The organism is Pseudodesulfovibrio cashew, from assembly GCF_009762795.1.
GTDB lineage: Bacteria > Desulfobacterota > Desulfovibrionia > Desulfovibrionales > Desulfovibrionaceae > Pseudodesulfovibrio > Pseudodesulfovibrio cashew.
On the sequence record NZ_CP046400.1, the window covers coordinates 1,511,492 to 1,566,690 of the forward strand.

Here is a 55,199-nt window from a genome sequence, read left to right on the forward strand (position 1 = left end):
TGCGGCTGACCGATGAACTCAAGGCCCTCAAGGACGACGAGATTCCCTACCGCTTCAGGGATCACGGATGGATGGCTGCCATCGCGGAAAAGGACGGCAGACGTTTCGCCATCGCCGTTCTCGTGGAGCACGGCTTGCACGGCGGGTCCGGCGCGGGTCCGGTAGTCAAGGCGGTCATCGACTACCTGTTCCAGAACGAGGTCCACAAGAACCCCGAGGCCCGCAAGGCAAAGGCGCGCGCCGCCAAGCTGATAAAGCTTCCCGCCAAACCCAAGCCGAAATCAAAGCCCAAATCCAAATCCGCGGGAGGCGCGCATGCCAATTGACCGGCGGTTGCTTTTCTACATCAACTGGCCCCTGCTCGGAGCGGCGATCATCCTCTTTCTGCTCGGGGTGCTCAATCTTTACTCCGCCTCCGGCTATCGGCTTGAGGAGGGCATGAGCGTGGCCCCCTTCTTTCAGAAACAGCTTATCTGGGGGCTGATGGGCATGGCGGGGATGCTCGTTTTCATGTTCTTCGACTACCGGCATCTGAAAACACTGGCCTGGCCTCTGTTCTGGGTTACGGTCCTGCTGCTCGTGGCTGTGTTTTTCATGGGCAAGACCATCTACGGCGCGCGTCGCTGGCTCGATCTCGGCTTCATGAACTTCCAGCCATCCGAGCTGGCCAAGATCGCGGTGCTCATCGTGGGCGCGCGCATCCTGTCGCGTGAGCGCGAACCCCTGGACTTCCTGCGGCTGGGCTATGTGCTGGGGGTAGGCATGATCCTGGCGGGGCTGATCATCAAGCAGCCCGACCTGGGCAGCGGTCTGTCCGTGATCATGATCCTGGGCGGCATGATTCTCTTCCGGGGAGTGACGCCGCGCGTGTTCAAGACCGCCCTGGTGGCCATTCCGGCCCTGCTGCCCCTGTCCTGGTTCTTCCTGCACGACTACCAGAAGCAACGCATTATGACCTTTCTGGACCCCACAACGGACCCGCTGGGCGCGGGCTACCACATTATCCAGTCTGAAATCGCCATCGGCTCGGGCGGATTCTGGGGCAAGGGCTTCATGGAAGGGACGCAGTCGCAGTTGCGGTTCCTCCCCGAGCGGCATACCGACTTCGCCGTGGCCGTCTTCGGCGAGGAGTGGGGCTTTGTCGGGACTATGTTACTTTTGTCACTATTCTGCTTCTTTCTCTACCAGATGGTCATCATCGCGCGGGACGCCAGAGGGCTCTTCGGCTCCTATCTGGCGGCGGGTGTGTTCTTCTATTTCTTCTGGCAAATCCTCATAAACACGGGTATGGTGCTCGGGCTTATGCCGGTGGTAGGCATCCCCCTGCCGTTCATCAGTTACGGGGGAAGCGCCACCCTGGTGAATTTCTCTCTTATCGGGCTTGTCCTGAACGTTTCCATGCGCCGATTCCTGTTCAAGCAGGGATAGCCGTTTCCTGATCGTACGGAGAACGGAGCGCAAGGGACATTGTTCACAAGCTCTGTTCAGCTAACGGATTTCAGGAGCGCATCGCATGGCCAGAGACGAAATCAACGCCTTTTTGGGTGCCGGGACCAACTATCAGGGAAAACTGCACTTTCAGGGAGCTGTTCGGATTGACGGCAACTTCCAGGGCGAGGTTGCCTCAGACGGCACACTCGTGGTTGGTCAGGAAGCCGTGGTCGAAGGTCAGGTGGTCGTCGGCCAGCTCGTCCTTTCCGGCAAGATCAAGGGAGAGGTGGACGCCAAGAGCAAGGTCGTACTGCACAAGACCGCCAATCTTCAGGGCAACATCAGGACGCCCGTCCTGGTGGTTGAAGAGGGCGCGGTGCTTGAAGGGCAGCTGACCATGGGCAGTTTGGACACGCCGCTCAACGGGGCTTCGGAGACGGATTCCAACTGATATCGGACAGGGAAAAGGCACTGTTTTTCGATCGGGTCAAATCTAAAAAGCCTTTGACAGAACCCTCGAAATTGCGTAATCGGCAGTGACTTTGCGCCAAAATTCACAACCTATCTGGGGGCACACGGTATGGTAATACCTGACAAAACAATTTTTATTCAAGCAGCGAACTTCATCGTCACGGTGTTCGTGCTGAACGTGCTGCTGATCAAGCCCATCCGCGAGATCATCAAGAAACGCAAGGGTTTGATGGCTGATCAGATGGAAAAGATCGAAGGCTTCAACAAGAACGCTACCGAGAAAATGGCCGACTATGAGGCCCAACTCGCCAGCGCTCGTGCCGAGGCCAACGAGGTCCGTTCCTCCGCCAAGGAAGAAGCGACTGCCGAAGAGCAGAAGCTGATGGCTGAAGCCGGCAAGGAAGCTTCCGGTACCATCCAGGCCGCTCGCGCCGAGATCGAAAAAGAGGTCCAGGCAGCCATGGGTCAGTTGACCAAGGATATCGACAAATTCGCCGAAGCCGCCACGGGCAAGATCCTGGGCCAGGCTTAGACGAGGGTAAGGAGGGTTTCGTTTTGAAACGGACAGTGTTTTTTGCGGTCCTGCTGACCGCCCTGGCGATTTCGGCTGTAGCTTACGCCAACGCCGCCGCCGAAGGGGGCCATGCCACCCATGCGCTCTTCACGGCCGAGAACGTGAAGAACTATGGCCTGCGCATCGTCAACTTCATCCTTTTTGCGGCCCTGCTGTACAAGCTGGGCGGCGCCAAGATCAAGGAGTTCTTCGTTGGTCGCCGTGACGGCATCAAGCAGGAGCTCGATGATCTGCAGGCCCGTCAGGCCGATGCCGAGAAGAAGCTCAAGGAAGTTGAGTCCGGCATCGCCAATATGGCCCAGGAGAAGCAGGAGATCCTCGCTCAGGCCAAGGCGCAGGGCGAGGCCATCAAGGACGCCATCATCGCCAAGGCTCACAAGGACGCCGAGGCTATGAAGGATCAGGCCAAGCGCACGGCCTCCAACGAGGCTCAGGCCGCCATCAATACCATTCGCGCCGAAATGGCCGATATGGTCGTTGCCGCCGCCGAGAAGATCGTTGCCGAGAAGCTGAGCGCAGAAGATCACGACAAGCTCGTGGATGACTATTTAACCAAGGTGGTGCTCAATTGACCGGTAACGTAGTTTCCCGCCGTTACGCTAAGGCCCTGTTCGCCATTGGTGCCGCCAAGGGTGAGGCAGACCAGAAAACGTACGGTGAGCAGCTGATTGCGCTGAGCGACTCCATGACGGCGTCCCCAGAGGCGATGGGTTTCTTCCGGAACCCCTCGTTCTCCGCCGAGGAGAAGAAAGCCGTGCTTATTCAGCTCGTCGATAAGATTTCGGTAGACCCGATGGTCAAGAACTTCTGCGAACTGCTGGCCGACAAGGGCCGCGTCGAGATGGTTCCCGCCGTCGCTTCTGACTATAAGGCAATGCTTGACGTCGTGTCCGGCGTCATCTCCGGTGAACTCATTACGGTGAGCGAACTCAACGAGGAAAGAAAATCTGCAATCCAGTCGAACCTTGAGAAGCAGGCCGGCAAAAAGCTGGAGCTGTCCTTCGCCACCGACAAGGATATCCTCGGTGGTATCGTTCTCAAGATCGGTGACAAGGTTATGGATGCCAGCCTCAAGGCTCAGCTGCAGATTTTGAAAGAAAATATTAAAAGGGGTGAGTAGGGCAATGCAGATCAAAGCAGAAGAAATCAGCAAAATCATTCAGGACCAGATTCAGAATTATGAGTCTCGTGTTGAAATGAGCGAGACCGGTACCGTCCTCTACGTTGGTGACGGTATTGCTCGCGTGCACGGTGTCGAAAACGTCATGGCCATGGAGCTTCTCGAGTTCCCCGGCGGCGTCAAGGGCATGGTGCTCAACCTGGAAGAAGACAACGTCGGTGTCGCCCTCCTGGGTTCGGACACCGGTGTTAAGGAAGGCGACCCGGTCAAGCGTACCGGCCAGATTTACTCCGTGCCCGTCGGCGACGCCGTCATGGGCCGCGTGGTCAACCCCCTGGGCGAGCCCCTGGATGGTCTGGGACCGATCGAAGCTTCCGAGGTCCGCCCGGTTGAGCTGAAGGCCCCCGGCATCATCGCTCGTAAGTCCGTTCACGAGCCCTGCTACACCGGCCTCAAGGCCGTTGACGCCATGACCCCGGTTGGCCGCGGTCAGCGCGAACTGGTCATTGGTGACCGCCAGACCGGTAAGACCGCTGTCTGTGTTGACGCCATCCTCGCCCAGAAGACCACCGACGTGCACTGCTTCTACGTGGCCATTGGCCAGAAGAAGGCTTCCGTCGCCCTGGTCGCCGACGTGCTCCGCCAGCACGGCGCCATGGAATACACCACCATCGTCTCCGCGACCGCTTCCGAGCCCGCTCCGCTGCAGTTCATCGCCGCCTACACCGGCGCGACCATGGCCGAGTTCTACCGCGACAACGGCAAGCACGCCCTGATCTGCTACGATGACCTTTCCAAGCAGGCTACTGCCTACCGCGAAATGTCCCTCCTGCTTCGCCGCCCCCCGGGACGTGAAGCATTCCCCGGTGACGTCTTCTACCTGCACTCCAGGCTCCTCGAGCGTTCCTGCAAGGTCAACGACTCCCTGGGCGCCGGTTCCCTGACCGCCCTGCCGGTCATTGAAACCCAGGCTGGTGACGTCTCCGCGTTCATTCCGACCAACGTTATCTCCATTACCGATGGTCAGATCTACCTGGAGCCCAACCTGTTCCTCTCCGGTGTCCGTCCGGCCATTAACGTCGGTCTCTCCGTCTCCCGAGTCGGTGGTTCCGCCCAGATCAAGGCCATGAAGCAGGTCGCCGGTACCCTCCGTCTCGACCTCGCCCAGTACCGCGAGCTCGCCGCGTTCGCTTCCTTCGGTTCCGACCTCGACAAGGCCACCCAGGCCAAGCTGAACCGAGGCGCCCGTATGGTCGAACTGCTCAAGCAGCCCCAGTACCGGCCGCTGACCGTTCAGGAGCAGGTTGCCGTGCTGTACGCCGGTACCCGCGGCTTCCTCGATGACATCGCTGTTGAGGCCGTCATCAAGTTCGAGGCCGAGTTCCTGGAGTTCATGAACAACGCCAAGTCCGCCGTCCTCGATTCCATCGCCGAGAAGCAGAAGATCGACGACGCTGTGGAAGCTGACCTGAAGGCCGCCATCGAAGAGTTCAAGAAAGGCTTCAGCGCCTAACCAAGGGGAAACTGAATGGCTTCGTTAAGAGACGTCCAAAATCAGATTGTTGGCGTCAAGAAAACCAAGCAGATCACCAAGGCCATGAACATGGTGGCCTCGGCAAAACTGCGCAACGCACAGGAGCGTATTGAACGCTTCCGTCCGTATGCGGACAAGTTTTACGAGATGCTTGGGGACTTGGCAGCCGGCGCTGACGAATCGGTACATCCGCTGCTGGAAGTCCGGGACGAAGTGAAAACCGTGGGCATCATGGTTACCACTTCCGATCGCGGCCTCTGTGGCGCATTCAATGTAAATATCATCAATACGGCCAAGAGACTGGCCGAGGCCAAGGCAGCCGAAGGCAAGGCCGTCAAGCTGTACTGCATTGGCAAGAAGGCACGCGACGCCTTCAAGAAGATGGACTTCGAAATGGTACGCGCCGAAGGCGACGCCATGAGCAAGTTCGACTTCTCCCTGGCTGCCAGCGTGGGCAACGAGCTCATCGCCGGTTATGTCGCGGGCGAACTGGATGAAGTACACGTCGTGTTCGGCGAGTTCCAGAGCATGGCCAAACAGCCTCCCGTCGACCTCACTGTTCTGCCCATGGCGCAACAGGAGGAAGGCGAAGCCGAAGAAGGCGGGGCTGGCGACTACTTGTACGAACCGTCCGTCGAGGGCCTGCTGGCCGAGCTGCTGCCTCGGTTCATCAAGGTTCAGGTTTATCGCGGTCTGCTGGACACCGCCTGCTCCGAGCATGCGGCCCGTATGGCTGCCATGGATAACGCCACCAAGGCGTGCGACGAACTGACGGATACGCTTACCTTGCTCTACAACAAGACGAGGCAGGCCGCCATTACTGGCGATCTTATGGACATTGTCGGCGGCGTTGAAGCGCTGAAAGGATAAAAGGGGGCTATGAAAAATGGCTAATACTGGTAAAATCGTTCAGGTAATCGGCGCCGTTGTCGACGTCGAATTTGCCGAAGGGAATCTTCCCAACATTCTGTCTGCGTTGGAGATTAAAAACCCCAACAACACTGACGCTCCGCTGCTCGTCTGCGAAGTCGCGCAGCACCTGGGCAACAACGTTGTCCGCACCATCGCCATGGACGCCACCGAAGGTCTCGTTCGCGGCATGGAAGCGTCGGACACCGAGTCTCCCATTACCGTTCCCGTCGGTTCCGGTTCGCTGGGCCGCATCATGAACGTCGTCGGCGAGCCCGCTGATGAAATGGGCCCGGTTCCCTGCGAAAAGCGTCTCCCCATTCACCGTGAAGCCCCCGACTTCACCGACCTTTCCACCAAGGTGGAACTGCTCGAAACCGGCATCAAGGTCGTTGACCTGCTCATCCCGTTCCCCAAGGGCGGCAAGATGGGCCTCTTCGGCGGCGCCGGTGTCGGCAAGACCGTTATTCTCATGGAAATGATCAACAACATCGCCAAGCAGCACGGTGGTATCTCCGTGTTCGCCGGTGTTGGTGAGCGTACCCGTGAGGGCAACGACCTCTATCACGAAATGAAGGACGCCGGCGTTCTGGAGAAAGCCGCGTTGGTTTACGGCCAGATGAACGAGCCTCCGGGAGCCCGCGCTCGTGTTGCTCTGACCGCCCTGACCTGCGCAGAGTACTTCCGTGACGAAGAAGGCCAGGATGTGTTGCTCTTCGTTGACAACATCTTCCGCTTCACCCAGGCCGGCGCCGAGGTCTCCGCACTTCTCGGCCGCATGCCTTCCGCGGTTGGTTACCAGCCGACTCTGGGCACCGACCTTGGTGGCCTGCAGGAGCGCATCACCTCCACCAACAAGGGTTCGATCACCTCGGTTCAGGCCGTTTACGTCCCTGCTGATGACTTGACCGACCCCGCACCGGCCACCACCTTTGCTCACCTCGACGGTACGCTCGTTCTGTCCCGTCAGATCGCTGAGCTTGGCATCTACCCTGCGGTTGACCCGCTGGACTCCACCTCCCGTATTCTCTCCCCCGACGTTCTCGGTGAAGAGCACTACGCCACTGCCCGTGAAGTTCAGTCCGTGCTCCAGAAGTACAAGGATCTGCAGGATATCATCGCCATTCTCGGTATGGACGAACTGTCCGACGATGACAAACTGACCGTTGCCCGCGCTCGCCGCGTCCAGCGCTTCCTGTCTCAGCCGTTCCACGTCGCTGAGGTCTTCACCGGTGTTGCCGGCGTGTACGTCAAGACCGAAGACACGGTTAAGGCCTTCCGTGACATCCTGGACGGCAAGTACGACGACCTGCCCGAGCAGGCCTTCTACATGTGCGGACCCATCGAGGAAGCCATCGAAAAAGCCAAGCAGTAAGCGAGGTAACCAATGGCCAATACGTTGAAACTTGAGATCGTCACTCCCGACCGCAAGGTTTTGTCGGAAGAGGTGGAGTACGTGGGAGCACCCGGCATCATGGGTGAATTCGGTGTCCTGCCGAACCACGTTCCCTTCCTGTCCGCCTTGGGAATCGGCAATCTCCATTACAAACAAGACGGCAAGGCGTACTATGTCTTCGTCGCCGGTGGATTCGCCGAAGTAAGCCACAACCAGGTCACCATTCTGGCCGAGGTTGCTGAAAAGGCCACCGAGATCGACGTCGAACGCGCCCAGAAAGCCAAGGCTCGCGCTGAAGAGCGTTCCGCCAAGGCCAAGGAAAAGATGGATGCCGCCCGCAATCAGGCTGCACTGAAGCGCGCTATAACGCGCATCAGCGCCAAGTCCTGCGGCAAAAACGCCGGCACCTGCTAATCCGCCCCCCATAACGATACAAGGGCTGCTCCGTCAGGAGCAGCCCTTTTTTATGCGCGAATATGGACTAGCCTTATCAGGCTAGGCAACGCCTCAAGACAAACGCGATTTACCCTAACGAGCCACAGTTACAACTCTTTTGAGGTAGAATTCAGCGCCCACACTTTTTTTAGAATACACTATTGTAAGGAAACAGGACGGATGTATCAGTTCTTTGGCTCTGACCGGACTCTGTGACCAAAGAAAGAGATCATTCTCCAAATCACATCACAACCACGTATGGTGCGTGTTTCGGGATAGTAAGAAAAGACCCGCCGCAGGGTGCGACGGGTCTTTGCAAAAGCGAATTCTGTAATGGGATTACTTGCCGGTGAGGACCTTGCCGACTTTGGTCAGCGCCTTCACCAGGGTGTCATCGTCCACCGCGTAGGAGAAGCGGATACACTTGTCGTCGCCGAAGGCGGAGCCTGGGACCAGGGCCACGCCGACCTCTTCGAGAATCTTGGTGCACATGGTCGCCGAATCCGGGGCGTCGTCGGTGTAGAATTGGTTCAGCACCGGGAAGAGATAGAAGGCCCCGCCGGGCAGCGGACAGGGCGCGCCCCAGCCGGAGATGATCTCGTAGGCGATGTCGCGGCGGCGTTGAAAAGAGACCTTCATTTCGTCGACGATATGCCAGGAGCCGGTCAGCCCTATCAAAGCTGCTTTCTGGGTGATGGAGTTAATGTTCGATGTGGACTGGCCCTGGATCTTGGACATGGCCTTGATGAGGTCCTCGTGGGCCAGGGCATAACCCACGCGCCAGCCCGTCATGCAGAATGACTTGGAGAGGGCACCGACGATGGCGATGGTCTCAGGGTAGGCTTCCCAGGTCTTGGACAGGGAAACCGGCGTAGCGGGAGGGTAGACCAGCCGGTCGTAGACCTCGTCGGAGATGATGAAAATACCGTGTTTCCGAGCCCAGGCCGCGATCTCTTCCAGCTGGGCCTGAGTATAGCAACAGCCGGTAGGATTAGACGGCGAGTTGAGGATCAGCACGCGGGTTTTATCGGTGCGCGCAGCATCGAGGGCATCGATTGTGACCAGATAATCCTGTTCTGCCGTGCTTGGAACAAAGACCGAGACGCCGTCCGCCAATTGGACCATGGCCGGGTAGGAAACCCAGTAAGGGGCGGGGATGAGCACTTCGTCACCGGGGTTCACCAGGGCCATGAGCAGGTTGTAGAGCACCTGTTTGCCGCCATTACAGATGATCGTGTTGTTTCCTATGGCATCAGCGCTGTAAAATTGCTTGTAGTAGTGAGCGACTGCGTCGCGAAGTTCGGGGATACCCGGAACCGGCGTGTAGCGAGTGAACCCTTCGTCCAGGGCTGCTTTGGCCGCGTCGCAAACATGTTTCGGGGTGCCGAAGTCGGGCTGGCCGACGGCAAGTGAAATGATCTCCCTTCCCTGAGCTCGCAGTTCCTGTGCCTTGGCGTTGACTGCGAGGGTGGCTGACGGCTTGATGCGCGCCAGTCGTTCGGAAATTCGCATAGGATGCTCTCTTGCTGAGTATTTGTTATGGATAAGGACCGCTTTCAAAGGCCAATAGACGAATTTATTTCCGAGGTAAATCGGCTTTTGCCCCTATGGGGAAAAATTTTTTACATAATGTTGACCTGACTACGGCTTCATGGGTCAGACATGGCGTGACAAAGAGGAATGCCAATCAACTATAAGGAGTTGAACATGTCTGAATCATTGGGAAAAACGATTGCCGTCTCCATGGATATGCACATACCTGGATATGAGGTTGATATTTGGCCGTTGCTGTGCCCTGTCCGTGAATACGACTGGATTGAAACGTGGGATTGTCGGCTGATACAGAGTCGTTCCGGTGTAAACGAACTCGGTTGTGTGTTTGTAACCGATTTCCCCACCGAATGCGGGGCTGAGGTATGGATTACCACACGGTATGAACCGTATTCGCGGCTGGAATTTGTCCGTACCAATTCGGCGCGCATCATTCGACTGGAAATTGCGCTATTTCGAGAGGAAAACGGAACCAGGTTGACCTGGGTTCAACACGTCACATCCCTGAATGCGGTCGGGGATGAATACATAGCCCAAAAGCCGCAGGCGTTTGCAAGGCAAATGAGTGCGGTCGAAAAGATGCTCGGCCATTACCTGAGAACCGGAAAAAAGCTCAAAGGCGAGGAGGCCGGCCTCGTCACGGAGAACAAAGACCATGTACACAGTGGGAAGGCTGGCTAGGAAGCACGGGCTGTCACGTTCAACATTGCTCTATTATCACCGCCTCGGGGTGCTCTCGCCCTCAGGACACTCCAAGGGCGAGTATCGCTCTTATTCCGATGCGGACTCGGCGCGTCTTGGGAAAATTTGTGAATACCGGCGAGCCGGGATTCCGCTCAAGACGATTGCTTCCATGCTGGACGGCGATGCTGAAACCGTTGTGGCTGAGGCGCTGGAACGACGCCTTATCGAGCTGAACGAGGAGATGGCAGACTTGCGTGAACAGCAGCGGGTCGTGACTCGTCTGCTCGGGAGGCGCGATCTGGTCGGCGCGTGTGCGGGTCTGGACAAGGAGGCCTGGGTTGCGTTGCTGGAAGCCGCTGGTTTCAGCGAAGAGGACATGCAGCAGTGGCACGTTCGTTTCGAGCGAGGCGACCCTGAGCGACATGAGGCTTTTCTTCGCCGTCTGGCCATTCCGGAAGAGGAGATCTTCGCTATAAGGGCTGCGTCGGCCAAGGCAGGATAAGGGTGTCTGCTGAAACCTCCCGGGAACACCTTTTCCGGTACGTGTGTCAGCCTGTTTCGGCGTGAGAAGAGATGCTTTATGGAGTATGAAAAAAAAGAGTAACAATTCTTAGATTGTAGCAGTTGAAAGGAGGATTTGGTGCAATTGAAGGCAATTTGGACTGGCAATTCCAAAGCTCTTTCTGTAGTCTAGACAAACTCTAACGCAGCTCTTGCGATTAGAGAATCCAAAATAAAAATAGTCAAGTATTATAGCCTGTTAGGAGAGTTTGTCTTTTATGTCCACGCTCAAGATGCCAGCCAGTTTGCCTGATCCGATCATCAACGAAAACGCCAAAATTGTCCTGAAGAGACGGTATCAGCGCAAGGATGCCGACGGGATCGTCTACGAGTCGGTGAAGGAGCTGTTCTGGCGCGTGGCTTCGGCCATTGCCGAGGAGGAGGCCAAGTACGACGGGTCCTCCTACAAGCCCGCCAAGCTGGCGCGCGAGTTCTATGACCTGATGACGACGTACCGCTTCCTCCCCAACTCCCCGACGCTGATGAACGCGGGAACGGACATCGGCCAGCTGGCAGCCTGCTTCGTCCTTCCCGTTGCCGACGACATCGAAGGCATCTTCGACGCGGTCAAGCACGCTGCCATGATCCACAAGTCCGGCGGCGGCACCGGCTTCTCCTTCTCCCGCCTGCGCGCCAAGGACTCCGTGGTCGGCTCCACCGGCGGCGTGGCCTCCGGTCCCCTCTCCTTCCTCAAGATTTTCAATTGCGCCACCGAGCAGATCAAGCAGGGCGGCACCCGGCGCGGGGCCAACATGGGCATCCTGCGCGTGGATCACCCCGATGTCATGGACTTCATCAAGGCCAAGGAGCGCGACGGCGAGTTGAACAACTTCAACCTGTCCATCGGCCTGACCGAGCAGTTCATGCGCGCCGTGGAAAAGAAGGAGGACTACGACCTGGTGGCCCCGAATTCCGGCGAGGTGGTCGGGCAGCTCAATGCCCGCGAGGTCTTCAACATTCTGGTCAACAAGGCGTGGGAGTCCGGCGATCCCGGCATCGTCTTCCTGGACCGCATCAACCGCGACAACCCCACGCCCAAGCTCGGCGAGATCGAGTCCACCAACCCCTGCGGCGAGCAGCCCCTGCTGCCCTACGAGGCCTGCAACCTCGGCTCCATCAACCTCGGCAAGTGCTACCTCAAGGGCAAGAACGGCCACGACTCCGAAATCGACTGGGAGGAATTGAAGCGCATCGTCCATCTTTCCGTCCGTTTCCTGGACAACGTCATCGACGCCTCCGTCTATCCGTTGGACCAGATCACCGAGATGGTCGGCAAAAACCGCAAGATCGGCCTGGGCGTCATGGGCTGGGCCGACCTTCTGTACCAGCTCAAGATTTCCTACAACTCCCAGACCGCAGTGGACCTGGCCGAGCGGGTCATGAAGTTCGTGCGCGACGAGTCGCGGTCCGCATCCAAGCTGCTGGCCAAGGAGCGGGGCGAGTTCCCCGCCTATCCGGAGTCCGTGTTCGGCGAGGCCAACCTCGGCCCCTACCGCAACGCCACCACCACGACCATCGCGCCCACCGGAACCCTGTCCATCATCGCGGGCTGCTCCTCTGGCGTGGAGCCGCTCTTCGCCCTGAGCTTCGTGCGCAACGTCATGGACAATGACAAGCTGGTGGAGACCAACCCGTTCTTCGAGGCCGCCGTCAAGGACGCCGACGCCTATTCCGCCAAGCTCATGGAGGAGATCGCCAAGGTCGGCACCATCAAGAAGATGGATCACCTGCCCGAGGAGCTGCGCCGGGTCTTCGTGACCGCCATGGACATCGAGCCCATCTGGCACCTGAAGATGCAGGCCGCCTTCCAGAAGTTCACTGACAACGCGGTGTCCAAGACCGTCAATCTGCCCAATTCGGCCACCAAGGAAGAGATCTGGGACATCTACTGGAAGGCCTATGAATTCGGCTGCAAGGGCGTCACGGTCTACCGCGACGGCTCCAAGATCTCCCAGGTGCTGTGCACGGGCGACGACAAGAAAAAGAAGGAGGAGGCCAAGGAGGGCGCTTCGGTGGTCAAGGACCGTCCGGACGTTATTTACGGCTTCACCCAGAAGATCGACACCGGCCTTGGCGTGCTGTTCCTCACGGTCAACGAGATGAACGGCAAGCCCTTTGAGGTCTTCGCCACCATCGGCAAGTCCGGCGGCTCCATCACGGCCAAGGCCGAGGCCATCGGTCGGCTGGTCTCCCTGGCGCTGCGCTCCGGAGTGGAAGTTCGTGAGATCGTCAAACAGCTCAAGGGCATCGGTGGCGAGAATCCCAAGTTCATGAAGAAGAAGCTGGTCAAGTCCATCCCGGACGCCATCGCCTTCGTCTTCGAGTCCCGTTATCTTCAGGGCGACCACGTGGACGTGGATGTCGCTTCCCTGAACAAGGAGCTCTGCCCCGAGTGCGGCGAGCCCCTGGTTTTCGAGGAAGGTTGCCACATCTGCAAGTCCTGCGCGTTCACCAAGTGTGGCTAGCGCCAGGACAACAAAGGAAAACAAAAGGGCCGCTCCATGTTGGGGCGGCCCTTCTTTCTTTTTATCAATCCTACGGCGCGATTACGCCGAGGTGATTTCGATTCGCTTGGGCTTGATCTTTTCCACCTTGGGCAGGAAGAGCTCCAGGACTCCACCGTCCAGGTTGGCCTTGATTCGCTCGCGGTCGATGATGTCGCTGATGGCGATGGAACGCAGGTACTCGCAATCCCCGAACTGGGCCTCCACGAAGTGTTCCTTTTCTCCCTGGGCCAGAGAGGTCTTGCCGGAGACAGTCAGTTCATCGTCCTGCAGGTCGATGACCATGTTCTCCCGTTTGACCCCTGGCAGGTCGATGTAGATATGAAAGCCGTCCTCCCGCTCCAGGATGTCGGTGGCGGGACGGTAGCGGGTCACCTCGGTCTCTTGCTTTTTCACGATCTCGCTCATGTCGTACCCCCTTTACGCGACTTCGATGCTGATGTTTCGCGGCTTGACTTCCGCAGCCTTGGGCAGGGTTACGGTCAGGATGCCGTCGGCCATGGTGGCGGTGACCTTGTCGCGGTCAACCGGCACGCCGATGTTGATCACCCTGTGGAAAACGCCGCTCGGGCGCTCCTGTCGGTAGAATTTGCCTTCTGGAGCGGAGCGTTCGCCCTTGAGCACCAGCGTCTTGTCCGTGAGGGTGAGTTCCACGTCTTCCAGCTTGACTCCGGGCACTTCCGCGCGAACGTAGATGGCTTCATCGTCATTGCTCAGATTGAGCGGAGGGTAGGCCAGGCGGCGGTCGTTGCCCATGGGCGCTTTGAAGAAATCCTCGAATACCCGGTCGAACCGGGACGGAAAATTGTAGAGCGTATTGAAATCGATAACCATGAATCCAACCTCCTTTTCGTGTGGTGGAAAAAAGGTAGGCACACTTTTTCGTCCGTCAAGACCGGTTGTGGAAAAAAATTACGCCGCCCCGGAAATCCGGCGCGGCGCGAAGAAAATGACCGAGATAGAAAATACTTATTTGGAACCGGTCCACTCCGAGGTCTTGACGGCCTGATCCACCAGCATGATGGGGATGTCGTCCTTGACCGGATAGACCACTTTGCACTTGGGGCATTCCAGGCCGTCCCCGGCGGGCTTGAGGGTGACTTTGCCCTTGCAGGCCGGGCAGGCGAGGATATCGAGCAGATCTTTTTTCAGGGGCATGGCGTTCTCCTTGTTCGCGGATGCCAAACTACACTTCCCGGGGAGCGCTGGCAACCGGTTCGAGACTCAGGGAACGCCCGAAAGCATGTCGCGCATGGCCTCGGTCAGTCCCGAAAAGCCCACGGACTTGGGCAGCATGCGCGTGGCCCCGGCGTCCATGGCGTTCACCCCGGTCTCCACGTCGCTTTCTGCGGAAAGGGCGAGGATGGGCGTCGCCCCCCGTCCTGACTTCGCCTCCAGCTTGCGAATGGCCCGGATGGCGTCCACCCCGTCCATGAGCGGCATGATGATATCCATGACGATCAGGTCAAACCGTCCGCTCTCAAACAGGTCCACGGCGTCTTCGCCGTCGCAGGCATAGGTCAGGCGGCAGCCCAGGCCCTCGGCGCAGCGGCAGAGGAGCCTTCTGAAGCTCTCGTCGTCGTCGACCACGAGTACGGAATGCGGGATGGGGGCCATGCTTGCTTTACCTTCCTCCGGGCTGCTGGTACACATCTGCTTGTCTCTATAGCCCACACCGGGCGCAATTTCAAAGACCCACAGGAATACCCATGAGCATAGATCTGCATACCCATTCCACCGCCTCGGACGGCACCTTCACCCCCACCCAACTGGTGCGGCACGCCAAGGAGCTCGGCCTGTCCGCCATCGCACTGACCGACCACGACACCTTTTCCGGCCTGGATGAGGCCCGGGAGGCGGGCGAGTACTATGGCGTGGAGGTCATTCGAGGGTGTGAACTCAGCCTGGAATCGCCCGCGGGCGCGGGCTGGCTGCACATGGTGGCTCTCTGGGTCCCCGAGAATCCCACGGAACTCCAGGAGGCCATCGATTGGGTCATCGAGGGACGATTGACCCGCAACCACGAGATCGTGGAGAAGCTGCGTGCCCAGGGCGTCAACATCACCTACGAGGCTGTGGCGGCCCGGGCCGACGGCACCATCGGTCGGCCCCATTTCGCCCAGGAGCTGGTCCATCTCGGCGTGGTCTCCTCCATCAACGAGGCCTTCCAGGTCTGGATAGGCGACAATGGCAGGGCCTATGTGCCCAAGCGCAAGCTCAAGCCCAAGCAGGCCCTGGACATCCTGAATAACATCGGTGCCACCTCCATCCTCGCCCACCCCTTCGCCCTGGGCCTGAACATGAAGCAGACCGAGAAGCTGGTGGCGGAGTTCAAGGAGATGGGGCTGGACGGCCTTGAGGTCATCTACTCCGAGCACTCCGAGGAGCAGACCAAGGGCTATTGGGACATGGCCGTGCGCCACAACCTGCTCATCAGCGGCGGGTCCGACTTCCACGGCGAGGTCAAGCCGCACATCGAGCTCGGCACGGGCAAGGGCGGGCTGCACGTCCCCGACGAGCTGCTCATGGCCATGAAGGAGCGCCGCAAGGATCGCGGGCTGCCGGTTTAAAGGACTTTCACCGTCACTTCAGGATGAGGACAGGATGAGCGACTTCGTACCCGAACTGCTGGTTCCCGCCGGGGACATGGAAAAGCTGGAAACCGCCATCGCCTACGGCGCGGACGCGGTCTACCTGGGCGGCGGCAGCCTCAATCTGCGGGCCGGGGCAGGGGGCTTCACCCCGGACGAGCTTCGCGTGGGCATGGCCCGGGCGCGGGCCGCCGGGGTAAAGGTCTACTTTACGCTCAATGTCTTTCCGCGCGAGCATATGCTGCCCGAGGTGCGGGACTACATCGCGCTGCTGGGCGAGCTCGGGCCGGACGCGGTCATCGCCGCGGACCCCGGCGTCATCCGCATGCTCGGGCGCGAGCTGCCCGAGGTGCCGATTCACGTCTCCACCCAGGCCAACACGGCCAACTCCGAGTCGGTCCGCTTCTGGCGGGAGCTTGGCGCCAAGCGCGTCAATGTGGCCCGTGAGCTGCGTTCCCAGGAGCTCCTGGAGATGCTCGCCATCGCCCGCACCGAGATGCCGGGCATGGAGCTGGAAATTTTCGTGCATGGCGCCCAGTGCATGGCCGTGTCCGGGCGCTGCTACATGTCCGCCTACCTCAACGACCGGCCCGGCAATCTGGGGGAATGCTCCCACCCGTGCCGCTACGAGTACAAGCCTGCCGCCGTGTCATTCGAGGAGCGCACCCGGCCCGGTGAGCAGCTCTGGGAGATCCGCGACTATCCCCTGGAAGACGGCGGCCAGTTCACCTTCGAAGAGGCTGACGACGAGTTTCGCTTCGAGCCCGAGGGCAGCGGGGAGACGCCGGAAACTCCGGTCGAGCCCGCCCTGACCCTGGCCCAGGAGACCGGCTCCTGGACCAAGTTCTTCGCGGCCCAGGATCTCTGCCTGCTGCACTATCTGGAATGGTTCGCGCGCATGAAGGTCGCCTCGGTCAAGGTGGAGGGACGGACCAAGAGTTCCGCCTACCTGGCCCAGGTTACGGACGCCTACAAGACCGCGCTCCGCGACATCCCCAAGGGAGAGTTCAAGCCGGAGAAATATCTCTCGGAGCTGGTCAACGCCGCTTCCAGGCCGCTGACCACGGGCTTCTTCGACCCGGACCGGCGCGGGGCCATCGCCCTGCCTCCCGATGAAGGAGAGAAGCGCCCGGTCCTGGCGCGCGTGCTCGAAAAGGCTGGCGACGGCAGGTGGCTGGTTCAGGCCAAGTCGCGCTGGGAAACGGACCGGGACATGGAACTGCTCCTGCCCGGCCTGGTGCGCCCGCGCATCTCGCCCGAGGACTACGGAGTGGAAAACGACCTCGGGCAGGGACTGGACATACTCCATCCCGGCCAGAAGGGCGTGCTCATCTGCGACCACCCGGAGATCGGGCCCGGCCTGTTCATTCGCAAGCCGTGGGATTTGGAGCACCTCGACTAGAGGGGCTCGATTCCGATTATTCTGAAACGCTAGAAACTTTCCGCCATCTCCCGCGCCCGGGCAAGGTCCTCGGGGCGATTGACGTTGAAGAAGGAGAGCAGGTCCGGGTCGCCGCCGCGCAGCCGGGATACCGGCACTTCCTTGACTCGTACGTGCTCGAAGAAGCGGATGATCTTGAAGTCTTCCCGCTCCAGTTGGGGAGTGATGAATTCCAGGCACCGCTTGGAGTAGATCGCGCACAGCGGCTCCCGGTAGCCGTCCTCCTTGAGGGGGATGACCACGTCGTCTTCGGGTGCGGCCTCGGCCAGCAGCAGCTCGACCAGCCCGGGCTGGAGAAAGGGCGCGTCGCAGGCCGCGAAGAAGCCGTGGCTCGCACGCATTGCGTCCAGCCCGGCATGGATGCCGGTCAGGGAGGAGCGCGCCGCGAAACGGTCTCTGGCCACGGGCAGGCCGTATGCGGCGAAGTTCGCCTCGTCGCGGGCGGCGATGAGAATTTCCGGGAAAATGGGGCGATAGACTTCCAGCAGCCGGTCCAGAATGGTCCTGCCACCGATGTCCAGCAGCGCCTTCTTGACGTTCCCCAGCCGCGTGCCGAGGCCTCCTGCCAGGATGACCCCCGCGATATCGAATCCCGTTTCCCTCATGGGGGCGACAGTAGACCAATCGGGCCGCCATGGAAAGGGTCCACAAACGGTCCGCCGCCGTGTATAACGCCTCCATGCGCATCCTTTTTTCGCTTCTCGGCCTTGCCGGTCTCGCCTACCTCGCCGCCGTCCTCTGGGTCTATGCTTCCCAGGGGCGGCTCCTGTTCTATCCTCGCACCGAGCTGGAAGGCACGCCGGACCTCATGGGCCTTGCCTACGAGGACGTCCGGCTGAGCAACGCCCTGGGCACGCACCTTCACGGCTGGTGGGTTCCCCATGAGACGGCCCGGTTCACGGTGCTTTTTTCCCATGGTAACGGCGGCAATGTCTCCCACCGGTTGGAGACGTTGCGTCTTTTCCATTCGTTGGGGCTGTCCACGCTGCTCTACGATTATTCCGGCTACGGGCAGAGCGGCGGCGAGCCGTCCGAGACGGCCATGCGCGCCGACGCGCGGGCGGTCTGGGACTGGCTGACGCAGGAGCGGGGCGTGGCCCCGGAGCGAATCATTCTCTTCGGGCGTTCCCTGGGCGGCGCGGTCACGGCGCGGCTGGCGTCCGAGCTTGCGGCGGAAGGCGTTTCCCCCGCCGGAATGGTTCTGGAGTCCACCTTTACCTCGGTGGCTGACATGGGCGCGCGCCTTTACCCCTGGCTGCCCGTGCGCCTGCTGGTCAAATACCGCTACGACAGCGCGAAGGCCCTGTCCGGGCTCCAGGTCCCGGCACTGTTCGCCCACGCCGAGGAGGACGAGATCGTGCCCTATGCGTTGGGTCGGGAACTGTATGAAGGGTATGATGGCCCCAAGGACTTTTTTCTGCTGCGGGGCGGGCACAACGACGGCTATTTGTTCATGGGCCCGGACTATCCTGAAGGATTGGACCGCTTCCTTGCGGGTCTGGAGAAGTAGGGGAGGCGTGCATGTCTTTGCCGTTCAGATCGCTGCTTCGGGCGGGAAAAAATGTCCTGAATGTCGAACGCTCGATGCGGTAATATGTTAAGATAACATCTTTTTTATTTTTCAGCACGGGTCTTGCTTTTTCTGTGCCGTACCGCACAAGGAGGAAGATTATGCCCGCAATGGAACCGACGTCGGGGTTTGATCCCCGCATAGACCAACTGACCAGGAAGATACAGGAGCTCCGCGAGCGCCGTGGCGGCGCGCAGGGCGGCAGCGTTGACGCGGCCATGGACTCCGCAATGGACATGGTCGAACGCAACACCGGACGGCGTGAGGCCCGCGAGGCCGGTTCCGCCCTCCAGGGAATTTCACTGGAACAATTCGCTCAGGGGACCGAGGCCCACAGCCTCGATCCCGGCAAGGTCGCCGATCTCATCGCCGACCCCTTCGAAGAGTAGCGGCAAGGTCTTTACGATACACCGGATTCGCCGAAAATGGCGGGTCCGGTGTTTTTGCTTGCCTTATGTGGTGAGCTGCAATATATTGTGATAATTCGTCCTTTCCTCTTTTCGCTGTCCCCGCGCGGTGATTCATACCTTTTTGAGAAGAATATCTATTTTTATCTCCAGCAGTGGCCACAGGTTGCGCTGATCAGCCCTTTTTTATCGCCGACACCCCTTGCGCGGTCCCTTCCGCAGGCGTATAAATGAATCAAAGGCTGAGTTCCCCGCAAGACGGGGAAAGTTACAAAACCCAGACGGAGGGTGGGAGGAAATAGACACCGATTTCTTCTCTTTGAAATATGGCGAACAGAGTCGCCCCGCTCACAGAAAGAGCACCGTGCGCCAATAATACCGCATCAGGCCGTCATAAAGTGTATATTTTGAAATGTCTGGCCCTGATGCAAAGCCGGATAACCCGGCCCGGCGCACTTTTTTTTGGCCTTTGTCCGTTCTTGAAATCCCTTTTTTTGCCGTCCCGCTTAATCTTCTTCTCGCCTCAACCCGCCGTCCCTTCCTCTGGAGGAAGGATTCATCTTTTTCGCACTGCGCGGGGGGTGGACAAATTCCGCATGATGCTTATGTATTGAGTAGAGGGAATCAGGGTCGGAAGGGATAGGCCCATGAGATATATCGAGGCAACCTTAACGGAGGGTGCGAAGCGATAAAACCTCACAAGACCATATATCAGCGAGACGAGTCGCGACCCCAAAAAAGAGAAGTGTGCGCATGAAGCCCAGGGCTGCGGGGAAACAGCCAGGGACTGCCGGGTAATCCGGCCAGCGCACTTTTTTTATGGGCTGTGGACTTGATTATCTGAAGCGCAACTGAACGTGCTGAGATGCAGAGTCCGCAGCGAAGGTGCGGAAAAGGGGATGCAAGGGACATGGCTCCTTGCCCGCCGGAGGCGAAGTCTCCAGATATTCGCCGCCACAGGCGGCTTCGATCTCTGATTTTTATCTGAATTTAACTCTTAATTCATTTGCTATGCCCGAGAACCGCAGGAGCGCGGTCCCCGGGCTTGTTTTTTTTGGGGGGGCAATATTTTTAGAGCCACTTTACCCGCGCCGGGTTCCTGGGCGGGATCAGCAGGTGCTTCTGTTTGGGCAGGCCGAGCATGAGCGCGCCGCACGCCTTGTACTCCTCGGGGATGCCCATGAGCTCCGCCAGTTCCGGGACCTGGCCGCAGGCCGAGGTCACCAGACCGCCCCAGCAGGCGCCGAGGCCCATGCCTGATGCCATGAGCTCCATGTAGGTCAGGGCGATGGCGCTGTCGGCAACGCCCCAGAGGTAGGCCTCGGGCGCGTACGCCATGGCCAGGGCCGTGCCGCCGCGCAGGACCATGTCCCGGCCCCGCTCAAGTCCCTCGGCGTATCGTTTGAGACGGTCCACGGTGGTCATCCACCCGGCGGTCAGCTCCTTGACGCGTTCAAGCTTTGCCGGGTCCTGAATCATCACCCAGGAAACATTTTGGGAGTTGGAGGCCGTGGGCGCGCGCCGGGCCACCTCGATGAGCCGCTCCAGTTGTTCCCTCGGTATTGGCTCCTTGCGGAATCCGCGCACCGAGCGCCGGGAGAGGAGCAGGGCCTCCACCTCGTCCGCGCCGGGCCGGTTCTCCGGTACGGGCAGGAAATCCTCAGTGGGCATCAGGCTGTTGGAGAGCGCGCCCGTGGGACATACTGCGACGCAGTGGCCACAACGGATGCACAGCTCCTTCGCCCGGTCGATGGCTTCGGGCAGCGCGCCCTTTTCCATTCGGATGAGGTAGACGGGACAGGCCTGTGCGCACAGGCCGTCGTGGTTGCATTTGTCGGGGTCGATGGTGATCAGCGGCACGGTTTTCTCCTGGATGGGGTTGGAGCCCGGGGTGCCGGGCACGGCAACAATACCATCTGCCCGAGCGGATGCAAGAGGGCACTGTCCGGTGCCCTGGTTCCTGGCCGGTAACTTTCCTGGGCGGCATGTGTCACGCAGACGTGGCGAACACCCCTTCACTTGTGCTATACGTCACCCATGATGAAAAGAACGCCCCTGCTCCTCGTGCTGGCCCTGTCCTTCTCCCTGCTGGCTGCCTGCGGCTCCGACCCGGCCCCCTCCGGCTCCGCCGCCAAGACCGCACCTGTCTATCAGCCCTCGGCCACGGCCACGGCCGAGCGCGCCAGTCTGCCGCGCGTGTACGAGGCGGTAGGCACGGTCAAGGCGCAGACCGACACGCGGGTCGAGGCTCAGGTAACGGGCCGCGTCGCCCAGGTGCTCGTCAGGCCCGGCGACAAGGTCAAGGCGGGCGACAAGCTGCTCGTCCTGGACAGCCGTGCGTCCCAGACCCGTCTGGAGCGTTCCCGGCAGGCAGCCCGGACAACTTCTTCCCTTACCGCCCAGGCCGAGGATTTCCTGAACGCGGCCAAGGCCGACTTCGACAAGAGCGAATCCACCTATCGGCGCATGAAGCAGCTCAACGAGCAGAAGGTGATCACCGAAGAGGAGCTGGAAAAGGCCGAGTCCGCCTATCTCCAGGCCAAGGCCCGACTCGGGCAGGCGCGTGAGGGACTGGCCGCGGCCAAGGCCCGCCAGGCAGAGGCGTCCAAGGTGGTCCAGGAGGCCGAGATAGGCCTGGGTTACACCACCATCATCGCTCAGGCGGATGGGGAGGTGGCCCGCAGGCTGGCCGAGCCCGGTGACCTCGCCTTTCCGGGCAAGGAACTGCTCTCCCTCCAGACCGGCGCAACTCTGAGGCTGGAGGCCATGGTCCGAGAATCCCTCATCGGGCGTGTGCGCATCGGCGAGACGTTGGGCGTGGATATCTCCGCACTGGGTAGCAGCGAGCCTATTACCGGCACCGTGGATGAGATCGAGCCCCTTGCCGACCCCGTGACCCGCTCCTTCCTGGTCAAGGTCCGGCTGCCCGAGCGGCCCGGCCTGTATCCCGGCATGTTCGGGCGACTGCTCATTCCGCTGGGCGAGCGCGAGGGCGTGCTCGTCCCTGTGGCGGCCCTCAACCGCGTGGGCCAACTGGTCACGGTCATGGTCAAGACGGAAGGCGGGTGGGAGCCTGTCTTCGTGCGCACCGGCGATGTCCACGGCGATCGGATCGAGATTCTGTCCGGGCTCTCCGGGGGCGAGACCCTGGGGCTGGGCGGGACGGAGGGCCGGTAGATGGCTGCCGGTTCGGGCCGCACAAGCGGCATCATCCCCTCCATCGTTCGTTATTTTCTCACCTCGCAGATGTCTGTGGTCCTGGCCCTGGCTTCCATCGCCCTGGGAGTGGCCGCCATCATGGTCACCCCGCGCGAGGAGGAGCCGCAGATCGTGGTGCCCATGGCCGATGTCCTGGTCCAGGTGCCGGGCGCGTCCGCCGAGGAGGTGGAGAAGCTGGTCACCACGCCGCTGGAGCGACTGCTCTGGCAGATCGACGGTGTGGAGTACGTCTATTCCATCTCCCGGAAGGACATGACCGCCGTGACCGTGCGATTCTTCGTGGGCGAGGACCGCGAGGACTCGCTGATCAAGCTGCACAACACCATCCTCAAGAACGCGGACCTGGCACCGGCCATCGTCTCGGGCTGGGTGGTCAAGCCCGTTGAGATCGACGACGTCCCCATCGTGGCCCTGACCCTGCACGCGGACCACGGGTACGAGGACCGCTACACCGACTTCGACCTGCGGCGCATGGCCGAGGAGCTCTTCCACCGCCTGGCCGAGGTGCAGGACGTCTCTCGCGTCTCCCTGCACTCCGGGCGCTCCCGCGAGGTGCGGGTGGAGATCAGGCCCGACCGGCTGGCAGGGTTCAACATTTCCCCGCTGGAGGTCTACCGGGCTCTCCAGGGTGCGGACCGCTCGCTCACGGCGGGCGACTTCGTGTCCGCCGACAAGGCCACCCGTGTCCTGAGCCAGTCCTTCCTGCTCTCGGCCGAAGAGGTCGCCTCCCTGGTGGTGGGCGTGTTCGACGGACGGCCCGTATACCTGCGTGACGTGGCCGAGGTCATCGACGGTCCGGAGGAGCCCGTTTCCTATTCGCGCATCGGCTTTTCCGACGTCTATCTTTCCAGGATCGGGAAGGAGGACGGCGCGGGAGCCCGGCCTGCGGTGACCCTGGCCCTGTCCAAGAAGAAGGGAACCAACGCCGTGACCGTGGCCGACGCCGTGGTCGAGCGGGTCAAGGAGCTGGAGCGGACCGTGCTGCCCAAGGGCGTGACCGTGACCGTGACTCGCAACTACGGCGAGACCGCCCAGGCCAAGGTCAACGAGCTGCTCTCCTCGCTGCTCTTCGCCATCGTCACCGTGGTGGCCCTGCTCGCTTTCGCTTTGGGCTGGCGCGAGGCTCTGGTGGTGGCCCTGGCCGTGCCCATGAGCTTTTCCCTGGCCCTGTTCGTCAACTACCTGCTCGGCTATACCATCAACCGCGTGACGCTGTTCGCGCTCATCCTTTCCCTCGGCCTGGTGGTGGACGACCCCATCACCAACGTGGACAACATCCAGCGGCATATCCTGCTGGGCGTGCGCAAACCGCTGGACGCCACCCTGGAGGCGGTGAAGGAAGTCCTGCCCCCGGTCATCATGTCCACCCTGGCCATCATCGTTTCGTTCACGCCGCTCTTTTTCATCTCGGGCATGATGGGGCCGTACATGGCGCCCATGGCCGCCAACGTGCCGCTGACCGTTTCCTTCTCCACCGTGGCCGCCCTGACCGTGGTCCCGTGGATGGCCTACCTGCTGCTCAGGAACCGGGCTCCGCTCTCCGTGGCTGACTCCGGCGGGAAAGGTGACGGCCAGGAAGAGGAAGGCAAGGGTGTCAACAAGCGGCTGCTCGCGGCCTACACGCGCGTCATCACGCCGTTCCTGGGCGCGGCCCGCAACCGCTGGCTGCTGCTTGTGGCCATCCTGGCCGGTCTCGGCCTGTGCGCCGGACTGGTGCTGATGCGCCTGGTGCCGCTCAAGATGTTGCCCTTCGACAACAAGAACGAGCTGCAACTGGTGCTGGACATGGACGAGGGCGCCACCCTGGAGCGCACGGACAGGACTCTGCGCGACTTCGAGAGTTTCCTGCGCACCGTGCCCGAGGTGACGGACTTCGTGACCTATTCGGGCCAGCCCTCGCCCATGGATTTCAACGGCATGGTCCGCCACTATTACTGGCGCGACCAGCCCAACTTCGCGGACATCCGCATCAACCTGGCGGACAAGGACGAGCGCGACATGCAGTCCCACGCCATAGGTCTGCGGCTGCGCAACGAACTGCACGCCATCGCCAGGCGCAACGGGGCGAAGATCAAGCTGGTGGAGACCCCGCCCGGGCCGCCGGTAATCGCCACCCTGACCACCGAACTCTACGGCAGGCCGGGGCTGCCCTACGGTTCGCTCATTGACGGGGCCAAACATGTGGCCGGACTCATGGAGAATGAACCCGGCGTGGTCGACGTGGACGACTCCGCCGAGACCGACCGGGTGATGATCGATTACCGTCTGGACAAGGAAAAGGCCGCTCTGCACGGGGTGACCGCCGCCGACGTGGTCCAGACCCTGCGCCTGGCCCTGTCCGGGGACGCGCCCGTGACCGTGCATCTGCCCCATGAGCGCCAGCCCCTGCCCGTGCGCCTGGTCCTGCCCGCATCCCTGCGGACCGGGCCGGAGACCTTGGGCCAGTTGCGCATGAAGACGCCCGGCGGGGCCATGGTGCCCCTGGCCGAGCTCGGCTCCTTCCGCGAAGTTCCGGCGGAGCAGCCCATCTATCACAAGAATCTCAGGCGCGTGGCCTATGTCTACGCGGATACTGCCGGCATCCCGCCGGGCGAGGCCGTGCTCGATCTCAAGGCGCGGCTGAAGAAGGACCCGCTGCCGCCCGGTGTGACCGACGACTGGGCGGGCGAGGGCGAGTGGAAGATCACCCTGGACGTGTTCCGCGACCTGGGCATCGCCAACGCCGCAGCCCTGCTCGGCATTTTCATCCTGCTGGTGGCCGAGACCGGCTCCTTCATCATGCCGCTGCTGATCATGTCCGCCATTCCCTTGACCCTGCTCGGCATCCTGCCCGGCTTCTGGCTGCTCAACCTCATAGCGGGGGAGACCGTGGGCGGCTACGGCGATCCGGTCTTCTTCACGGCTACTTCCATGATCGGCATGATCGCCCTGGGCGGCATCGTCATCCGCAATTCGCTGGTGCTCATCGAGTTCATCCAGTCCGAGGTGAAGCAGGGCAGGGACCTGAAGGCAGCCATCGTCCGCTCCGGGGCTGTGCGCATGCGGCCCATCGTGCTCACCGCCCTGACCACGGCCCTGGGCGCATGGCCCATCACCCTGGACCCGATCTTCTCGGGCCTGGCCTGGGCTCTCATCTTCGGATTGGTGGCCTCCACTCTCTTCACTCTGGTGGTGGTGCCCAGCGGCTACTATGCGCTCTATGGAAGCAAGAGCGCGTAGCTCCTGCCGGAGCGATGTGTGACGGGACGTTTGATGGCGCGGGGCTAAGAGCCCTGACGTTCGCGGATGGCGTCCAGCCGTTTCCTGGCGGTGCGGTTTTCGGGGTCCAGGGACAGGGCGTGCTGGAAGAACGGCTCGGCGTCGTGGTACTGGCGCAGGTCGTAGTAGAGCAGCCCGATGTTGAGGGTCGCACCCACGCTGCTCGAGAAAAAGAGCGGGTCCGACTTCAGGGCATGCTCGAAGCAGTGCAGCGCCTTGGACCGCTTGCCGCCCTCCCAGTATGCCAGCCCCATATTGTAGTGGACCGCCGGGTCCTCACGGTCGATGCCCAGGGCCTTCTCGTAGACCTCCAGGGCCTCCTCCCAGCGTCCTTCGCCGCGCAGGATCACCCCGAGCCGGTTGAAGTGGGTCAGGTCGTCGCGGCCCAGGCGGCGCTTGGAGTCGATGACCCGATAGAGATATTTGACGGCCAGTTCCGGGGCCACGCCGAAGACCGCGTCCACGATGCGCGTGGTCAGGTCGCCGACCATGGACCGGGTCTCGCGTTCGGCCACGGCCATGCCCTGCTCCAGGTACGCCTCGGCCTCCTCCTGCTCGTTGCGCAGCAGGTGCTGCTCGGCGATGTCGATCTTGCGCTCGGGGTTCAGGGGAGACATCTCGTCCAGGGTCTTCAGATAGGCCAGGGCGCGTTCGTCCTCCATGTCGCGGAAGGCCGAGGCCAGCTTGATCAGGGGGGCCATGTACATGGGCTTGGCCTCGTGGGCGGTCATGTAGGCCTGGACCGCCTGGTCCTCATCGCCGATGCGCATCAGCGCGTCGCCGCGCATGACCAACGCCTGCACGCTGCTCGGCTTGATGAGCAGGATGCGGTCGGCGGTGTCCAGGGCGCCGTCGAAGTCGCCGTTGTTGAAGCGTTCCTCGTAGCGGCCCATGAGCCGTTTGAGAAAGACCGGGGGGTTGAGGGTCTGGGCCATGGCCTGGATGACCGTGTTGGCGGACACGGGCTTGACCAGCACCCTGGCGACGCCCAGCTCGAAGAAATAGGCTACGGTCTCCTGGGTGGCTTCCCAGGTGAGCAGGATCATGGGCACGGCGGGCAGCTCGCGCCCCATTCGGATGAGAAAGTCGGTGGTGGGTTCGCCGCCCAGCATGCGTTCCACGAAGATCAGGCAGGGCACCCCGTCCCGGGCCAGCTCCCGGCACTTGCGCAGTGCGGGCTCCTGCGATGCGTAGGTGAAGAGCACCTCGCCCTTGAAGCCTATGTCGCGGTGGAAGATGGAGCGCAGGGTGCGCGCAAAGGCGGAGTCGTCGGAGAGATAGACGATGAATCCGTTCTCTTCTTCCAGGAAATGGCGAACGATGTTGTCGTAGGTTGCCTGCGCCATGGTCCCCCCCCGCTCAGCGCCCGATTTCGGATACCACCTTCATTGATAGGCGATGGCCGGGGATGCGGTCAAGAACCTGAGAAAAACCGGGACGGCTATTTGCCCATCGCTTCCCTGAGGGCTTTGTAGCGGGCCTTGATGCTCTTGTTGTCCGGGGCCAGTTCCGTGGCCGTCTCGAAAAAGAGCAGGGCCTCTTCCATGCGCCTGAGGTCGGCGTAGACCGTGCCGAGGTTGGCGGCGACCGCTGCGCTGTGCTTGAAGAATTCAGGGTTGGCCTCCAGGGCCTTGTCGAAGCACTTGGCCGCCTCGCGGTGCTTGCGCCCGTCGTAATAGGCCATGCCCATGTTGTAGAGCAGCCCTTCGTCTTTGGGTGAGATTTTCAGGGCGTGGGAGTAGTTCTCGATGGCCTCCTGCCATTTGCCCTGGCCGCGCAGGGCGATGCCGCGCTTGTTGAACAGGGTGATGTCGTCCTTGGAGAGGCTGCCCTTCTTGGTCTCGATGACCTTGGTCAGGTACTTCTCGGCAAGTTCGGGGGAGGCGGTTCCCACGGCCTCGGATATCTGCTCCGCCACGGAGCCGATCATGGTCATGGCCTCCTTGGTGGCAATGTCGATGGCCTGGTCGAAATACTTTTCCGCCTGATCGTGTCGTTCGTTTTTGAGGTGAACCCTGCCGATGTCGGTTTTCCTTTCGATGTTCAGCGGGCTCAGTTTGTCGAGCCTGTTCAGGTAGCTGAGGTGTTGCTCGTCGTCGACACCGCGATAGGCCTCGGCGAGTTTTTTGAGCGGCTCCAGGTAGAGATGGGAGCTCTTGTGGGCCTTGAGGTAGCTCTCCACGGCCTTGGGGTGGTCTCCCTGCTCCAGGAAGACGTCGCCGCGCAGCATGAGCCCGGCCGGGGAGTCCGCCTTGATGGAGAGAATCTTGTCGCTCACCTCGAGGGCTTCCTTGAGCTTGCCTGCCGCCAGGAACCGCTTGCCGATGGACATGTATTCGCTGAGCTTGCCCTGCGGCCTGATGGTGAAGGCCATCTTCTCGATGATGTTGTTCATGGAGGCGGGCTTGGAGATGACGTTGTTCACGCCTATCTCGTAGAAGTAGGCAATATTCTCCCGCTTGGTCTCACCGACCAGGACGATGATCCTCAGGTCGGGCAGGAGCTGCTTCAGGGTGATGATGGTGTCGGTGCTCGGGCGGTCGTTCACGATCCGCTCGATGAAGACCACGGTCTCCACCTTGTCTTTGTCGCATTGCTGGATGCGTTTGAGCGCGGGCTGCACGGCCTCGAAGGTCCAGAGGCAGTCGCGCTTGGTGCCGATGATCTTGAAAATGGTCGAGGAGAGCGTCTTCTTGAAGTACGGATCCTCGCTCAACAGCACGACGGCGCCGTTCTGTTTTTCGAAATAATCGTATAGGATGCCGTCGTATTTTTTTTCCGCCATGGTGTTCTCTTTCCGGGTTGGGGTCCGCTGGCAATGTTGGTCACAGGTTCGCCTGATGTCGATTATAATCTACCCGGCAGCGGGCAGGAGGGTCACGAACCGGTCAGGGTGACGTGGTCTCCGGGCTCGGGGAGGAGCACTTCCAGGCCTTTCGCGGCGGCAGCGCGGCGCAGGATTTCGTCCCGCAGCCGGTGGCGCACGCGTCGGCGTACGTGAACCAGGGCCAGGATTCGGGCTCCGGCCTCCCCTGCAAAGTCGATGGAGGAGTCCACGGTGCCGTGGCCGGGCTTGTCCGGATCCAGGGAAAAGGACTCATGCACGATCATCCTACACCCCTTGGCCAGGGCTCGGGTAGCCTCGGTTGGCCTTCCGTCCCCGGAGTAGAAGACCGATTGGCCAGCGCTGTCCACTCGCAGGGACAGGCTCGGCACGGGATGGTCGCCAAGGGCAAAGGACAAGCGCATTCCGGAGAGTTCCGCAGTCCCCCCGTCGCGGCATTCCAGAAAGCGCAGTTCGAATTTCGCCCGGTCCAGGAGCGAGGTGTAAGCCATGTTCACGAGTTCCCTGACGCGTTGCTCCACGCCAGATTGACCGAGGATGGTCAATGGCTCGGTCCTGCCGTCGTCCACGAAGCGGGCCAGGAGCTGCGGCAGGCCGAAGTAATGGTCGCCGTGAAAGTGGGAGAGGTAGACCGCGTCCAGCCCGGAAGGGTCCGCAGCCGCCCGCCAGAATGCCGCCGCGGCCGTGAAGCCGCAGTCCGCCAGCAGGGAGCAGGCTCCCGATTCGATGAGCAGGCTGGTGTTGGGCAGATCCTGGTCAAAGGCCTCGCCCACGCCGTTGAAGGTGATGCGCATGGCGTCTCCTCTGTTGTCGAAAGAAGAGTATAGACCAATGCCGTTCGCGTGGCAAAGACGCTACAGGAACCACTCGGGCACGTGGACGTAGCCGCGCGTGAGTTCCTTTTCCAACCGTTGCCAGTCGGGTTCGAAGCTCGCCACCAGCGCCCAGTAGGCGGGGGAGTGGTTCAGGTGCCTTGTGTGGCAGAGCTCATGCAGGAGCAGGTGGTCCGCCAGCTCCACGGGGAGGAAGAGCAGCTTGGCGTTGACCGAGATGGTGCCGCGCGCCGAGCAGCTTCCCCAGCGTGTCCGTTGCCGCCGGACCCTGAGTGCCGCATAGGACAGCCCGGTGCGGGCACTCTGGCTCTCAAGCCGGGGGAGGAGAAACTCGCGGGCCTTGCGCGCGGTGAATCGCCTGAGCACCTCCAGCCTGCCCTCCGCGTCCTCCGCCGGTCCCGCGACCATGAGCCGGGAAGCGTTTTCGCTCAGGGTTACCCTGCCGGGGCGGTCTGCGTAGGCCACGGCGTATTCCCTGTCGCAGGCGGTGAAGCGAATAGTCCCCGGCGGTTCCGGAGTCCGTCCGGAGAGGTCCGCGCCGCGCGCCTCCAGTTGGGCGCGGGTCCGCTCGATCCAGGGCCGCTTGTCTTCCAGAATGGCCGGGACCTGAGCCGTGTCGAAGCGCTTGGGCACCACGACTTCGAGCCCCCTGCCGGGCACGAGCTTGACCAGGACCCGCTTGGCGCGCGGGTGGGAACGGACGGTGAGGGGCAGCCCCAGGTAGCGGGTCATTCCGATTCCAGGTCTTCTTCGGTCCGCACCCGAAAGCCGTTTTCCAGCAGCAGGGCGGCGAAGAAACCGTTGCCCGGGACGCGGGTGGAGGTGAAGGTGCCGTCATAGACGGTTCCGGTGCCGCAGGACGGGGAGCGGGCCTTGAGGATGGCCTCGTTGCATCCGGCCAGACGGGCCAGGCGTAACCCTTCCTCGGCTCCTCGGCGAAACTCTTCGGTCCGGTCGTTGCCCTCGGAGTCCACAACCCGGCCGTCGCGGATCTCGCACGGCGGGCGCGGGGTAGGCAGCCCGCCGAACACCTCGGGGCAGAAGGGGATGGCCCGGCCCTCGCGGAGCAGCCGTTCCACGGCGTGCAGGGACTCGGTCTCCCCGTTGTAACGGCAGAACACGCCCGCAAGGCAGGCGCTGACGATGATCGGTTTTTCCATGGCGGAATTCTACCCTTGATCTTTTGCAACGCCAAGACCTATTGTGCTTGCCCGCGAGGTAAGCATGACCGAAGATCAATTAAAGAAACGCCGAATGTACCTGTTCCTGCTGGTGCTGGCCGTGGGCGCGGGAGCCGCGTTCCAGGGCTGGCGTACGCTGCTCAACAACTTCGGCGTGGAGGTGGCGCACCTTTCCGGCCTGGACATGGGTATCGTCCAGTCCGTGCGAGAGGTGCCGGGTTTTCTGGCCCTGCTCGCCCTTTACGTCATTCTGATAATCAGCGAGCACCGGCTGGCGGCCCTGTCCGTCATCGTGCTCGGGCTTGGTGTGGCCGTGGTCGGGCTCTTCCCCTCCACCGTCGGGCTGGTGGTCACCACCCTGATCATGAGCTTCGGGTTTCACTACTTCGAGACCATGAACCAGTCCCTGACCCTGCAATATTTCAATCGGACCGAGGCCCCCGTGGTCATGGGGCGTATCCGCTCGGCCGGGGCCCTGACCAACATCGTGGTGGGCGGCGTCATCTATGTTACGGCACGGTATCTGGAGTACTCCGAACAGTTCGCGCTGTTCGGCGGCCTGGCCGTGGCTGCGGGGCTGTGGGCGCTTACCCGGGATCCGTCCCGTACAGACCTCCCGATCCAGCATAAGAAGATGAAGTTCAAGGCCCGCTACTGGCTGTACTATACGCTGACCTTTCTCAGCGGAGCCCGGCGGCAGGTCTTCGTGGCCTTCGCGGTATTCCTCCTGGTGGAGAAGTTTCACTTTACCATCCGTGATATCACCGTGCTCTTCGTCATCAACAACATCATCAACTACTTCGCCAATCCGATCATCGGCAGGGCGGTCAACCGGTTCGGGGAGCGGAGCGTGCTCAGCACGGAATACCTCCTGCTGACCCTGGTCTTCCTGGGGTACGCCTTCACCGAGTCCTCCTGGCTGGCCGGGGCGCTCTATGTCGTCGACAATATCGTGTTCAACTTTTCCATGGCCGTGAAGACCTTCTACCAGAAGATCGCCGATCCCAAGGACATCGCCTCGGGCATGGCCGTGGGCTTCACGGTCAACCATATCGCGGCTGTCTTTGTGCCGGCGCTAGGCGGTCTGGCCTGGCTGGCGAACTACCGCGTCGTGTTTCTGGGGGCAGTGGGGCTGTCCCTGATTTCCCTTCTGCTGTCGCAGCTTGTTTCCGGACAGATTGCCCGTGCCGCCGGGAACGATTGACTTGCCGGGTAGGCAAGGTATTATGCGTATGGAAATTGTTACTCTTTAGCGACGGACAGACGGAAGAATGAAAGGATTAGGTCAGGGGCTTCCCAAGGTTTTTTTACAGACGGGTGACTGCTTTTTCGGAGTGCAGCCGACATTGGTCACCACCGTCCTGGGGTCGTGCCTGGCCGTGACCATTCACGCTCCGGCCGTGGGCATGGGCTGTATCTGCCACGCCTTCCTGCCGGACAGCTCGGACGCCAAGCGGGGTTCCCACGATCCGCAGATCTGTCGCTACGTTGACACCGCGCTCCAGAACATGCTCGAGACCATGGACAAGATGGGGGTTCCCCGCCGTGACCTGGTCATCAAGATGTTCGGCGGGGCGTCCGGCATCGCGGTCAAGGGGGTCGAATCCTCGTCCTACAACATCGGACGCCGCAATGTGGAGATGGCCCGCAAGCTGCTCCGCTTTGCGCGCCTCGACGTCCGGGTGGACGACGTGGGCGGCTCCCAGGGGCGCAAGCTCATGTTTCATACCCAGACCGGCGAAGTGTGGGTCAAGAAGCTCCGGCAGATGGACTATGACGCCCTGGGGCGGGACACTCCGGGGATCAAGTTGTAGGCCGGACCACGGCGAGCCTTCGCTGACAGGTACCGGGCATGGGCCCGGACCGGGCCTTATCCGACTGGGACGCCGGGGACCGGAATCACGCAAAATCGAAGCGAGTCTCATTGCAATGACGAAATTTACGGTAACCGTGGACGCCATGCTCGAGCCGATCATGGATCGGTATCTCGAACTGCGGCGGGAGGAACTCCTGCTCATGGAGCAGGCAGCCGAAGCGGGGGACGCGGAGGACGTGCGGATGCTGGGCCATAGGCTCAAGGGCACTGGCGCGTCCTACGGATTCGCCAGGCTCACCGAGTTGGGCGCGGCCATTGAGGATGCCGGCAAGACTGGAGCCATGGACCTTGCAAAGCCGCTCATTGCCGAGGTCCGGGGCTATCTGGACAACGTCTCGGTAGTTTTCGAGGAAAGGGGCTGACCGTGCGCATTCTCATGTTTGCCGTCAATGATCCGGCCGGGACCGCCATCCAGTTCGCCAAGGCCGTCAACAGGCACAGCGCGCATTCCGTGCGCCTGATCACGCTGGAGACCCGCTACACCCACGCCTGGGAAAAGGACCTGCACGTGCCGGACCTGGGGCCGGACGGCATGGAGGAGATTCGCATTCTCATGGAGGAGGCGGACGTCTTCCACTTCCACATGACCTGCGACGAGCGGCAGCCTTTCGGGCCGTACCGGCCAATCGACTTCCTTCAGGGCAAGGCCGTGGTTCATCATCATCACGGACATCACGAATTTCGCTCACACCCGGAGGTGTTCCAGGCCAAGTACAGGGAGCGGGGCAGGAGCAATCTCCTCGTTTCCACGCCCGACCTGCTCAAACTGCTCCCCGGGGCGCGCTGGCAGCCCAACCTCGTGCCCATCGACGATCCGTTGTTCAAGCCGCTGGGCGGCCGTTTCGACGATCCCGGCAGGTTGAAGGTGTGTCATTCTCCCACCCGCAGAGACCTCAAGAACACCAAGGAGTTCCTGAGAGCCGTGAGCAATCTGGCCAGGCGAAAGGTGCATCTGAACGTGGACCTGATCGACGATGTGCCCAACGACCAGTGTCTGACCCGCAAGCGGCGCTGCCACGTGCTCTTCGACCACATGCAGGGGTATTACGGCGTGAGCAGCCTGGAGGGATTGTCCCAGGGGCTGGCGGTCATAGCCGGGCTCGACGTCTGGAACCGGGACCGCATCGTCGAGTTCACCGGGACGAGCGACCTGCCATGGGTCACGGCCCGCACCCAGCAGGAGTTGGAGGCTCGCCTGAACGAACTGAGCGCTGACCTGGGGCTTTGCCAGGCCATGGGCGACGAGGGGCGGCGCTTCATGGAGAAGTATTGGTCCGACAGGCTGGTGGCCCTGCGCCTTGTGGAATTTTACGAAGGGCTGTGAGTCCGGCTAGGGATTTGGCAAAGCCGATTCCGGCGGGCGGTATGGATAGGTTCGAGAACGGGATGCAAGAAAAGTTCAATGGTGAAGAGTGCTTCCTGTATTTTGGAAGTTGGTTTTTTTGCAGCAATGCCACAATCGGGCCTTTGTCGGCAGCCTGAGGCTTTGCCATCGCGCCCGCTTTCCAGTATACCCACGGAATCCTTCCCGAGGAGACGCTTATGTCCGATACCCGCTGGCAATACATCGCACCGACCGTTCTCGCCGTCCTTGTCTTTGCGGCGGGGCTGATTCTGCCGTGTGCGGCGCAAGCCGGGACAGGTGCGGACGAGACCTCCGGCTGGGTCCGGATGACCGTGGACCCCACGGTCCTGCCGCCTGTGCAGCCGCCGCTTATGCCCGAGGAGAACGCGTCCGGCACCGCTTCCGAAGCCGATGCACCCCAGGCTGCCGTGCCGAATCTCCCGAAGGAGGGCGGAGAGGGCGACCTGCCGCCAGAACCCGTCCCCGGGGAAATGCCGGAGCCGACCGCACAACCGGCACCCGCTCCCGCCCCGGAACCGGCACCCGCCGCTTCGGCCGAGCAGCCTGAACCCGCTGTCCCGGTCGTGTCACCGGAACCTGCCACTCCAGAAACGATGGGGAGTGGAGTGGTCTCTTCAGTCAAGGCGGCCTATGCGGGCAATTCTCTGGTGCTGACCGTGTCCTGCGACAGGCCTACCGCCGACACGGGATACGTGAACCTGGACGGCCCGCGTCGTCTGGTGCTCGATCTGGTCGGCAAATGGACCGTCAAGACCCGCAACGTGGTCCGGCTGCCCGGCGGCAAGGTCAAGTACGTGGTTCTCGGCGAACATCCGGACAAGCTGCGTCTGGTCGTGCACTTTCGCACCCCGCCAGCAGGCCGGCTTACGCCTCGCTTCACCCCCGGCACAAACCGGCTCGTCATCACCATCCCTCTCCCGTAGCCCGGATTCGCCCGCGCTGTAACACGATTGTAACAATCGAGTCATTCGATCGTAACCGGTCGCCTGTAGAACCGCCGAAAACACCCTGTTTTCCACAGGGGTGGTCCACTATTGCAATTCGGGAGAAACACCGGCATGACGACAACAATCAAAGCGGCTTCCACAAACCTTGACTTCTATTACGGCGATTTCAAGGCACTGGAAGACATCAGCATCGAATTCGAGCTCAATCGGGTCACGGCCCTCATCGGTCCGTCCGGTTGCGGCAAATCCACTTACATACGTTGCATCAATCGCATGAACGACCTGATCAACGGGACGCGGGTCGAGGGCAGGCTGACTCTGGACGGGGAGGACATCTACGCCCCCGGTATCGACGTGGTCTCCCTGCGGAGGCGCATCGGCATGGTCTTTCAGAAGCCCAACCCGTTCCCCAAGACCATCTTCGAAAACGTGGCCTACGGGCTGCGGGTCAACGGCATCAGCGACAAGCAGTTCCTTGAGGCGCGGGTGGAGGAATCTCTGCGCGGCGCGGCCCTGTGGGACGAGGTCAAGGACCGCATGCACACCTCGGCCCTGGGGCTTTCCGGAGGCCAGCAGCAGCGGCTGTGCATCGCACGGGCCCTGGCCATTGAGCCCGAGGTCCTGCTCATGGACGAGCCCGCCTCGGCCCTGGACCCCATCGCCACCCAGAAGATCGAGGACCTGATTCACGAGCTGAAGAAGGAATTCACCATCATCATCGTCACCCACTCCATGCAGCAGGCCGCGCGCGTGTCCGACCGCACCGCCTTCTTCTACATGGGCAAGCTCATCGAGGTGGGGGACACCAAGACCATGTTCACCAATCCCGCCAACAAGCAGACCGAGGACTACATCACGGGCCGCTTCGGTTAGGTCTGGTTTGCCATCAGAGGCGGGATGCGGTTACATACGAACTAACGATAAACCGTACAGAACAACAGGGTCCGGACAGTCCGGACCGGAGGGATACATGGAACAACGCGCACATTTTTCCAAGAAGCTGGAGGACCTCAAGGTCAAAGTCCTGCGCATGGCGGCCCTTTCCGAATCGGCCGTGCACAAGGCCATCAAGGCCTATCTCGAGAACGACGCCGACCTGGCCGAGGAGGTCGTGATCGGCGACGACGTCATCAACGAGATGGAGGACGAGATCGACAACTTTTCCCTGGAGCTGCTCGCACTGGATCAGCCCATGGCCGTTGATCTGCGGACCATCGTCGGGGCCCAGCGGATCACCGTGAACCTGGAGCGGCTCGGCGACGAGGCCGTCAACCTGGCACACCGGGCCATTTTCCTGTCCACGAGGCCGCCCCTGCCGCACAACCCCAAGATGGAGTCTCTGGCCACCATCTCCAAGACCATGCTTTCCGATGCCTTCAAGGCTTACGTGGACGACGACGTGGCCCTGGCCGGGCAGATCTGCCGCATGGACGACAAGGCGGATGACCTCAATATCGCCATCCTGCGACAGTTGGTCAGCGAAATGGTTTCCGAGTCCCGCATTGTGGAGCGGGGAGTGCACGCCATCATGGGTGCCCGTCACATGGAGCGCATCGCCGACCTGGCTACCAACGTGGCAGAATCCGTGGTCTTCATTGTCGAAGGCACGAGCATGAAGCACTCCTGCAAGGGGTAGGGCGACAACCTGTTTTCTTGGGAGGCCGGGGGAGAGTTTTTCCCCCGGCCTCCTCATGTTTTGTTCCCGTCCGTGCTTGGTTCGGGGGCGTAAAGTCGCCGAGAAAAGAGTTTACACCGGTGTCTTTTTTAGATAGGAACAGGACTCTTATAAATATGGATCGAAGCTGTTTGCTTCAACCTGCCAAAATGGTTGGTTTTCCTGACATAGGCGTCAAGACGTCGGAAGCGGCCCCCGGGCCAACCGCGCGCCAGAGGCTCGACTGCCTCGGAACGAATCCCCTTTGGATGTGCTGGTACCGAACGTCTTAAAATATAAACGCGAAAATACATTGTCCGAGGTTCCGTTGTGGAGGTAACCCATGGAAAAAACTACTGAATCTGTTGAAATGCCGGAAATGGAAATGAATTTTGCAGATGCTCTCGACGAGTATCTGAATTCTGATTTCGGCGACCTGGACGAAGGCACCATCGTCTCCGGTGAAGTCGTCAAGGTGGACAAGGACTATGTCCTCGTCGACGTGAATTTCAAATCCGAAGGCCAGATCCCCGTGTCCGAGTTCACCGAGGCCGACGGCTCCATCGCCGTCTCCGTCGGTGAGAAGGTCGACGTCTACGTGGCCCGCAAGAACGAGGCCGAGGGCACCATTTACCTGTCCCGGGACAAGGCCAAGCGGATGCAGCTCTTCGACAAGCTCGAAGAAGTGCAGGAGAAGGACGGCGAAGTCATCGGCCGCATCATTCGTCGCATCAAGGGCGGCTACACCGTCGATCTGGGCGGCGTGGAAGCCTTCCTGCCCGGCTCTCACGTTGACCTGCGTCCCGTCCCGGACATGGACGCTCTGGTCAACCAGGAGTTCGACTTCAAGATCCTGAAGATCAACCGCCGCCGCTCCAACGTCATCGTTTCCCGCCGCGTCCTCCTCGAGGAGATGCGCAGCGAACAGCGCGACAAGCTGCTCAGCACTCTGGAAGACGGCCAGGTCGTCACCGGTAAGGTCAAGAACATCACCGAATACGGCGTGTTCATCGACCTCGGCGGCCTCGACGGTCTCCTCCACATCACCGATATGTCCTGGAAGCGCATCAAGCATCCCAAGGAAATGGTCAACCTGGGCGACGATCTCGAACTGAAGATCCTCTCCTTTGACCGCGATGCGCAGAAGGTCTCCCTGGGCCTGAAGCAGCTCGTTCCCGATCCGTGGGAGAACATCGCCGAGAAGTACCCCCAGGGTTCCCGCTTCACCGGCACCATCACCAACCTGGCCGACTACGGCGCGTTCGTCGAGCTGGAGAACGGCGTGGAGGGACTGGTCCACATCTCCGAGATGTCCTGGACCCGCAAGCTCCGCCACCCCTCCCAGATGGTCAAGGTCGGTGAAGAGGTCGAGGTCATCGTCCTCGGCGTCGATCCCGACAAGAAGCGCATCTCCCTCGGCATGAAGCAGATCTCCCCGAACCCGTGGGATGTCGTGGCCGAGAAGTACCCCGAGGGCACCGTCCTCGAGGGCGCCATCAAGAACATCACCGAGTTCGGCGTGTTCATCGGCATCGAGGAAGGCATCGACGGCCTGATTCACGTGTCCGACATCTCCTGGACCAAGAAGATCCGCCACCCCTCCGAGGTTTACAAGGTCGGCGATCCGGTCCAGGCCAAGGTCCTGACCGTGGACAAGGAGAACGAGAAGTTCACCCTGGGCGTGAAGCAGCTCACCGAGGACCCGTGGACTCAGGTCCCGGCCAAGTACCCCGTGGGCCAGATGATCACCGGTACCGTGACCAACATCACCGACTTCGGTCTCTTCGTCGAGGTCGAGGAAGGCATCGAGGGTCTGGTTCACGTCTCCGAGATCAGCCGCAAGAAGATCAAGTCCCCCTCCGAGATGTTCAAGGAAGGCGACTCCATCGAAGCCAAGGTCATCCACGTGTCCGCTGACGAGCGCCGTCTCGGCCTCTCCATCAAGCAGACCAAGGAAGAGCCCGCTGGCGGACGCAAGTCCAAGTCCTTCGGCTCCACCACCTCCGGCGACATCGCCGGTTCCACCTTGGGCGACCTGCTTCGCGAGAAGCTCGAGGAAGCCGCTGGTGAAATCCCCGTGGACGAGCCTGAGGCTCCCGCCGAGGAAGAATAGAGATACATCATGCGCACGGAGGCAACCCGAAATAGGTTCTCCCAGCGCCACCCCCTTGTCTTTGGGGTGATCATGATAATACTGGCCGTGGCCCTCTTCATGGGGGTCACGGCCTTTGCCCGTTACATGGGTTGGACCAACGGCGGCCTGGCTCTGGGCAAGGACCGGATAGGCGTGGTCCATATCGAGGGCATGATCATGGACTCCACCGAGGTGGTGGATTGGATTCGCACCCTCCGGCGCGACGACGCCATCAAGGGTGTGCTGCTCCGGGTCAACTCCCCGGGCGGCGCCATCGCCCCCTCCCAGGAAATCTACAGCGCGGTCACGGCGCTGGCCGCCGAGAAACCCGTGGTCGCATCCTACGGTTCGGTGGCCGCCTCGGGCGGGTACTACGCCTCGGTCCCGTCACGAATCATCGTGGCCAACCCCGGCTCGGTCACCGCGTCCATCGGCGTCATGGCTGAATTTTTCACTGCGGGCGAAGCCCTGTCGCGACTGGGCATCAAGCCCGAGGTGCTGACCACCGGCAAGTACAAGGCCGCCGGAACCCCCATGCGCGACCTGACCGACGCCCAGCGCGAGCAGCTTCTTGGCATGATGCGCGACCTGCACGAGCAGTTCGTGGACGACGTGGCCAAGGCCCGTTCCATGGACCGCACCGACGTGGCCGCCATCGCCGACGGGCGGGCCGTTACCGGACGACAGGCCCTGGCCCTCGGGCTGGTGGACATGCTCGGCTCGCGAGATCAGGCCATCGACAAGCTCAAGGACCTCTGCGGTATCGACGGCACCGCCGTCCTGGTGGAGGGCCCGGTCAAGGAAAAGACGTTCATGGAAGAGATCATGGGCGCCATCCACATAGACTTTACCAGCGCCACTTCCCTTGGCGGCTGGACCTTCTCCTACAAATAGACTCTCTACGTTTCGGCAATGGGCCAGGCATATCCCGCCAGGCTCAGGGCTATGGAATACGCGTCCGAAAAAACCGCGCTGATCATATTTGACCGGCGCGGCTTGTTTTTCGGGTGGTGACGGGGGTTACGCCTGGGCTAGTTCGCCGAGACAGTATTGGACGAATCGGCGCATCAGGGAAGTTGACTCGGGAGTCTCCTTCACTTCGCTCAGCAAGGTGGTGGTTTGCCCGCCGCGCTCTTCAATTGCGTCGGCCTGGCGCGTGATGTAGGTGCGCATGGCCTCGGCCCCGAACTCGGGGTGGAACTGGACGCCCCAGGCGTGTTTCCCCGTGCGGAAGGCCTGGTGCGGCTCATGGTCGCTGGCGGCCAGCAGGGTCGAACCTGGAGGCAGGCGCAGGGCGCATTGATAATGGGTTGTATGACCGGGGAAAGTGCCGGGAAGATCAGTGAAAAGCGGGTCGTCCGTAGCCTCGGGGCTGCAGCGGATGTCCATGGTTCCGATCTCCGGACCGCTCGGGTGAAAGCCCGCCTCGCCTCCCAGGGCGCGGGCCAGGAGCTGGTGTCCGAAACAGATGCCGAAGACCGGCAGGCCGTCACGCACTGCGTCGCGCAGCCAGGCCGCAGTGGTTTCGATCCAGGGCAAGGCTTCGTCGGTGACCATGTCGTGGGAGCCGGTGACGGCGCATCCGGCGAATTCGCCTGGGGAGGGCAGCGCCTCGCCACCCTGAACGTTTACGGTGATCCACTGGCCGTGCTCCAGGCCCATGGCACGGGCAACCCAGTTTTCGAAGTCGCCCAGCTTTGAGGCCACGTCGGGAAACGTCCCGCCGGTGCGGATGATCAGGAATGGTTTCATATATAACCTACAAAAATGTATGTAATTAATGATGTGATTTTTTCGAAAGGATGCGCCCAATGCCCCCTCGGTGTCAAGAAGGTCTCCGGCTTGAACTCTGGCCCGAACTTGAGGTATCCTTAGCTAAATTAGGAGTAGATTATGGTTCCGAACATATTGTCGCCGAAGCTGACTCGCCGCCAGTTCCTCAAGGCCGGCTCCATGGCCGCCCTCGGGGTGGCCATGGGCGGTTGCGCCAAGAATCCGGTCACCGGCAAGAGCCAGTTCATGCTCGTGTCCGAGGAGCAGGAGATTGCCATGGACAAACAGGCGTCTCCCCACCAGCTTTCCGCCGACTACGGTCCGGTTCAGGACGGCGCCCTGAACAGCTATGTGGCCGGTGTGGGCAAGTCCCTCTCCGACAGGAGCCATCGCCCGAACATGCCGTATTCCTTCCAGGTGGTGAACGCCAACTATATTAATGCCTACGCCTTCCCCGGCGGCACCGTTGCCTGCACTCGCGGCATTCTCGTGGACCTGGACAACGAAGCCGAACTGTCCGCTCTTCTGGGCCATGAGGTAGGCCATGTCAACGCCCGACACACCGCCTCGCGCATGAGTACGCAGATGGTGGCCGGAACCCTGGCAGGTATCGGCGGGGCCTTTGTGGGCGCGCGCTATGGCGGAGAGTGGGGCGCTCTGGCCGGTGGGCTCGGCGGTATCGGCGTGGGCGCGCTTCTGGCGTCCTACAGTCGCGACGACGAACGCCAGGCCGACGCCCTGGGCATGGAATACATGACCCGGGCGGGTTACAATCCGGACGGCATGGTCGGCCTCATGGATATGCTCAACGACCAGCACCAGCAAGAGCCCAGCGCCCTGGAGGTGATGTTCTCCACCCACCCCATGTCATCCGAGCGGCTGGCCACGGCCAGGAAGCGGGCCTACACCGAGTATATGGGATCCCGCGAGTACAGCTTCTACCGCGAGCGGTACATGGACAACACGGCGGAACTCCGCGCCATCGAACCTGCCATCAAAGACCTCCAGGAGGCGGAGAAGCTCCTGCGCGGCAAGAAGTACGCCGACGCCGAGGGAAAGTGCGCCGAAGCGCTCAAGATCGCGCCGGACGACTACGCGGGGCTGCTCCTCATGTCCAAGTGCCAAGTGGTCCAGGGCAAGTACGACGAGGCCCAGCCGTACGTGGCAAGGGCCAAGGACGTCTATCCGAGCGAGGCCCAGGCCATGCAGCTCAGCGGCCTGCTCATGGTCAAGTCCAAGCACTACGAGGCGGCCTTCGAGAATTTCGACGCCTATGAAAAGACCCTGCCCGGCAACCCCTACACGCCCTTCTACAAGGGCTATAGCCAGGAAGGCATGGGCCACACCGGGCAGGCCGCCCAGGAGTATATCCGTTTCCTGAAGCAGGTTAACTCCGGAGACCAGGCCAAGTACGCCTATTATCGCCTTGTCCAGTGGGGCTATATCAAGGGCGCTGCCGAGCCCGTGGCCGATCCCTTCGCGGGGCTGGCCTGATCGGTCGTATTCCGCCCGGACTCCTCTGGAAAAGCGGCCTTCGAGGGCAGGCGGCGCTTTTATTTGCCGGACATCTCTGGTATGCTCCGCGAACACTTTTGCGAGGTAGGTTATGAACTATTTCAAGCGGCTTGCCGCATTGTCGGCGCTTTTGCTCCTGCTCATCGCCTGTTCCGGTGGCGCTCCCGAGGAGACCGAGGCCAGCTCGGCCCCGCCCGAGTCGCCTGCGGAACGGTTCCCGGCCATGGATGTCGCACAGTTGGACAACTATCTGACGGCCAACAAGGGCAAGCCCACAATGCTCATCTTCTGGGCTACCTGGTGCCCGTCCTGCAAGCAGGCCATCCCGGAGATGGAGAAGCTCGCCCAATCGCACGGTGACAAGGTCAACGTGATCACCGTCTCCGTGGATGAGCGGCGCGAATTGCTGACGCGCTACTTCCAGGACAAGGAGCAGCCCCTGCCCGTTTATTGGGGCGGCGAGGACCTCGTCCGGAAGTTCGGCGTGGAGGCCATCCCCACCCTGGTGCTCTTCAACAAGAGCGGAGAGCCCGTGTTTTCAAGGCCCGGAGCCTTCCCCTACTCCATGCTCACGGCCATGGCCGACAAGCTGAATGCGGAGTAGCCGGTGATCCGCAAGGCACGCATAGAAGACGTCAAGGCTATCCACGGACTGCTCATGCATCGCGAGGAGCACGAGGGACTGGTCCTGCCGCGTTCGTTCAGCCAGTTATATTCCCACCTCCGGGATTTTTTCGTGGTGGTGGACGATGACGGCAAGGTCATCGGGTGCTGCGCCCTGAACATCATCTGGGATAACCTGGCCGAGATCCGCTCCCTGGTGGTGGACCCTGTCCACAGGGGAAAACGCCTCGGCCGCAAGCTGGTGGAGGCGTGCCTGAGCGAGGCCGTGACCCTGGGGATCTACAAGGTCTATACCCTGACCGAGCAGACGGCGTTCTTCGCTCATCTCGGCTTCGAGCCCGAGGACATGGACCAGCTCAACCAGAAGGTCTTCACCGACTGCCTCAATTGTCCCCGCTTTCCCGATCATTGCAACGAGGTTGCCATGATCATGAATCTCTAACCCTGCATGAAAAAACACCATGGCGCATAAACTCACCCCGTTCATCACGGCGGAACAGATATCCCAACGCGTTGCCGAGCTCGGCAGCGAGATTACGACTAGCTACGGCAAAGGCGGTTCGCTGGTCTGCATCTGCGTGCTCAAGGGCGCGTTTCTCTTTTATTCCGATCTGATCCGAAAGATCGACCTCGGCATCGAGGTGGACTTCGTTCGCCTGGCCAGCTACGGCACGGCCACATCCCGCGGCGACGACATCGTCTTTTCCAAGGACCTGGAGATTTCCATCGAGGGCAAGGACGTGCTCGTCGTCGAAGACATCGTGGACACCGGCCACTCCATGGACTTCCTGCTGCATGTGTTGCGCGGAAGAAAACCGAAGAGTTTGAAAATCTGTTCGCTTATTGATAAGCATGAGCGCAGGGAGAAGAAGGTCGCCGTGGATTTCGCGGGCTTCAAACTGGACGACGGGTTCATCGTCGGCTACGGCCTGGACTACGCCGAACGCTACAGAGAGTTGGACGGAATTTACGAATTGTCCACGGAATAAGGATAATCGGAGTAATACATTATGATCGTCACCTGCCCGAATTGCCAGACCCGCTACAACCTGCCCGACGACAAGGTGCCGGCTGGAGGCGCCAAGGTCAAATGCTCCAAGTGCGCCCACGTGTTCAAGGCGGAACTGCCGCCGTCCACCCCCGAGGAGGAAGTGGAGAGCCTGCTGGAAGAGCAGGCTCCGGCCACGGACACGCAGGCGGGTGACGATTTCGACGAGACCTTCAACGAAATGGCCGCCGGGGCCGGAGGGGAACCCTCGGAAGAGCCGGGCGATGAACTCGGCGATGAGGAGGGTGCGACAGCGCCTGCAGAGCCTGCCTCCGACGACGCCGGGCCCGAAGAATCCATGCCCGGCATGGACGATCTTTTCGACGAGGTGGAGGATGCCTCCGAGCCTGACGAATCTCCCGAAGCTCCCGAGTCCGAAGACGATTCTCTCTTCGAGGAGGAAGAGGATGCCGGGAGCATGGCCGACGATGTGGAGGCCCTGTTCGGCGACGACGAAGAAGACGACACCGACGATCTCTTCGCCGATGACGAGGAGGATGAAGGCGGGACCGATGTGGACGATCTCTTCGGCGATGACGAAGAGGAGGAAGAGGAACCGGGTGATGCCGGCGCTCCGGTTGAGGATGATCTTTTCGCGGAAGACGACTTGGAAGACGAGGGCCTCGAAGATGAGGAAGGCGAAGAAGATGCCTTCAAAGGCAAGACGGATTTCGGCCTTGATGAGACTGCCGAGGAACCCAAAAGCAACCGCAAGCAGTTGGGATGCCTTGTCATTCTCCTGGTTGTCCTCCTTGGTCTCGGTGCCGCGATATATTTCCGGGCCTGGACTCTGCTCGGGGTCGACCTGGGCACCTACTTTCAGAACGTGCCGTACATCGGCAAGCTGTTCATGGAAGAGACCGGTGGCGATGGCGAGACCGCGCCCGGGGAATCCCCGGCCGACCGGGTCCGCAAGATAGAGCTCCGCAACGTCAAGCAGTACTACGTGGCCAACGAGAAGACCGGCAACCTGTTCGTGGTCGAAGGCAAGGCGGTGAACAAGTTCACCACGCCCAAGGAACGGATAAAAGTCGAGGTGGTTCTCTATGACGGCACGGGCAACGTGCTTACCTCCAAGTCCTTCCTGTGCGGCAACGTGCTTTCCCAGTTCCAGCTGCAGGTGCAGACCCGCAAGGAGATCGAGGAAGGGCTAGCCAGCGAAGTCGGCATTCTTTCCAACAACACCTTCCTCAGGCCCGGGGCGTCCACGCCCTTCATGGCCGTGTTCTTCGAGCCCCCGGCAGGGGTCAAGGAGTTCCTGGTCAAGGTGGTCGACGTGGGTGATCCCGAGTAAACGGGAGCACCAGTAAAGAGAGCGGGGGAGGCGCTTGCGCGCCTTCCTTTTTGTTAAAAAGGAATACCGCTCAGGCCAGGCGTGACACCGCTTTCCGGAGGGTGAGGCACTTTGGGAGAAAAAGCACAAATATGCCAGAAACGCATTGACGCGAAACCGGCCCCTGTGTTACTTCTCCTCCACTTGTGAAGGATTGCACGAAATGGTTTTTCCGGGTCGTGGCCCGGTCAGGGTGAAACTACTTCACAAGGAAGCGAACATGTTCTTTTCAAAAGACGGACGATGGAAAAATGTAGTGCAGGTCGGCGGAACGGCCAGCACCATGGGACTGCACATTGTGTCGGCCATCATCGTCGGACTGACGTTCGGATACTTTCTGGACGATTATTTCGGGACCAAGCCCTACCTGATCATGATCTTTTTCGTGCTCGGGGTGCTCGCAGGCTTCAAGGCGGTTTTCGAGGATTTCCGGAAGCTACAACGGCGTCAGGAAGAACAGCAACATGGTTCTTTGAAACAGGAAGGGAAAAAGAGTGCTGGAGATGATCAATCAGAAGCTTGAGCCGCTGCTCGTGAAGTGGGGCTTTCAGCGTACTGATACGCGTATCGTCGTCCGCAATCAGATTTACGTGTCGCTGGGGACCTCTCTAGTGATCGTGCTGGTAACACTGTTCTCCCGGTGGTCTCTCGCTTATGCGGCTGGGGCGGTGCTCGCCCTCATCAACTTCTGGACGCTTGCCCGCGTTGTCCAGACGTTGGTCTACGAGCCAAAAGGCGGACCATTCAAACTGTTTGTCATATTCATGGTGAAGATGACTCTGAGCGGGCTGGCCTTGTACTGGCTAATAGGAGTTGAACGCGTTCCCCACTGGGGGTTGATATCGGGAATAGGCACCGTGCCTTTAAATATCACGGTGACGGGCCTGATGCAGCTGGGGAACAAAAAGCCTAGATTGTAAGGAGGCTTGGATATGGGTTTTTCAGGCGGACTTCAGCATCCTCTGCTCTATGCTGACATGATCAAATCCGTTGGGCACTGGGGTGCTTCAATGGAACACGCCCTCGGCGTTGAGTCCATCAACCACGTGATTTACATGTGGATCGCGATGGCGATTCTTTTTTCTCTGGGTCTGATCGTCCGTGGCCGCTTGCAGCTGGTCCCCGGCGGTCTCCAGAATGTCATGGAGACCATCTTCGGCGGTCTGGAAGACTTCGTTGTCTCCAACCTCGGCGAGGAAGGTCGGCAGTTCATGCCGCTCCTCGGCACGATCTTCATCTTCATCCTGACCATGAACCTGATGGGCCTTATCCCGGGTTGTGACGCCGCCACGGCGAACATCAACACCCCGGCGGCCATGGCCATCATCGTGTTCGTGTTCTACCAGTTCGTCGGTATCCGCAAATGGGGCGCCGGCTACATCAAGCACTTCATGGGTCCGGTCGGCTTCCTGGCGCCGCTCATGCTGATCCTCGAGCCCATCTCTCACCTTGCTCGTCCGCTCAGCCTGACGCTTCGTCTCTTCGGTAACATCCGCGGTGAGGAAATCGTCCTCGTCCTGATGTTCATGCTGGCTCCGATCTTTGGTTCCCTGCCGATGTACTTCCTGTTCATCCTGGCTAAGACCATCCAGGCATTCATCTTCTTCATGCTGACGATGCTCTACCTGCAGGGCGCCATCGAACACGCTCACTAGAAGCGGGTTCACACCAATTATGGGGAAATGGTCCTTGGACCAAAACAATATTAAATGATTCCACTTGGAGGATTCACTAATGAAAATCGCTAAGATTCTGTTCACCACCCTGGCTATGGTTCTGGTTGCTTCCGTTGCTTTCGCTTCCGAAGGTGCTGATCCCGTCATGTCCGCCAAAGCTTACGCCACTGCCATCGGCATGGGCATCGCCGCCGGTCTCTGCGGCATCGGCCAGGGCATGGGCGTGAAGGGCGCTTGTGAAGGTATCGCCCGCAACCCCGAAGCCGGTGGCCAGCTCTCCACCACCCTGATCCTCGGCCTGGCATTCATCGAGTCTCTCGCCATTTACGCCCTGGTCGTCAACCTGATCCTGCTCTTCGTCGTCTAGTTTTAGACCGCAAAGATGTATACAAAGGGAGACTTCGGTCTCCCTTTTTCACCCCTTTTCTTGTTAAAAGTTTCACATGTTTGGCGCACACGTTGCGCCCTACGCGTTATTTGAGCCATGAAAAGCGAACACATCCCCAAAGCGACCATAGGTCGGCTCGCCGTGTACATCCAGGTTCTGGAGAACCTGTTGCGAGATGGCACCGACGTGATCTCTTCGGAGAAGCTGGCCCGCGCCTGCTCGGTCAACTCCTCGCAGATCAGAAAGGATCTGGCTTACTTCGGTGAATTCGGAGTTCGCGGAGTCGGCTATTACGTCCAGGAGTTGATCACTTCCATCAAGCAGTCCCTGGGTATCGACAGGGTCTGGAAGTGCGCGCTCATCGGTGTCGGCAACATGGGAGCGGCGCTACTGCGTCACCACGATTTCGAGCGGCGCGGTTTCAAGATCGAAGCCGCCTTCGACTGCGACCCCGACAAGATCGGGCGCGAGTTCGAGAATCTGGAGATCGTCTGCCCCACGCACCTGAAGGAGCAGGCTCCCGAGATGGGATTGGAAATCGGCATTATCACCACGCCGCCGGACCGCGCCCAGCGGGCCGCCAATCACCTGGTGGACGCCAATATCCGTGGCATCATCAACTTTGCTCCGGCGCGGATCAACGTTCCTCCGCATGTTCCGGTCGAGTACGTCGACTTCTTTGACCACCTCTATTCCATCGCTTTCCAGATTACTCTGGGCAACGACTAGCTCGTCATATTTCTGAATTTGCATCGGGCGAACCGCGTAAAGCGGTTCGCCTTTTTTTTGCGCTCTGTGCGGTGCTGAAGGCAGAGTCCTTTCTCCCATTACCCATCAGATAGTGGGATTCAGGATTTGTGTATGACTCGGAACTGATTATTCCTAACATCTCCTCGAATCGGGATTCTAGAGATGAGTACACACGACTGCGAACGGCCTTCTCTGAAGAGCTCAGGCTGTTCGTTGTCAGCACAGATAATGTGGGAGGGTGTCCTTCTTGGTGATGCTGCGGAAGACTATGCATAGAGAGGGAAGTGGCGCCTGCTAAAACAAACAGCTCCATGCCTACGATGAGGCATGGAGCTGTTTGGGGTGTTTCTGGAAAGCGGGATCAGGCCTTGAAACGATAGCCTACCCCGCGGACAGTCTCAATGAAGGATGCGTAAGGTCCGAGCTTCTGGCGCAGGCGGCGGACATGAGTATCCACCGTGCGGGAGTAGCCTTCGAAGTGGGTGTCCCAGACCGTGTCCAGGAGGTTGTCGCGGGTCTGGACTTTGCCTGCGCCGGAAATGAGGACGGTGAGGAGCTTGAACTCCGTGGCGGTGAGGGAAATCTCCTCATCGTCCACACTGAGCTGGTGGGCTTCGAAGTCAACCCTCAGGCCGTTGCGCTCCCACTGCTTGGGGGCGTCGGGTTCGGGGGCGCCGGAGCGGCGCAGCACGGCCTTAATGCGCAGAATCAATTCGCGGGGTGAAAAGGGTTTGACCACGTAGTCGTCGGCTCCCAGCTCAAGGCCGACTATCTTGTCGACCTCTTCGCCCTTGGCAGTGAGCATGATGACGGGGATACGCGAGAGTGAGGGGTCGCTTTTAAGTTGGCGGCATGTTTCCAGGCCGTCCATGCCGGGCATCATGAGATCGAGGAGAACGATGTCCGGCTTGAAGGCGGCAGCGAGATTCAGCCCGCCCTGGCCATCCTCGGCCACGGCAACGTCAAATCCGGCTGAGGCGAGATTGTATTTGAGCAATTCCCTGGTGTCACGGTGGTCTTCGACAACCAGAACCTTCTGTGCAGACACGAGCGCTTCTCCTTCGGTGGAATGGATTGTTACGGCCTGCTATAGCCCATATTCTGTTAAGTCAGTGTTACGGGACCGTAACTTTATCGAAACGAAATGTCATATATTTTTGGGCTTGTCGTTTCTGGCATGTCCAGGCAGCGAGGAAATGAGGCCCCCGGATAAGTAGCGGGCCTAAAGCGTGTTCTTGGAAAAGTGCGGTAATTTACCCTTAAGAGGAATGGCGGGCGGACCGATAGTACAAGCAGGAAATGAAACTCGCATAATACGGACGGAGACGATCATGTATTACTACGGATTCGATAAGAAATTTCCCTCGGGAAGCAAGTACTGGTCGATATATGACGACCAACTCATCGGCATGCTGTTTTCGAAGATCGTGAACAAGACGATGTCTCTGGAACAGCACGATGCAAACACCGAGGAGTTAGTAGACGAGATGGTCCACAACCTGTTCGATTTGTGCTTTTACATCAACAAGGATTTCCACGACTGCTAGCGGTGGTTTGATTACGTCTCGAGCTCCCGGGAAAGTTGCGGCAAGGACGGCATAACGCCGTGGCTTGCCGTTTTCTTTTGGAGACCAAGCAGGTTGACTCGGTTCAAGTCGGGTGCTTTGTTTTTCGGATGTCGCGGGGCTTTCCAGTATTCGAGGGGAGAATAGGGTGAGGATGCAGGCGAAACTTACGGTTGTGTTGGTGGCCATTGGACTCTTTAGCTGCTGCACAGTGGGGTTCATGGCTTTTTATCTGGTCGAGCGCGACTTTCAGCATGCCGCCCAGCGACAGGCGTTTCAAGGCTTCGTGCTGGACTTCAAGGACTACTGGACTACGTATGGCGGCTGGAAGGCGGCCCGCAGGGCCGAAACATTCGACAGTTTCGTGCGTCGAAATCACAGAAAGCACCTGCCCCGCGTCCCACGTGAAGGACAGCCGCTCGGAGACCGCTGGCTCAACCCTCCGTTCAGGTATGTTGTGATGGATGGAAAGGGGATGGTGATCATGGGCGCCGGGATATACGAAGAGGGGGCCATTGCTCCGGATGAAGTGCGCCAGCGAGCCGTTCCCATAGAAATAGGCGGTCAGGCCGTTGCATGGGCCGATAGAGTTGGCATGGCCTCGTTGAGTCCCCAGGATGTCCGCTATCTTGGGGCCGTGGGCGAATCCCTGGTCAAGGGCGCAGGCATCGCCATCGGTCTGTCGATCATCCTGGGGCTTGTTTTCGGGCGCGGATTGAGCCGTTCGGTGAGCAAGCTCACCTCGGCCATCAGAAAGATGCAGGAGTCCAGGGAGGAAGAGCACCATGTGGACATACCTTCCGATGACGAGCTGGGGGAACTGGCGGATGCGTTCAATGCCATGAGCAGCGAGCTGGCCGTTGCACACAGAGAGTTGCGTCAGCTGAGCGTTCGGGACCCGCTGACGGCTTTGTACAACCGGAGGCACTTCGATGAGCAGGCCGCGCAACTTTGCCGGCAGGCAGACCGTTATGGCTCTCCCCTGTCTCTCATGATCGGTGATCTGGACCACTTCAAGCAGATCAATGACGAGTTTTCCCACAAGATGGGAGACAAGGTGCTGCGGATCGTGGCGTCCATCATGACGGAAACCACACGGGAAAGCGACGTCGTTGCCCGTTTCGGCGGCGAGGAGTTCGTGGTGCTGTTCCCAAACACGTCATGCCCGCAGGCTGCCGTTTCCTGCGAGCACATTCGAAAAAGCATAGAAGCGTACCCTTGGCATGAACTGGACCCGAGGCTCGCGGTGACCATGAGCATGGGGGTGAGCGGGGAATCCTGTGACGGTGTCAACGGGCTGTTGTCCGCAGCGGACTCCCTGCTTTACCAGGCGAAGCGGGACGGCAGGAACCGGGTGGCCTGCCCGTCGGATCACGCCTGACCGGATCAGTCCGCCAGGCAGGTCTTGACCGCCGTGATCACGTCCTCCACGTCTTCGTCCGTCAGCTTGGGCGAGAGCGGCAGGCTGATGGTCTGGCGGCCGATGGCCACGGCGTGGGGGGTGTCTTCCAGCTTCCAGCCGAACCGTTCCTGATAGTAGGGGTGCTCCGGGACGGCCAGATAGTGAACGCCGCAACCGATGTTCTCACGGTTCATGCGCATCAGGAACTCGTCACGGTCGATGCCGCAGGGCACCGGGTCAATCAGCAGGGTGTAGAGATGCCTGGCGTGGCGGGTGCCCGGCTCTTCGGGCGCGGGCTGTCCCACGGGCAGGGTGCGGAAAGCCTCCTGGTAGCGGTCCCATATCTCGCAGCGTCGGACAAAGCACTGCTCTACGCGCTTGAGCTGGTGGATGCCGATGGCGGCCTGGATGTCCATCATGTTGTATTTGAATCCGGCGTGTATCACCTGGTAGTGCTTGTATCCGTCGTCCGAGAAACGTTTCCATGCGTCGGCGGACATGCCGTGCAGCCCCAGCACCTTGACGTTCCTGATGTCCTCTTCCTCGCGGGCGATGACCATGCCGCCCTCGCCGGTGCAGACGTTCTTGGTGACGTAAAAGGAGAAGCAGCCGAAATCGCCGAAGGTCCCGGCGTGTTGTCCTTTGTAGGTGGTCTCGATGGCGTGGGCGCAGTCCTCCACCACCTTGAGGCCATGTTCGCGGGCAATGGCCATGATGGGGTCCATGTCGCAGGCGCGTCCGGCGAAGTGGACCGGCAGGATGGCCCGGGTGCGGTCCGTGATCTTTTCGCGGATGCGATCCGGGTCTATGTTCATGGTCACCGGGTCCACATCCGCCAGGACAGGCGTGCAGCCGGCGTGGATGATGGCGTTGACCGAGGCGCAGAAGGTCAGCGGGGTGGTGATGACCTCGTCGCCGGGCTTCAGGCCCAGCGCCACGAGGCTCAGGTGCAGGGCTGCGGTGCAGGAGTTGCAGGCCGCAGCGTATCCCCCGCCGAGGTAAGCGGCGAAATCGGACTCGAACCGGGCCACCTTGGGGCCGGTCCCGAGCCAGCCGGACCGCATTGATGCAGCCACTTCGTCTATTTCGTCCTGCTCGATAAGCGGGGCTCCGAAAACCAGAAAATTATCTTTGGTACGAACGGGCATGTTCGCGATACTCCTTGGAAGGGTTGTGTGTGCGCGAGCAGTAGCAGATATTGCGCAAGGGGTAAATATCGACTAGTGACGGGGGGAGGCTGGCGCTGCCGCCAAAACCCCGGCCGCCAAAGGATATGGTTTGAATTTTCTGCTCCTGGCTTCCGCTCTCGCACCTTCCGCCATACTGCTCTGGCTGTTTCTCTCCAGCGACGAATATCCGGAGCCGCCCCACGTGGTCCTGACTACCTTTCTGCTCGGATTCCTGCTCGGTCCGGGGCTGCTGGTGTTCTTTGCATATCTGGAGCCGTTCATTGGCGGCCTGACTTCGACCAATCCCTACATCTACGGCGCTGGCGCGGCCTTTCTCATGGCCGCCGTGCCGGAAGAGATCGGCAAGTTTCTGATCCTGCGCTGCTACGCCATCCCGCACCGGGAATTTGACGAACCCATGGACGGCATCGTCTACGGCGTGACCGCTTCCCTGGGCTTCGCCACCATGGAGAATCTCATCTACGTGTACCAGGGCGGATTGCAGACAGCCCTGTGGCGAGCCGTGACTTCGCTCCCCTGCCATGCCATGCTCGGCGCCATCATGGGCTACCATGCTGGCCGGGCGGTTTTTTCCACCCATACGCGGCGTTCATCCTATTTCAAGGCGCTGCTCATTCCGATCGCGCTTCACGGTCTGTTCGACCTAGCTCCCCTGACCTTTCGTGCAGCGGGCAAGCTTGGAACGCCCATCTCGCCCTGGGCCGGTTACGCACTGAGCCTGCTGTTTCTGGCGGTGGTCAGGCAGGAGGTGGTGCTCGCGGCCAAGGCCACGGGCACGCTCAGGGCCTGGCAGCGAAGGGGAAGGGGCCCCCGGTTCGTGTTCGAGGGTGCCTGGCGGCCGTTCAAAAAGGCGGGGCGGGCCGCAGTGGCTCCGGCCCAAAGCCTCGAGCGGAACATGGAGCGGCTGGGCCGGGAGGTGCTCGGCGCGGGGAACAGGGCAGCTTCCGCCCGCGTCATGGCGGTGATTTTCACCAGCGCCTGTCTGGTCTGCCTGGTCGCGCTGGTCTGGGTGGCGGCCACCGGCAGCCCCGGTTTGATGGAGTTATTCATATTGGGTGGGTTGTCCACCCTGTTCGGCATGCATGCGGTTAACTATCTGGTACGGACGGAAGAACCGGGATCGGCGGAATCGCCGAATACCGGGGGGCGACCGGACGGAGAGTAGCGGTTTCGTCATGGTTGGTGACGATCGGGAAACGCCCTAATACCGCAGTTGCGCTTTGTTACAGCATTGGCTATGTAACCCTCCGGTCCAATCCCGGACCGGCAAGAATCATCTGATATGAGGTACCGCAATGATCAGACCTGATTTCAAGAAAATGGATGGGTTGATACCCGCCATCGCCCAGGATGCCGAAACCGGCGAGATCCTGATGATGGCCTACATGAATGAACAGTCCTGGGACAAAACCCTGGAGACCGGCGAGGCCCATTATTGGAGCCGCAGCCGCAAGACGCTATGGCATAAGGGCGGTACCTCGGGCCATACGCAGAAGGTGAAGTCCATCCGCATCGATTGCGACGACGACACCTTGGTGCTTCTCATCGACCAGATCGGCGGCGCGGCCTGTCACAAGGGCTATCGCTCCTGCTTTTATCGCGAACTCAAGGATGGCGAGGTGACGCAGTGCGCCCCTCTCGTCTTCGACCCCAAAGAGGTATATAAATAATGTCTGAACAATTTCTTCGACTCGGTGTCCCCAAAGGCTCCCTCCAGGAGGCGACCATAAATCTTTTCGCCAAGGCCGGATGGAAGATCAAGCTGCACAACCGCAACTACTTCCCTGACATCGACGACGACCGCATCAAGTGCTCTCTGGCACGCGCCCAGGAAATGTCCGTCTATGTGGAAAACGGAACCTTTGACGTCGGTCTGACCGGCATGGACTGGATCAAGGAAAACAAGTCCGATGTCGTGGTCGTGGACGACCTGATCTATTCCAAGGTCTCCAACCGCAAGGCGCGCTGGGTGCTCTGCGTCAGGGGTGACTCCCCCTACAAGCGGCCCGAGGACCTGGAAGGCAAGAAAATCGCCACCGAGCTGATGGGCTTCACCAAGGAATACTTCTCCTCCCAGGGCATCAACGTGGACGTCTCCTTCTCCTGGGGCACCACCGAGGCCAAGGTGGTCGAGGGACTGTGCGACGGTATCGTGGAGATCACCGAGACCGGCACGACCATTCGCGCCAACGGCCTGCGCATCATCGCCGAGCTGATGCAGACCAACACTCAGCTCATCGCCAACAAGGAAGCCTGGGAAGATCCCGAGAAGCGCAAGCTTATCAAGGAGATCAACCTGCTTCTCCAGGGCGCTCTCCGGGCCGAGAAGATGGTCGGCCTGAAAATGAACCTGCCCAAGGACAAGCTGGCCGAACTGAACGGCTCCCTGCCTTCCCTGAACTCCCCCACCGTGGCCGAGTTGCAGGACCCCAACTGGCTCTCCGTGGAAATCATGGTCGAGGAGAAGGTTGTCCGCAACCTGATCCCTCAGCTGGTGGAATTCGGCGCAGAGGGTATCATCGAATACCCGCTGAACAAAGTCATCTAGGCTTTCCCGACAGACGCAACAGGGGCCGGGTGGACATAGTCCACCCGGCCTTTTTGTGTTTGGCCGGTCTGTTCGGCCCGTATCGGAAGGGCGGTTTGGGAGCGGAACTCCGTTTATGTCAAACGCACGAGGAAAATTCGGTGGCAGGCGGTTTGTTTTTTACATTCAAGGGGAGGTTTGCTAGGTTTCGACACCTTTTGCGGGTCAGAGCAGGAGGGCGCCCGAACGGGCGGATTCCATGTCAGGACAATCGCCGTTGCGCGGCGTCGACATATTTCGGGGGAGTGCGCTTCCCCACGGGTTTTTCGTGCATAAGGAAGGTCATTTCAAATGGGTGCGTTAACCGGAATCATCCGAACTATCGACCGGCTCAATCTCTGGGTCGGCAAGCTGGCGGGGTATGTGGCCCTGCTCATGGTGCTCGTGGTCACCACCGACGTGATCATGCGCTACCTGTTCAACATCACATTCGTGGCCGTGCAGGAGCTGGAGTGGCACCTGTTCGGTGTGCTGTTCCTCCTCGGCGCGGGCTACACGCTCATGGTCGACGGCCATGTGCGCGTGGACGTCTTCTATCAGCGCCTCTCCCCCAAGGGGCGGGCGTGGATCAACCTCATCGGCGTCCTGCTGTTCCTGCTGCCGGGCTGCTTCCTGGTGCTCGAAACCTCCTGGAAGTTCTTCCTGGAAGCGTTGAGGATCGGCGAAGGCTCCCCGGACCCGGGCGGGCTCCCGGCGCGCTACGTGCTCAAGTTTTTCATCCCGTTCGGCTTTTCCCTGGTCATGCTTCAGGGCGTCTCCATGGGACTCAAGGCGTTCCTGGAGATCATCGGCAAGCCCTACGCGGATCCCAACGCCGAAGAGCAGGGGGAGGTGGTCTAGATGATGGAAGCGCTTC

Annotated in this window: 60 protein-coding genes (2 of these 60 running past the window's edge); 45 read left to right on the forward strand and 15 right to left on the reverse strand. The window is 60.7% G+C overall.

The window, feature by feature from the left end; translation table 11 throughout:
* The 10 genes from mrdA to GM415_RS06740 form a co-directional block, all read left to right on the forward strand.
* Positions 1–326, forward strand: partial view of a penicillin-binding protein 2 gene (gene mrdA / locus GM415_RS06695; RefSeq protein ID WP_158947046.1) — the final stretch only. Its footprint begins 1,585 nt before the window's first position; the window shows 326 of its 1,911 coding nt (coding positions 1,586–1,911); its start codon lies off the left edge, out of view; the stop codon is at positions 324–326.
* A complete protein-coding gene (gene rodA, locus GM415_RS06700; RefSeq protein ID WP_158947047.1) occupies positions 316–1,428 on the forward strand; it encodes a rod shape-determining protein RodA in 1,113 nt (370 codons plus the stop codon). Before mrdA ends, rodA begins: the two co-directional genes overlap by 11 nt.
* 85 nt (positions 1,429–1,513) lie before the next feature.
* Positions 1,514–1,882: a bactofilin family protein gene (locus GM415_RS06705; protein WP_158947048.1), complete on the forward strand. Its 369-nt coding sequence runs from the start codon at positions 1,514–1,516 to the stop codon at positions 1,880–1,882.
* A gap of 129 nt (positions 1,883–2,011) precedes the next feature.
* Positions 2,012–2,434, forward strand: coding sequence for an ATP synthase F0 subunit B (locus tag GM415_RS06710; RefSeq protein ID WP_158947049.1), 423 nt, complete (start codon positions 2,012–2,014; stop codon positions 2,432–2,434).
* 23 nt (positions 2,435–2,457) lie between these two features.
* The gene (gene atpF / locus GM415_RS06715; protein ID WP_158947050.1) at positions 2,458–3,048 is read left to right on the forward strand and encodes a F0F1 ATP synthase subunit B; all 591 of its coding nucleotides are present in this window, start codon (positions 2,458–2,460) and stop codon (positions 3,046–3,048) included.
* On the forward strand, positions 3,045–3,596 hold the full coding sequence (gene atpH / locus GM415_RS06720; protein WP_158947051.1) for an ATP synthase F1 subunit delta: 552 nt from the start codon (positions 3,045–3,047) through the stop codon (positions 3,594–3,596). Before atpF ends, atpH begins: the two co-directional genes overlap by 4 nt.
* 4 nt (positions 3,597–3,600) lie before the next feature.
* On the forward strand, positions 3,601–5,109 hold the full coding sequence (gene atpA / locus GM415_RS06725; protein WP_158947052.1) for a F0F1 ATP synthase subunit alpha: 1,509 nt from the start codon (positions 3,601–3,603) through the stop codon (positions 5,107–5,109).
* A 15-nt stretch (positions 5,110–5,124) separates the two neighbouring features.
* A complete protein-coding gene (locus GM415_RS06730) occupies positions 5,125–6,000 on the forward strand; it encodes a F0F1 ATP synthase subunit gamma (protein WP_158947053.1) in 876 nt (291 codons plus the stop codon).
* A gap of 16 nt (positions 6,001–6,016) precedes the next feature.
* Entirely contained in the window at positions 6,017–7,414 is a 1,398-nt protein-coding gene (gene atpD / locus GM415_RS06735) for a F0F1 ATP synthase subunit beta (protein ID WP_158947054.1), read from the forward strand.
* A 12-nt stretch (positions 7,415–7,426) separates the two neighbouring features.
* Positions 7,427–7,849, forward strand: a complete 423-nt coding sequence (locus tag GM415_RS06740; RefSeq protein WP_158947055.1) for a F0F1 ATP synthase subunit epsilon — start codon at positions 7,427–7,429, stop codon at positions 7,847–7,849.
* Positions 7,850–8,209: 360 nt separating this feature from the next.
* On the opposite strand, the gene GM415_RS06745 is transcribed toward GM415_RS06740, so the two are convergent.
* Positions 8,210–9,382, reverse strand: a complete 1,173-nt coding sequence (locus GM415_RS06745; RefSeq protein WP_158947056.1) for a pyridoxal phosphate-dependent aminotransferase — start codon at positions 9,380–9,382, stop codon at positions 8,210–8,212.
* A gap of 195 nt (positions 9,383–9,577) precedes the next feature.
* On the opposite strand from GM415_RS06745, the gene GM415_RS06750 reads away from it, so the two are divergent.
* The 3 genes from GM415_RS06750 (at position 9,578) to GM415_RS06760 (ending at position 13,131) form a co-directional block, all read left to right on the forward strand.
* Positions 9,578–10,102, forward strand: a complete 525-nt coding sequence (locus tag GM415_RS06750) for a hypothetical protein (protein ID WP_158947057.1) — start codon at positions 9,578–9,580, stop codon at positions 10,100–10,102.
* Positions 10,077–10,607 (forward strand): MerR family transcriptional regulator, encoded by a 531-nt coding sequence (locus GM415_RS06755; RefSeq protein ID WP_158947058.1) that lies wholly within the window; start codon positions 10,077–10,079, stop codon positions 10,605–10,607. The genes GM415_RS06750 and GM415_RS06755 overlap by 26 nt, the downstream gene beginning before the upstream one ends.
* A gap of 277 nt (positions 10,608–10,884) precedes the next feature.
* The gene (locus GM415_RS06760) at positions 10,885–13,131 is read left to right on the forward strand and encodes a vitamin B12-dependent ribonucleotide reductase (RefSeq protein ID WP_158947059.1); all 2,247 of its coding nucleotides are present in this window, start codon (positions 10,885–10,887) and stop codon (positions 13,129–13,131) included.
* Positions 13,132–13,212: 81 nt separating this feature from the next.
* Here GM415_RS06760 and GM415_RS06765 read toward each other — a convergent pair whose 3' ends face one another.
* The 4 genes from GM415_RS06765 to GM415_RS06780 all read right to left on the reverse strand — a co-directional run bounded on the left by GM415_RS06765 (position 13,213) and on the right by GM415_RS06780 (position 14,823).
* A complete protein-coding gene (locus tag GM415_RS06765; protein ID WP_158947060.1) occupies positions 13,213–13,578 on the reverse strand; it encodes an Hsp20/alpha crystallin family protein in 366 nt (121 codons plus the stop codon).
* A gap of 12 nt (positions 13,579–13,590) precedes the next feature.
* Positions 13,591–14,004, reverse strand: coding sequence for an Hsp20/alpha crystallin family protein (locus tag GM415_RS06770; protein WP_158947061.1), 414 nt, complete (start codon positions 14,002–14,004; stop codon positions 13,591–13,593).
* 135 nt (positions 14,005–14,139) lie between these two features.
* Positions 14,140–14,328 carry a Trm112 family protein gene (locus GM415_RS06775; protein WP_158947062.1) on the reverse strand — a complete coding sequence of 63 codons (189 nt, stop codon included), beginning with the start codon at positions 14,326–14,328 and terminating at the stop codon, positions 14,140–14,142.
* A 66-nt stretch (positions 14,329–14,394) separates the two neighbouring features.
* On the reverse strand, positions 14,395–14,823 hold the full coding sequence (locus GM415_RS06780; protein WP_158947063.1) for a response regulator: 429 nt from the start codon (positions 14,821–14,823) through the stop codon (positions 14,395–14,397).
* 56 nt (positions 14,824–14,879) lie between these two features.
* Here GM415_RS06780 and GM415_RS06785 point away from each other — a divergent pair, with 56 nt between their 5' ends.
* Together GM415_RS06785 and GM415_RS06790 are read left to right on the forward strand one after the other, a co-directional pair.
* Positions 14,880–15,740 carry a PHP domain-containing protein gene (locus GM415_RS06785; protein WP_158947064.1) on the forward strand — a complete coding sequence of 287 codons (861 nt, stop codon included), beginning with the start codon at positions 14,880–14,882 and terminating at the stop codon, positions 15,738–15,740.
* 34 nt (positions 15,741–15,774) lie between these two features.
* Positions 15,775–17,163 carry a peptidase U32 family protein gene (locus GM415_RS06790; protein WP_158947065.1) on the forward strand — a complete coding sequence of 463 codons (1,389 nt, stop codon included), beginning with the start codon at positions 15,775–15,777 and terminating at the stop codon, positions 17,161–17,163.
* A gap of 29 nt (positions 17,164–17,192) precedes the next feature.
* Here the strand turns inward: GM415_RS06790 and mobA are convergent, their stop codons facing one another.
* A complete protein-coding gene (gene mobA / locus GM415_RS06795; RefSeq protein ID WP_158947066.1) occupies positions 17,193–17,807 on the reverse strand; it encodes a molybdenum cofactor guanylyltransferase in 615 nt (204 codons plus the stop codon).
* A gap of 29 nt (positions 17,808–17,836) precedes the next feature.
* Between mobA and GM415_RS06800 the strand changes: the two genes are divergently transcribed.
* Complete coding sequence (locus GM415_RS06800; RefSeq protein WP_158947067.1) at positions 17,837–18,712, forward strand: alpha/beta hydrolase; 876 nt, start codon at positions 17,837–17,839, stop codon at positions 18,710–18,712.
* Between the two features lie 161 nt (positions 18,713–18,873).
* The gene (locus tag GM415_RS06805; protein WP_158947068.1) at positions 18,874–19,161 is read left to right on the forward strand and encodes a hypothetical protein; all 288 of its coding nucleotides are present in this window, start codon (positions 18,874–18,876) and stop codon (positions 19,159–19,161) included.
* A 1,089-nt stretch (positions 19,162–20,250) separates the two neighbouring features.
* On the opposite strand, the gene GM415_RS06810 is transcribed toward GM415_RS06805, so the two are convergent.
* Positions 20,251–21,039 (reverse strand): nitroreductase family protein, encoded by a 789-nt coding sequence (locus tag GM415_RS06810; protein WP_158947069.1) that lies wholly within the window; start codon positions 21,037–21,039, stop codon positions 20,251–20,253.
* A 177-nt stretch (positions 21,040–21,216) separates the two neighbouring features.
* Between GM415_RS06810 and GM415_RS06815 the strand changes: the two genes are divergently transcribed.
* Together GM415_RS06815 and GM415_RS06820 are read left to right on the forward strand one after the other, a co-directional pair.
* Positions 21,217–22,356: an efflux RND transporter periplasmic adaptor subunit gene (locus GM415_RS06815; protein WP_158947070.1), complete on the forward strand. Its 1,140-nt coding sequence runs from the start codon at positions 21,217–21,219 to the stop codon at positions 22,354–22,356.
* Entirely contained in the window at positions 22,357–25,617 is a 3,261-nt protein-coding gene (locus tag GM415_RS06820) for an efflux RND transporter permease subunit (protein WP_158947071.1), read from the forward strand.
* Positions 25,618–25,661: 44 nt separating this feature from the next.
* Here GM415_RS06820 and GM415_RS06825 read toward each other — a convergent pair whose 3' ends face one another.
* From GM415_RS06825 to GM415_RS06845, 5 genes are all read right to left on the reverse strand, one after another.
* On the reverse strand, positions 25,662–27,002 hold the full coding sequence (locus tag GM415_RS06825; RefSeq protein ID WP_158947072.1) for a response regulator: 1,341 nt from the start codon (positions 27,000–27,002) through the stop codon (positions 25,662–25,664).
* A gap of 95 nt (positions 27,003–27,097) precedes the next feature.
* A complete protein-coding gene (locus GM415_RS06830) occupies positions 27,098–28,441 on the reverse strand; it encodes a tetratricopeptide repeat protein (protein ID WP_158947073.1) in 1,344 nt (447 codons plus the stop codon).
* A gap of 92 nt (positions 28,442–28,533) precedes the next feature.
* Positions 28,534–29,295, reverse strand: coding sequence for an MBL fold metallo-hydrolase (locus tag GM415_RS06835; protein ID WP_158947074.1), 762 nt, complete (start codon positions 29,293–29,295; stop codon positions 28,534–28,536).
* A gap of 60 nt (positions 29,296–29,355) precedes the next feature.
* Positions 29,356–30,066: a M48 family metallopeptidase gene (locus GM415_RS06840; RefSeq protein ID WP_158947075.1), complete on the reverse strand. Its 711-nt coding sequence runs from the start codon at positions 30,064–30,066 to the stop codon at positions 29,356–29,358.
* A complete protein-coding gene (locus GM415_RS06845) occupies positions 30,063–30,494 on the reverse strand; it encodes a 2-thiouracil desulfurase family protein (RefSeq protein WP_158947076.1) in 432 nt (143 codons plus the stop codon). The genes GM415_RS06840 and GM415_RS06845 overlap by 4 nt, the downstream gene beginning before the upstream one ends.
* A gap of 64 nt (positions 30,495–30,558) precedes the next feature.
* Between GM415_RS06845 and GM415_RS06850 the strand changes: the two genes are divergently transcribed.
* The 9 genes from GM415_RS06850 (at position 30,559) to sppA (ending at position 39,386) form a co-directional block, all read left to right on the forward strand.
* Positions 30,559–31,719, forward strand: a complete 1,161-nt coding sequence (locus tag GM415_RS06850) for an MFS transporter (RefSeq protein ID WP_158947077.1) — start codon at positions 30,559–30,561, stop codon at positions 31,717–31,719.
* 142 nt (positions 31,720–31,861) lie between these two features.
* Positions 31,862–32,329 carry a chemotaxis protein CheD gene (locus GM415_RS06855; protein ID WP_242012396.1) on the forward strand — a complete coding sequence of 156 codons (468 nt, stop codon included), beginning with the start codon at positions 31,862–31,864 and terminating at the stop codon, positions 32,327–32,329.
* A 115-nt stretch (positions 32,330–32,444) separates the two neighbouring features.
* Entirely contained in the window at positions 32,445–32,753 is a 309-nt protein-coding gene (locus GM415_RS06860; RefSeq protein ID WP_158947079.1) for an Hpt domain-containing protein, read from the forward strand.
* A gap of 2 nt (positions 32,754–32,755) precedes the next feature.
* Positions 32,756–33,715, forward strand: coding sequence for a glycosyltransferase (locus GM415_RS06865; RefSeq protein ID WP_158947080.1), 960 nt, complete (start codon positions 32,756–32,758; stop codon positions 33,713–33,715).
* 218 nt (positions 33,716–33,933) lie between these two features.
* Entirely contained in the window at positions 33,934–34,680 is a 747-nt protein-coding gene (locus GM415_RS06870; RefSeq protein ID WP_158947081.1) for an AMIN domain-containing protein, read from the forward strand.
* A gap of 135 nt (positions 34,681–34,815) precedes the next feature.
* Positions 34,816–35,577, forward strand: coding sequence for a phosphate ABC transporter ATP-binding protein PstB (gene pstB, locus GM415_RS06875; protein ID WP_158947082.1), 762 nt, complete (start codon positions 34,816–34,818; stop codon positions 35,575–35,577).
* 97 nt (positions 35,578–35,674) lie between these two features.
* On the forward strand, positions 35,675–36,340 hold the full coding sequence (gene phoU / locus GM415_RS06880; RefSeq protein WP_158947083.1) for a phosphate signaling complex protein PhoU: 666 nt from the start codon (positions 35,675–35,677) through the stop codon (positions 36,338–36,340).
* A gap of 361 nt (positions 36,341–36,701) precedes the next feature.
* Positions 36,702–38,471, forward strand: a complete 1,770-nt coding sequence (locus tag GM415_RS06885; RefSeq protein ID WP_158947084.1) for a 30S ribosomal protein S1 — start codon at positions 36,702–36,704, stop codon at positions 38,469–38,471.
* A gap of 9 nt (positions 38,472–38,480) precedes the next feature.
* On the forward strand, positions 38,481–39,386 hold the full coding sequence (sppA, locus tag GM415_RS06890) for a signal peptide peptidase SppA (protein WP_158947085.1): 906 nt from the start codon (positions 38,481–38,483) through the stop codon (positions 39,384–39,386).
* Positions 39,387–39,512: 126 nt separating this feature from the next.
* Here sppA and GM415_RS06895 read toward each other — a convergent pair whose 3' ends face one another.
* A complete protein-coding gene (locus GM415_RS06895; protein WP_158947086.1) occupies positions 39,513–40,244 on the reverse strand; it encodes a glutamine amidotransferase in 732 nt (243 codons plus the stop codon).
* Positions 40,245–40,385: 141 nt separating this feature from the next.
* On the opposite strand from GM415_RS06895, the gene GM415_RS06900 reads away from it, so the two are divergent.
* The 10 genes from GM415_RS06900 to GM415_RS06945 all read left to right on the forward strand — a co-directional run bounded on the left by GM415_RS06900 (position 40,386) and on the right by GM415_RS06945 (position 47,578).
* Positions 40,386–41,759: a M48 family metalloprotease gene (locus GM415_RS06900; protein ID WP_158947087.1), complete on the forward strand. Its 1,374-nt coding sequence runs from the start codon at positions 40,386–40,388 to the stop codon at positions 41,757–41,759.
* 112 nt (positions 41,760–41,871) lie between these two features.
* Positions 41,872–42,384: a TlpA family protein disulfide reductase gene (locus GM415_RS06905; protein WP_158947088.1), complete on the forward strand. Its 513-nt coding sequence runs from the start codon at positions 41,872–41,874 to the stop codon at positions 42,382–42,384.
* Between the two features lie 3 nt (positions 42,385–42,387).
* A complete protein-coding gene (locus GM415_RS06910) occupies positions 42,388–42,846 on the forward strand; it encodes an N-acetyltransferase (protein ID WP_158947089.1) in 459 nt (152 codons plus the stop codon).
* A gap of 19 nt (positions 42,847–42,865) precedes the next feature.
* Positions 42,866–43,393, forward strand: coding sequence for a hypoxanthine phosphoribosyltransferase (gene hpt, locus GM415_RS06915; protein ID WP_158947090.1), 528 nt, complete (start codon positions 42,866–42,868; stop codon positions 43,391–43,393).
* 21 nt (positions 43,394–43,414) lie between these two features.
* Positions 43,415–44,746 (forward strand): DUF3426 domain-containing protein, encoded by a 1,332-nt coding sequence (locus tag GM415_RS06920; protein ID WP_158947091.1) that lies wholly within the window; start codon positions 43,415–43,417, stop codon positions 44,744–44,746.
* 259 nt (positions 44,747–45,005) lie between these two features.
* Positions 45,006–45,308 (forward strand): AtpZ/AtpI family protein, encoded by a 303-nt coding sequence (locus GM415_RS06925; RefSeq protein ID WP_158947092.1) that lies wholly within the window; start codon positions 45,006–45,008, stop codon positions 45,306–45,308.
* Positions 45,289–45,705, forward strand: a complete 417-nt coding sequence (locus GM415_RS06930; protein WP_158947093.1) for an ATP synthase subunit I — start codon at positions 45,289–45,291, stop codon at positions 45,703–45,705. Before GM415_RS06925 ends, GM415_RS06930 begins: the two co-directional genes overlap by 20 nt.
* Before the next feature lie 12 nt (positions 45,706–45,717).
* Positions 45,718–46,440, forward strand: coding sequence for a F0F1 ATP synthase subunit A (gene atpB, locus GM415_RS06935; RefSeq protein ID WP_158947094.1), 723 nt, complete (start codon positions 45,718–45,720; stop codon positions 46,438–46,440).
* 79 nt (positions 46,441–46,519) lie between these two features.
* A complete protein-coding gene (locus tag GM415_RS06940) occupies positions 46,520–46,828 on the forward strand; it encodes an ATP synthase F0 subunit C (RefSeq protein ID WP_014323136.1) in 309 nt (102 codons plus the stop codon).
* A 117-nt stretch (positions 46,829–46,945) separates the two neighbouring features.
* A complete protein-coding gene (locus tag GM415_RS06945; RefSeq protein WP_158947095.1) occupies positions 46,946–47,578 on the forward strand; it encodes a redox-sensing transcriptional repressor Rex in 633 nt (210 codons plus the stop codon).
* Between the two features lie 382 nt (positions 47,579–47,960).
* On the opposite strand, the gene GM415_RS06950 is transcribed toward GM415_RS06945, so the two are convergent.
* Positions 47,961–48,647: a response regulator gene (locus GM415_RS06950; RefSeq protein ID WP_158947096.1), complete on the reverse strand. Its 687-nt coding sequence runs from the start codon at positions 48,645–48,647 to the stop codon at positions 47,961–47,963.
* 283 nt (positions 48,648–48,930) lie between these two features.
* On the opposite strand from GM415_RS06950, the gene GM415_RS06955 reads away from it, so the two are divergent.
* On the forward strand, positions 48,931–49,146 hold the full coding sequence (locus tag GM415_RS06955) for a hypothetical protein (RefSeq protein ID WP_158947097.1): 216 nt from the start codon (positions 48,931–48,933) through the stop codon (positions 49,144–49,146).
* A 238-nt stretch (positions 49,147–49,384) separates the two neighbouring features.
* Positions 49,385–50,545: a GGDEF domain-containing protein gene (locus GM415_RS06960; protein ID WP_158947098.1), complete on the forward strand. Its 1,161-nt coding sequence runs from the start codon at positions 49,385–49,387 to the stop codon at positions 50,543–50,545.
* A 5-nt stretch (positions 50,546–50,550) separates the two neighbouring features.
* Here GM415_RS06960 and GM415_RS06965 read toward each other — a convergent pair whose 3' ends face one another.
* Positions 50,551–51,714, reverse strand: coding sequence for a DegT/DnrJ/EryC1/StrS family aminotransferase (locus GM415_RS06965; RefSeq protein WP_158947099.1), 1,164 nt, complete (start codon positions 51,712–51,714; stop codon positions 50,551–50,553).
* Between the two features lie 130 nt (positions 51,715–51,844).
* Between GM415_RS06965 and GM415_RS06970 the strand changes: the two genes are divergently transcribed.
* From GM415_RS06970 to GM415_RS06990, 5 genes are all read left to right on the forward strand, one after another.
* Positions 51,845–52,921 (forward strand): PrsW family intramembrane metalloprotease, encoded by a 1,077-nt coding sequence (locus GM415_RS06970; RefSeq protein ID WP_158947100.1) that lies wholly within the window; start codon positions 51,845–51,847, stop codon positions 52,919–52,921.
* A 130-nt stretch (positions 52,922–53,051) separates the two neighbouring features.
* Positions 53,052–53,426 (forward strand): phosphoribosyl-AMP cyclohydrolase, encoded by a 375-nt coding sequence (gene hisI, locus GM415_RS06975; RefSeq protein WP_158947101.1) that lies wholly within the window; start codon positions 53,052–53,054, stop codon positions 53,424–53,426.
* A complete protein-coding gene (gene hisG, locus GM415_RS06980) occupies positions 53,426–54,304 on the forward strand; it encodes an ATP phosphoribosyltransferase (RefSeq protein WP_158947102.1) in 879 nt (292 codons plus the stop codon). The genes hisI and hisG overlap by 1 nt, the downstream gene beginning before the upstream one ends.
* A 330-nt stretch (positions 54,305–54,634) precedes the next feature.
* Positions 54,635–55,183, forward strand: coding sequence for a TRAP transporter small permease subunit (locus tag GM415_RS06985; protein WP_158947103.1), 549 nt, complete (start codon positions 54,635–54,637; stop codon positions 55,181–55,183).
* Positions 55,184–55,199, forward strand: partial view of a TRAP transporter large permease gene (locus tag GM415_RS06990; RefSeq protein ID WP_158947104.1) — the 5' portion only. Its footprint extends 1,307 nt past the window's final position; 16 of the gene's 1,323 nt are visible here — the first part of the coding sequence; it begins with the start codon at positions 55,184–55,186; its stop codon lies off the right edge, out of view.

Bases quoted from the DNA above. Each gene is read 5' to 3' on its own strand.
- rodA (WP_158947047.1), top strand. From the start codon at position 316: ATGCCAATTGACCGGCGGTTGCTTTTCTACATCAACTGGCCCCTGCTC.
- GM415_RS06705 (WP_158947048.1), top strand. From the start codon at position 1,514: ATGGCCAGAGACGAAATCAACGCCTTTTTGGGTGCCGGGACCAACTAT.
- GM415_RS06710 (WP_158947049.1), top strand. From the start codon at position 2,012: ATGGTAATACCTGACAAAACAATTTTTATTCAAGCAGCGAACTTCATC.
- atpA (WP_158947052.1), top strand. From the start codon at position 3,601: ATGCAGATCAAAGCAGAAGAAATCAGCAAAATCATTCAGGACCAGATT.
- GM415_RS06730 (WP_158947053.1), top strand. From the start codon at position 5,125: ATGGCTTCGTTAAGAGACGTCCAAAATCAGATTGTTGGCGTCAAGAAA.
- atpD (WP_158947054.1), top strand. From the start codon at position 6,017: ATGGCTAATACTGGTAAAATCGTTCAGGTAATCGGCGCCGTTGTCGAC.
- GM415_RS06740 (WP_158947055.1), top strand. From the start codon at position 7,427: ATGGCCAATACGTTGAAACTTGAGATCGTCACTCCCGACCGCAAGGTT.
- GM415_RS06745 (WP_158947056.1), bottom strand. From the start codon at position 9,382: ATGCGAATTTCCGAACGACTGGCGCGCATCAAGCCGTCAGCCACCCTC.
- GM415_RS06750 (WP_158947057.1), top strand. From the start codon at position 9,578: ATGTCTGAATCATTGGGAAAAACGATTGCCGTCTCCATGGATATGCAC.
- GM415_RS06755 (WP_158947058.1), top strand. From the start codon at position 10,077: ATGTACACAGTGGGAAGGCTGGCTAGGAAGCACGGGCTGTCACGTTCA.
- GM415_RS06760 (WP_158947059.1), top strand. From the start codon at position 10,885: ATGTCCACGCTCAAGATGCCAGCCAGTTTGCCTGATCCGATCATCAAC.
- GM415_RS06765 (WP_158947060.1), bottom strand. From the start codon at position 13,578: ATGAGCGAGATCGTGAAAAAGCAAGAGACCGAGGTGACCCGCTACCGT.
- GM415_RS06770 (WP_158947061.1), bottom strand. From the start codon at position 14,004: ATGGTTATCGATTTCAATACGCTCTACAATTTTCCGTCCCGGTTCGAC.
- GM415_RS06775 (WP_158947062.1), bottom strand. From the start codon at position 14,328: ATGCCCCTGAAAAAAGATCTGCTCGATATCCTCGCCTGCCCGGCCTGC.
- GM415_RS06780 (WP_158947063.1), bottom strand. From the start codon at position 14,823: ATGTGTACCAGCAGCCCGGAGGAAGGTAAAGCAAGCATGGCCCCCATC.
- GM415_RS06785 (WP_158947064.1), top strand. From the start codon at position 14,880: ATGAGCATAGATCTGCATACCCATTCCACCGCCTCGGACGGCACCTTC.
- GM415_RS06790 (WP_158947065.1), top strand. From the start codon at position 15,775: ATGAGCGACTTCGTACCCGAACTGCTGGTTCCCGCCGGGGACATGGAA.
- mobA (WP_158947066.1), bottom strand. From the start codon at position 17,807: ATGAGGGAAACGGGATTCGATATCGCGGGGGTCATCCTGGCAGGAGGC.
- GM415_RS06800 (WP_158947067.1), top strand. From the start codon at position 17,837: ATGGAAAGGGTCCACAAACGGTCCGCCGCCGTGTATAACGCCTCCATG.
- GM415_RS06805 (WP_158947068.1), top strand. From the start codon at position 18,874: ATGCCCGCAATGGAACCGACGTCGGGGTTTGATCCCCGCATAGACCAA.
- GM415_RS06815 (WP_158947070.1), top strand. From the start codon at position 21,217: ATGATGAAAAGAACGCCCCTGCTCCTCGTGCTGGCCCTGTCCTTCTCC.
- GM415_RS06820 (WP_158947071.1), top strand. From the start codon at position 22,357: ATGGCTGCCGGTTCGGGCCGCACAAGCGGCATCATCCCCTCCATCGTT.
- GM415_RS06825 (WP_158947072.1), bottom strand. From the start codon at position 27,002: ATGGCGCAGGCAACCTACGACAACATCGTTCGCCATTTCCTGGAAGAA.
- GM415_RS06830 (WP_158947073.1), bottom strand. From the start codon at position 28,441: ATGGCGGAAAAAAAATACGACGGCATCCTATACGATTATTTCGAAAAA.
- GM415_RS06835 (WP_158947074.1), bottom strand. From the start codon at position 29,295: ATGCGCATCACCTTCAACGGCGTGGGCGAGGCCTTTGACCAGGATCTG.
- GM415_RS06840 (WP_158947075.1), bottom strand. From the start codon at position 30,066: ATGACCCGCTACCTGGGGCTGCCCCTCACCGTCCGTTCCCACCCGCGC.
- GM415_RS06845 (WP_158947076.1), bottom strand. From the start codon at position 30,494: ATGGAAAAACCGATCATCGTCAGCGCCTGCCTTGCGGGCGTGTTCTGC.
- GM415_RS06850 (WP_158947077.1), top strand. From the start codon at position 30,559: ATGACCGAAGATCAATTAAAGAAACGCCGAATGTACCTGTTCCTGCTG.
- GM415_RS06860 (WP_158947079.1), top strand. From the start codon at position 32,445: ATGACGAAATTTACGGTAACCGTGGACGCCATGCTCGAGCCGATCATG.
- GM415_RS06870 (WP_158947081.1), top strand. From the start codon at position 33,934: ATGTCCGATACCCGCTGGCAATACATCGCACCGACCGTTCTCGCCGTC.
- pstB (WP_158947082.1), top strand. From the start codon at position 34,816: ATGACGACAACAATCAAAGCGGCTTCCACAAACCTTGACTTCTATTAC.
- phoU (WP_158947083.1), top strand. From the start codon at position 35,675: ATGGAACAACGCGCACATTTTTCCAAGAAGCTGGAGGACCTCAAGGTC.
- GM415_RS06885 (WP_158947084.1), top strand. From the start codon at position 36,702: ATGGAAAAAACTACTGAATCTGTTGAAATGCCGGAAATGGAAATGAAT.
- sppA (WP_158947085.1), top strand. From the start codon at position 38,481: ATGCGCACGGAGGCAACCCGAAATAGGTTCTCCCAGCGCCACCCCCTT.
- GM415_RS06895 (WP_158947086.1), bottom strand. From the start codon at position 40,244: ATGAAACCATTCCTGATCATCCGCACCGGCGGGACGTTTCCCGACGTG.
- GM415_RS06900 (WP_158947087.1), top strand. From the start codon at position 40,386: ATGGTTCCGAACATATTGTCGCCGAAGCTGACTCGCCGCCAGTTCCTC.
- GM415_RS06905 (WP_158947088.1), top strand. From the start codon at position 41,872: ATGAACTATTTCAAGCGGCTTGCCGCATTGTCGGCGCTTTTGCTCCTG.
- hpt (WP_158947090.1), top strand. From the start codon at position 42,866: ATGGCGCATAAACTCACCCCGTTCATCACGGCGGAACAGATATCCCAA.
- GM415_RS06920 (WP_158947091.1), top strand. From the start codon at position 43,415: ATGATCGTCACCTGCCCGAATTGCCAGACCCGCTACAACCTGCCCGAC.
- GM415_RS06925 (WP_158947092.1), top strand. From the start codon at position 45,006: ATGTTCTTTTCAAAAGACGGACGATGGAAAAATGTAGTGCAGGTCGGC.
- GM415_RS06930 (WP_158947093.1), top strand. From the start codon at position 45,289: ATGATCAATCAGAAGCTTGAGCCGCTGCTCGTGAAGTGGGGCTTTCAG.
- atpB (WP_158947094.1), top strand. From the start codon at position 45,718: ATGGGTTTTTCAGGCGGACTTCAGCATCCTCTGCTCTATGCTGACATG.
- GM415_RS06940 (WP_014323136.1), top strand. From the start codon at position 46,520: ATGAAAATCGCTAAGATTCTGTTCACCACCCTGGCTATGGTTCTGGTT.
- GM415_RS06945 (WP_158947095.1), top strand. From the start codon at position 46,946: ATGAAAAGCGAACACATCCCCAAAGCGACCATAGGTCGGCTCGCCGTG.
- GM415_RS06955 (WP_158947097.1), top strand. From the start codon at position 48,931: ATGTATTACTACGGATTCGATAAGAAATTTCCCTCGGGAAGCAAGTAC.
- GM415_RS06960 (WP_158947098.1), top strand. From the start codon at position 49,385: ATGGCTTTTTATCTGGTCGAGCGCGACTTTCAGCATGCCGCCCAGCGA.
- GM415_RS06965 (WP_158947099.1), bottom strand. From the start codon at position 51,714: ATGCCCGTTCGTACCAAAGATAATTTTCTGGTTTTCGGAGCCCCGCTT.
- hisI (WP_158947101.1), top strand. From the start codon at position 53,052: ATGATCAGACCTGATTTCAAGAAAATGGATGGGTTGATACCCGCCATC.
- hisG (WP_158947102.1), top strand. From the start codon at position 53,426: ATGTCTGAACAATTTCTTCGACTCGGTGTCCCCAAAGGCTCCCTCCAG.
- GM415_RS06985 (WP_158947103.1), top strand. From the start codon at position 54,635: ATGGGTGCGTTAACCGGAATCATCCGAACTATCGACCGGCTCAATCTC.